This window comes from Achromobacter pulmonis (assembly GCF_002885955.2).
Lineage (GTDB): Bacteria > Pseudomonadota > Gammaproteobacteria > Burkholderiales > Burkholderiaceae_B > Achromobacter > Achromobacter pulmonis_A.
Window position 1 is genome coordinate 1 of the sequence record NZ_POQS01000015.1, and the last position, 53023, is coordinate 53023.

The 53023-nt window shown below is 67.0% G+C and carries 56 protein-coding genes and 1 pseudogene; 36 read left to right on the plus strand and 21 right to left on the minus strand.

What is annotated here, in order from left to right; translation table 11 throughout:
- Positions 1 to 320: 320 nt before the first annotated feature.
- Positions 321 to 575 (minus strand): isoleucyl-tRNA synthetase, encoded by a 255-nt coding sequence (locus C1I89_RS32105; RefSeq protein ID WP_246842438.1) that lies wholly within the window; start codon positions 573 to 575, stop codon positions 321 to 323.
- A gap of 124 nt (positions 576 to 699) precedes the next feature.
- Between C1I89_RS32105 and C1I89_RS32110 the strand changes: the two genes are divergently transcribed.
- Entirely contained in the window at positions 700 to 1614 is a 915-nt protein-coding gene (locus tag C1I89_RS32110; RefSeq protein ID WP_102776228.1) for a LysR substrate-binding domain-containing protein, read from the plus strand.
- 12 nt (positions 1615 to 1626) lie between these two features.
- On the opposite strand, the gene C1I89_RS32115 is transcribed toward C1I89_RS32110, so the two are convergent.
- Positions 1627 to 3144 (minus strand): acetyl-CoA hydrolase/transferase family protein, encoded by a 1518-nt coding sequence (locus tag C1I89_RS32115; protein WP_102776229.1) that lies wholly within the window; start codon positions 3142 to 3144, stop codon positions 1627 to 1629.
- Positions 3145 to 3387: 243 nt separating this feature from the next.
- On the opposite strand from C1I89_RS32115, the gene C1I89_RS32120 reads away from it, so the two are divergent.
- Together C1I89_RS32120 and C1I89_RS32125 are read left to right on the plus strand one after the other, a co-directional pair.
- Positions 3388 to 4302, plus strand: coding sequence for a LysR family transcriptional regulator (locus C1I89_RS32120; protein WP_102776279.1), 915 nt, complete (start codon positions 3388 to 3390; stop codon positions 4300 to 4302).
- A gap of 214 nt (positions 4303 to 4516) precedes the next feature.
- Positions 4517 to 6931 (plus strand): DUF3772 domain-containing protein, encoded by a 2415-nt coding sequence (locus tag C1I89_RS32125; RefSeq protein ID WP_102776230.1) that lies wholly within the window; start codon positions 4517 to 4519, stop codon positions 6929 to 6931.
- Positions 6932 to 6944: 13 nt separating this feature from the next.
- Here C1I89_RS32125 and C1I89_RS32130 read toward each other — a convergent pair whose 3' ends face one another.
- Complete coding sequence (locus tag C1I89_RS32130; RefSeq protein WP_102776231.1) at positions 6945 to 7628, minus strand: hypothetical protein; 684 nt, start codon at positions 7626 to 7628, stop codon at positions 6945 to 6947.
- Positions 7629 to 7670: 42 nt separating this feature from the next.
- Positions 7671 to 8138: a hypothetical protein gene (locus C1I89_RS32135; protein ID WP_102776232.1), complete on the minus strand. Its 468-nt coding sequence runs from the start codon at positions 8136 to 8138 to the stop codon at positions 7671 to 7673.
- Between the two features lie 480 nt (positions 8139 to 8618).
- On the opposite strand from C1I89_RS32135, the gene C1I89_RS32140 reads away from it, so the two are divergent.
- Positions 8619 to 8909 (plus strand): antibiotic biosynthesis monooxygenase family protein, encoded by a 291-nt coding sequence (locus tag C1I89_RS32140; RefSeq protein WP_102776233.1) that lies wholly within the window; start codon positions 8619 to 8621, stop codon positions 8907 to 8909.
- A gap of 151 nt (positions 8910 to 9060) precedes the next feature.
- On the opposite strand, the gene C1I89_RS32145 is transcribed toward C1I89_RS32140, so the two are convergent.
- From C1I89_RS32145 to C1I89_RS32175, 7 genes are all read right to left on the minus strand, one after another.
- Positions 9061 to 9666, minus strand: coding sequence for a 3'-5' exonuclease (locus C1I89_RS32145; protein WP_102776234.1), 606 nt, complete (start codon positions 9664 to 9666; stop codon positions 9061 to 9063).
- Positions 9667 to 9670: 4 nt separating this feature from the next.
- Positions 9671 to 9895: a DUF1653 domain-containing protein gene (locus C1I89_RS32150; RefSeq protein WP_102776280.1), complete on the minus strand. Its 225-nt coding sequence runs from the start codon at positions 9893 to 9895 to the stop codon at positions 9671 to 9673.
- 94 nt (positions 9896 to 9989) lie between these two features.
- Positions 9990 to 10700 (minus strand): glutathione S-transferase, encoded by a 711-nt coding sequence (locus C1I89_RS32155; RefSeq protein WP_102776235.1) that lies wholly within the window; start codon positions 10698 to 10700, stop codon positions 9990 to 9992.
- A 16-nt stretch (positions 10701 to 10716) separates the two neighbouring features.
- A complete protein-coding gene (locus tag C1I89_RS32160) occupies positions 10717 to 12309 on the minus strand; it encodes a GMC family oxidoreductase (protein WP_102776236.1) in 1593 nt (530 codons plus the stop codon).
- A 19-nt stretch (positions 12310 to 12328) separates the two neighbouring features.
- On the minus strand, positions 12329 to 13132 hold the full coding sequence (locus C1I89_RS32165) for a shikimate dehydrogenase family protein (RefSeq protein WP_102776237.1): 804 nt from the start codon (positions 13130 to 13132) through the stop codon (positions 12329 to 12331).
- 15 nt (positions 13133 to 13147) lie between these two features.
- Positions 13148 to 14134 carry a transketolase family protein gene (locus tag C1I89_RS32170; protein ID WP_102776238.1) on the minus strand — a complete coding sequence of 329 codons (987 nt, stop codon included), beginning with the start codon at positions 14132 to 14134 and terminating at the stop codon, positions 13148 to 13150.
- A complete protein-coding gene (locus C1I89_RS32175; RefSeq protein WP_181391103.1) occupies positions 14135 to 14992 on the minus strand; it encodes a transketolase in 858 nt (285 codons plus the stop codon).
- Between the two features lie 125 nt (positions 14993 to 15117).
- Between C1I89_RS32175 and C1I89_RS32180 the strand changes: the two genes are divergently transcribed.
- On the plus strand, positions 15118 to 15822 hold the full coding sequence (locus C1I89_RS32180; RefSeq protein WP_102776239.1) for a GntR family transcriptional regulator: 705 nt from the start codon (positions 15118 to 15120) through the stop codon (positions 15820 to 15822).
- Positions 15823 to 15831: 9 nt separating this feature from the next.
- Positions 15832 to 16899 carry a glycerol dehydrogenase gene (locus tag C1I89_RS32185; protein ID WP_102776240.1) on the plus strand — a complete coding sequence of 356 codons (1068 nt, stop codon included), beginning with the start codon at positions 15832 to 15834 and terminating at the stop codon, positions 16897 to 16899.
- Between the two features lie 22 nt (positions 16900 to 16921).
- Here the strand turns inward: C1I89_RS32185 and C1I89_RS32190 are convergent, their stop codons facing one another.
- Together C1I89_RS32190 and C1I89_RS32195 are read right to left on the minus strand one after the other, a co-directional pair.
- Positions 16922 to 17857, minus strand: a complete 936-nt coding sequence (locus tag C1I89_RS32190) for a 3-keto-5-aminohexanoate cleavage protein (protein WP_102776241.1) — start codon at positions 17855 to 17857, stop codon at positions 16922 to 16924.
- A gap of 32 nt (positions 17858 to 17889) precedes the next feature.
- On the minus strand, positions 17890 to 18672 hold the full coding sequence (locus C1I89_RS32195) for an SDR family oxidoreductase (protein ID WP_102776242.1): 783 nt from the start codon (positions 18670 to 18672) through the stop codon (positions 17890 to 17892).
- A 322-nt stretch (positions 18673 to 18994) separates the two neighbouring features.
- Here C1I89_RS32195 and C1I89_RS32200 point away from each other — a divergent pair, with 322 nt between their 5' ends.
- From C1I89_RS32200 to C1I89_RS32220, 5 genes are all read left to right on the plus strand, one after another.
- A complete protein-coding gene (locus tag C1I89_RS32200; RefSeq protein ID WP_102776243.1) occupies positions 18995 to 20194 on the plus strand; it encodes an ABC transporter substrate-binding protein in 1200 nt (399 codons plus the stop codon).
- Between the two features lie 106 nt (positions 20195 to 20300).
- Positions 20301 to 21167 carry a branched-chain amino acid ABC transporter permease gene (locus C1I89_RS32205; protein ID WP_102776244.1) on the plus strand — a complete coding sequence of 289 codons (867 nt, stop codon included), beginning with the start codon at positions 20301 to 20303 and terminating at the stop codon, positions 21165 to 21167.
- A 24-nt stretch (positions 21168 to 21191) separates the two neighbouring features.
- Positions 21192 to 22973: a branched-chain amino acid ABC transporter ATP-binding protein/permease gene (locus C1I89_RS32210; RefSeq protein ID WP_102776245.1), complete on the plus strand. Its 1782-nt coding sequence runs from the start codon at positions 21192 to 21194 to the stop codon at positions 22971 to 22973.
- A complete protein-coding gene (locus tag C1I89_RS32215) occupies positions 22966 to 23670 on the plus strand; it encodes an ABC transporter ATP-binding protein (RefSeq protein WP_102776246.1) in 705 nt (234 codons plus the stop codon). The genes C1I89_RS32210 and C1I89_RS32215 overlap by 8 nt, the downstream gene beginning before the upstream one ends.
- Before the next feature lie 14 nt (positions 23671 to 23684).
- Positions 23685 to 24494 carry an SDR family oxidoreductase gene (locus tag C1I89_RS32220; RefSeq protein ID WP_102776247.1) on the plus strand — a complete coding sequence of 270 codons (810 nt, stop codon included), beginning with the start codon at positions 23685 to 23687 and terminating at the stop codon, positions 24492 to 24494.
- Positions 24495 to 24500: 6 nt separating this feature from the next.
- Here the strand turns inward: C1I89_RS32220 and C1I89_RS32225 are convergent.
- The 3 genes and pseudogenes from C1I89_RS32225 to C1I89_RS32235 form a co-directional block, all read right to left on the minus strand.
- Positions 24501 to 24668: pseudogene (locus C1I89_RS32225) on the minus strand (thiopurine S-methyltransferase); the annotation flags it as partial.
- Between the two features lie 44 nt (positions 24669 to 24712).
- Positions 24713 to 25372, minus strand: a complete 660-nt coding sequence (locus C1I89_RS32230; protein ID WP_102776248.1) for a thiopurine S-methyltransferase — start codon at positions 25370 to 25372, stop codon at positions 24713 to 24715.
- A gap of 86 nt (positions 25373 to 25458) precedes the next feature.
- A complete protein-coding gene (locus C1I89_RS32235; protein WP_102776249.1) occupies positions 25459 to 26526 on the minus strand; it encodes an aldo/keto reductase in 1068 nt (355 codons plus the stop codon).
- A 279-nt stretch (positions 26527 to 26805) separates the two neighbouring features.
- On the opposite strand from C1I89_RS32235, the gene C1I89_RS32240 reads away from it, so the two are divergent.
- The 11 genes from C1I89_RS32240 to ycaC all read left to right on the plus strand — a co-directional run bounded on the left by C1I89_RS32240 (position 26806) and on the right by ycaC (position 36464).
- The gene (locus C1I89_RS32240; RefSeq protein ID WP_102776250.1) at positions 26806 to 27768 is read left to right on the plus strand and encodes an AraC family transcriptional regulator; all 963 of its coding nucleotides are present in this window, start codon (positions 26806 to 26808) and stop codon (positions 27766 to 27768) included.
- A 130-nt stretch (positions 27769 to 27898) separates the two neighbouring features.
- Positions 27899 to 29200, plus strand: coding sequence for an alanine racemase (locus C1I89_RS32245; protein ID WP_102776251.1), 1302 nt, complete (start codon positions 27899 to 27901; stop codon positions 29198 to 29200).
- Positions 29201 to 29203: 3 nt separating this feature from the next.
- The gene (locus C1I89_RS32250) at positions 29204 to 29872 is read left to right on the plus strand and encodes an amino acid ABC transporter permease (protein ID WP_102776252.1); all 669 of its coding nucleotides are present in this window, start codon (positions 29204 to 29206) and stop codon (positions 29870 to 29872) included.
- Positions 29873 to 29883: 11 nt separating this feature from the next.
- On the plus strand, positions 29884 to 30534 hold the full coding sequence (locus C1I89_RS32255; RefSeq protein ID WP_102776253.1) for an amino acid ABC transporter permease: 651 nt from the start codon (positions 29884 to 29886) through the stop codon (positions 30532 to 30534).
- Positions 30521 to 31261 carry an amino acid ABC transporter ATP-binding protein gene (locus C1I89_RS32260; RefSeq protein ID WP_102776254.1) on the plus strand — a complete coding sequence of 247 codons (741 nt, stop codon included), beginning with the start codon at positions 30521 to 30523 and terminating at the stop codon, positions 31259 to 31261. Before C1I89_RS32255 ends, C1I89_RS32260 begins: the two co-directional genes overlap by 14 nt.
- 24 nt (positions 31262 to 31285) lie before the next feature.
- Positions 31286 to 32071 carry a transporter substrate-binding domain-containing protein gene (locus tag C1I89_RS32265; RefSeq protein WP_102776255.1) on the plus strand — a complete coding sequence of 262 codons (786 nt, stop codon included), beginning with the start codon at positions 31286 to 31288 and terminating at the stop codon, positions 32069 to 32071.
- A gap of 30 nt (positions 32072 to 32101) precedes the next feature.
- Entirely contained in the window at positions 32102 to 32449 is a 348-nt protein-coding gene (locus C1I89_RS32270; RefSeq protein ID WP_102776256.1) for a RidA family protein, read from the plus strand.
- Positions 32450 to 32517: 68 nt separating this feature from the next.
- Entirely contained in the window at positions 32518 to 33552 is a 1035-nt protein-coding gene (locus C1I89_RS32275) for a succinylglutamate desuccinylase/aspartoacylase domain-containing protein (RefSeq protein ID WP_102776257.1), read from the plus strand.
- 25 nt (positions 33553 to 33577) lie between these two features.
- The gene (locus tag C1I89_RS32280; RefSeq protein ID WP_102776258.1) at positions 33578 to 34666 is read left to right on the plus strand and encodes a LacI family DNA-binding transcriptional regulator; all 1089 of its coding nucleotides are present in this window, start codon (positions 33578 to 33580) and stop codon (positions 34664 to 34666) included.
- A gap of 106 nt (positions 34667 to 34772) precedes the next feature.
- On the plus strand, positions 34773 to 35720 hold the full coding sequence (locus C1I89_RS32285; RefSeq protein WP_102776259.1) for a LysR substrate-binding domain-containing protein: 948 nt from the start codon (positions 34773 to 34775) through the stop codon (positions 35718 to 35720).
- A gap of 117 nt (positions 35721 to 35837) precedes the next feature.
- Positions 35838 to 36464 (plus strand): isochorismate family cysteine hydrolase YcaC, encoded by a 627-nt coding sequence (ycaC, locus tag C1I89_RS32290; RefSeq protein ID WP_102776260.1) that lies wholly within the window; start codon positions 35838 to 35840, stop codon positions 36462 to 36464.
- Positions 36465 to 36506: 42 nt separating this feature from the next.
- Here ycaC and C1I89_RS32295 read toward each other — a convergent pair whose 3' ends face one another.
- On the minus strand, positions 36507 to 37655 hold the full coding sequence (locus C1I89_RS32295; protein WP_102776261.1) for a sterol desaturase family protein: 1149 nt from the start codon (positions 37653 to 37655) through the stop codon (positions 36507 to 36509).
- Between the two features lie 258 nt (positions 37656 to 37913).
- Between C1I89_RS32295 and C1I89_RS32300 the strand changes: the two genes are divergently transcribed.
- The gene (locus C1I89_RS32300; RefSeq protein ID WP_102776262.1) at positions 37914 to 38138 is read left to right on the plus strand and encodes a YdcH family protein; all 225 of its coding nucleotides are present in this window, start codon (positions 37914 to 37916) and stop codon (positions 38136 to 38138) included.
- Positions 38139 to 38219: 81 nt separating this feature from the next.
- Here the strand turns inward: C1I89_RS32300 and C1I89_RS32305 are convergent, their stop codons facing one another.
- Together C1I89_RS32305 and C1I89_RS32310 are read right to left on the minus strand one after the other, a co-directional pair.
- Positions 38220 to 38546: an outer membrane protein assembly factor BamE gene (locus C1I89_RS32305; protein ID WP_102776263.1), complete on the minus strand. Its 327-nt coding sequence runs from the start codon at positions 38544 to 38546 to the stop codon at positions 38220 to 38222.
- 111 nt (positions 38547 to 38657) lie between these two features.
- On the minus strand, positions 38658 to 39581 hold the full coding sequence (locus tag C1I89_RS32310) for a LysR family transcriptional regulator (protein ID WP_102776264.1): 924 nt from the start codon (positions 39579 to 39581) through the stop codon (positions 38658 to 38660).
- 539 nt (positions 39582 to 40120) lie between these two features.
- Here C1I89_RS32310 and C1I89_RS32315 point away from each other — a divergent pair.
- Both C1I89_RS32315 and C1I89_RS32320 read left to right on the plus strand, forming a co-directional pair.
- On the plus strand, positions 40121 to 41188 hold the full coding sequence (locus C1I89_RS32315) for a porin (protein ID WP_102776282.1): 1068 nt from the start codon (positions 40121 to 40123) through the stop codon (positions 41186 to 41188).
- Positions 41189 to 41324: 136 nt separating this feature from the next.
- Positions 41325 to 41930 (plus strand): hypothetical protein, encoded by a 606-nt coding sequence (locus C1I89_RS32320; RefSeq protein WP_246842440.1) that lies wholly within the window; start codon positions 41325 to 41327, stop codon positions 41928 to 41930.
- Positions 41931 to 41947: 17 nt separating this feature from the next.
- On the opposite strand, the gene C1I89_RS32325 is transcribed toward C1I89_RS32320, so the two are convergent.
- Positions 41948 to 42952: a tripartite tricarboxylate transporter substrate binding protein gene (locus tag C1I89_RS32325; protein WP_102776266.1), complete on the minus strand. Its 1005-nt coding sequence runs from the start codon at positions 42950 to 42952 to the stop codon at positions 41948 to 41950.
- A gap of 145 nt (positions 42953 to 43097) precedes the next feature.
- Here C1I89_RS32325 and C1I89_RS32330 point away from each other — a divergent pair, with 145 nt between their 5' ends.
- From C1I89_RS32330 to C1I89_RS32380, 11 genes are all read left to right on the plus strand, one after another.
- A complete protein-coding gene (locus C1I89_RS32330; RefSeq protein WP_102776267.1) occupies positions 43098 to 43769 on the plus strand; it encodes a GntR family transcriptional regulator in 672 nt (223 codons plus the stop codon).
- A 46-nt stretch (positions 43770 to 43815) separates the two neighbouring features.
- Complete coding sequence (locus C1I89_RS32335; protein ID WP_102776268.1) at positions 43816 to 44730, plus strand: fumarylacetoacetate hydrolase family protein; 915 nt, start codon at positions 43816 to 43818, stop codon at positions 44728 to 44730.
- Positions 44731 to 44768: 38 nt separating this feature from the next.
- Complete coding sequence (locus C1I89_RS32340) at positions 44769 to 45164, plus strand: cupin domain-containing protein (RefSeq protein ID WP_102776269.1); 396 nt, start codon at positions 44769 to 44771, stop codon at positions 45162 to 45164.
- Positions 45165 to 45204: 40 nt separating this feature from the next.
- Positions 45205 to 46221: a TRAP transporter substrate-binding protein gene (locus C1I89_RS32345; RefSeq protein WP_102776270.1), complete on the plus strand. Its 1017-nt coding sequence runs from the start codon at positions 45205 to 45207 to the stop codon at positions 46219 to 46221.
- 66 nt (positions 46222 to 46287) lie between these two features.
- Positions 46288 to 46800, plus strand: coding sequence for a TRAP transporter small permease (locus C1I89_RS32350; protein ID WP_102776271.1), 513 nt, complete (start codon positions 46288 to 46290; stop codon positions 46798 to 46800).
- Positions 46800 to 48080, plus strand: coding sequence for a TRAP transporter large permease (locus C1I89_RS32355; protein WP_102776272.1), 1281 nt, complete (start codon positions 46800 to 46802; stop codon positions 48078 to 48080). Before C1I89_RS32350 ends, C1I89_RS32355 begins: the two co-directional genes overlap by 1 nt.
- Positions 48081 to 48099: 19 nt before the next feature.
- Positions 48100 to 48882 (plus strand): SDR family oxidoreductase, encoded by a 783-nt coding sequence (locus C1I89_RS32360; RefSeq protein ID WP_102776273.1) that lies wholly within the window; start codon positions 48100 to 48102, stop codon positions 48880 to 48882.
- A 31-nt stretch (positions 48883 to 48913) separates the two neighbouring features.
- Positions 48914 to 49693 carry an SDR family NAD(P)-dependent oxidoreductase gene (locus tag C1I89_RS32365; RefSeq protein WP_102776274.1) on the plus strand — a complete coding sequence of 260 codons (780 nt, stop codon included), beginning with the start codon at positions 48914 to 48916 and terminating at the stop codon, positions 49691 to 49693.
- Between the two features lie 25 nt (positions 49694 to 49718).
- Positions 49719 to 50021, plus strand: a complete 303-nt coding sequence (locus C1I89_RS32370; protein ID WP_102776275.1) for a Dabb family protein — start codon at positions 49719 to 49721, stop codon at positions 50019 to 50021.
- A gap of 449 nt (positions 50022 to 50470) precedes the next feature.
- Positions 50471 to 50869, plus strand: coding sequence for a YybH family protein (locus C1I89_RS32375; RefSeq protein WP_168202159.1), 399 nt, complete (start codon positions 50471 to 50473; stop codon positions 50867 to 50869).
- Positions 50870 to 51246: 377 nt separating this feature from the next.
- Positions 51247 to 52737, plus strand: a complete 1491-nt coding sequence (locus C1I89_RS32380) for a tyrosine-type recombinase/integrase (protein ID WP_181391104.1) — start codon at positions 51247 to 51249, stop codon at positions 52735 to 52737.
- 51 nt (positions 52738 to 52788) lie between these two features.
- Here the strand turns inward: C1I89_RS32380 and C1I89_RS32385 are convergent.
- On the minus strand, positions 52789 to 53023 hold a 235-nt coding region (locus C1I89_RS32385), incomplete at its 5' end, for a JAB domain-containing protein (RefSeq protein ID WP_308810299.1).

Genomic DNA, 53023 nt, shown 5'->3' on the forward strand with positions numbered 1-53023 from the left:
GCTTATCGCTTTGCTTTCCTGTCGCGGCTTCTTCAGCCCCTTTCCTCTTTGGCAGCTATCGAAATATCAGGGTAAACCCTAGTGTTTCGGTAACTGCCAAGCCCAAGACTATAGCACATTATTTTCGAATTGCGCAACTGACTTCTGCCTGATTTGCGCGATCCATGCAATGATGCTTGCCTGGCCCCGCCGTTCGAAAAACTGTCCGAACTGCGAAGGAGCGAGACTATAGCACAAGTTTTCGGCAAAGGTGGCGGCCGCGCGCCATTCTCTTCATTCTCTATATATAGAGAGCGGAAGCGGCGGCACGGCCGGCCTGCTTACCAGCGCAGATAGTTCGCATCGCGCAGGCGGGCCAGCTCCCGGTTGACCGTGGCTTCGCTGACCAGCCAGTCGGGCGCTCCCACGTCCTGCAGCATGTGTTCGTCCAGATCCGCGGCCAGTCGGCGCAGGCGATTCCTGGCGCGGTACCCCAGATAGCAGGACCACAGCCAACCGGCAAGGTTGCCGGATGCATGGGTCGCCGTGGCGTGGGAAACCGCGACGGGAGAGGTAGAGCAGGTATGCGCAGACATGGCTGACTCCATAGGGGCTAGGTGTTTGGTAAGCGTAATAGCCCAGCGAGCCGCAGAAAATCGAATTGTTTGCCGGTTATCGGTAAGCTATGATGACCAATCAATGTCCCGCCCCCGGTGCGCCATGCGTCTGCCCCTGAACACCCTGCCCGCCTTCCGTGCGGTCGCCGAATTGCAGAATCTGCGCGCGGCCGCCGAGCGCCTGCACCTGACCCACAGCGCCGTCAGCCAACAGATCAAGGGCCTGGAAGAACAACTGGGCTTCCCGCTGTTCGAGCGCAGCGGGCGCGGCATCGTGCTCAATAGCGCGGGCGCCGCCTTGCTGTGCGCCGTGCAGGGCGCGCTGACGCAACTGGACGAAGGCGTGCTGGCGGCGTCGGCCGCCGCCACCGGCGACGAGCAACGCTTGCGGGTGTCGGTATTGCCGTCCTTCGCGCAGCGCTGGCTGCTGCCGCGCATGGCGCGCTGGCGCAGCCGCCATCCGGGGCTGGCGCTGGAGATCGATTCTTCCCAGCAGGTCGCCGACCTGCTGCGCGACGGTTTTCATGCCGCGCTGCGCTATGGGCGCGGCCCCTGGCCGGGCGTGGAATCGGAACCGCTGTTCGATGTGCCCCTGCCGCTGATCGTGCTGGCCTCGCCGGAGACGGCGGCGGCGCTACCGGATTGCAGCCCGCAGACCCTGGCGCGCCAGCCCCTGCTGGGCGAACGCGAGATGTGGCAGCACTGGTTCAATGCGGCCGGTCTGCGCACGCCGGTGACGCCGGTGGCTTCGTTCAATGATGCCGGCATGATGCTGCAGGCGGCCGAGCAGGGCTTGGGCGTCACGCTGGGCCGCGAGCTGCTCGCGGCCGACGCGCTATGCGCCGGACGGCTGGTGCAGGTTTCGCCCGTCAGCGTCCATTACGAGCAGGAGCAGACCTATCACCTGGTCTATCGCCCCAGCCTGCGCGACTGGGGGCCGCTGGTGGCGCTGAAGCAGTGGCTGCGCGACGAGCTGGAGATGTCGCGCCGCAGCCTGGCCGGCCCCGCGGCGAAATAACGCCGCCCCGCCTCAGGCGACCTTGCGCGCCGTGGGCGCAGCGGGCTGCATCGAGTCCGTTTCATTGAAGCGCTGGTGCCAGGAGAACGCTTCCTCGAGCAGGTGCGGGGTCTGGCCGCCGCGTTCGCAGGCGCGGTCGAAGTAGTCCTGCAGGGCGTCGCGGTACGAAGGATGCACGCAGTTGCGGATGATGGCGCGGGCGCGTTCGCGCGGGGCCAGGCCGCGCAGGTCGGCCAGTCCGCATTCGGTGACCAGCACGTCCACGTCATGTTCGGTGTGGTCGACGTGGGACACCATGGGCACGACGCTGGAGATGTCGCCGTTCTTGGCCATGGACTTGGATACGAAGATGGCCAGGTGCGCGTTGCGCGCGAAGTCGCCCGAACCGCCGATGCCGTTCATCATGTGCGTGCCGCCCACGTGGGTCGAATTCACGTTGCCGTAGATGTCGAACTCCAGCGCGGTGTTGATCGCGATGATGCCCAGGCGGCGCACGATTTCCGGCGCGTTGCTGATTTCCTGCGGCCGCAGCACGATGCGTTCGCGGTAATGCTCGATGTTGGCCAGGATTTTTTCGTACACGGGCTTGGACACCGTGATCGACGAAGCCGAGGCGAAGGCCAGCTTGCCCTGGTCCAGCAGTTCGATGGCGCTGTCCTGCAGCACCTCCGAGTACATGGTCAGCCGTTCGAAGCCGGACGATTCGAATCCGTGCAGCACGGCGTTGGCGATGGTGCCGATGCCGGCCTGCAGCGGCAGGAGCGAATTGTCCAGGCGGCCGGCCTCGACTTCGCCGCGCAGGAAGGCGTTGATGTGGCCGGCGATTGCGTTGGTCTCGGCATCGGGCGGCAAGGCGTTCGAGGGACTGTCCGGCTCGCTCGTGATGACGATGGCGGCGATCTTGTCCGGGTCGACCTCGATACAGGTCTGGCCGATGCGCTGCTCCGGCGACACCAGGCCGATGGGCTGGCGCTGCGGCCTGTCGGCAGGCACGTAGATGTCGTGCAGCCCTTCGATGGCGGCGGGCACGCTCAGGTTCAGTTCGATGATGATGCGGTCGGCCTGCTGCGCGAACGAGGCGGAGTTGCCCACCGACATCGTCGGCACGATGGCGCCGCTCTCGGTAATGGCGGCGGCCTCGATGATGGCCACGTTGATGGGGCCGATATGGCCGGCGCGCAGCTGTTCGACGGTTTCGGACAGGTGCTGGTCGATGAAGGCGATCTCGCCCTGGTTGATCTTGCGGCGCAGCGTGGTGTCGACCTGGAACGGCATGCGGCGCGCCAGGGCGTTGGCCTGCGCCAGCAGCTTGTCCGTATCGTGGCCGAGCGAGGCGCCGGTGATCAGGGTGATGGACAGCGGCTCGCGCTCGGCGCGGGCCGCCAGCGCCGCCGGCACAGACTTGCAGTCGCCGGCGCGGGTGAAGCCGCTCATTCCGACGGTCATGCCGTCCTGAACCAGCAAAGCCGCCTGTTCGGCGGACGTGATCTTGGCGCGCAGCCCAGGGTGGCGGATACGGTCGAGATGCATGGTGTCTCCAGATTCAAGGGCCAACGGCTGGCGGCGGGGCGCGGCGAAGCCTGGCGCCCAGGCGCCGTCTGACGCGGCGTTTCCCGAGATCCCACGGCCGGATCGTGGCGGCCCAGGGACGATTTTCCGGCAGTATAGGAAGGCCGGCCCAAATCTCGTAATGACTTAAAATCATCCAATCCAGTCGTTTTTTTCATCGTTTGCTCATAGCCGCGCATGGCGCGCAAGGGAGGGCCGCGGACCATGGACGTGCGCGCATTGCGGTATTTCGTCGAAACCGTCAGGCATGCCAGCTTCACGCAGGCCGCGAAGGCGCTGTTCGTGACGCAATCGACGGTCAGCAAGATGATTCGCCAGCTGGAGGACGAGGCCGGCACGCCGCTGCTGATCCGCGACGGCCACACCGCGCGCCCCACCGATACCGGCCGGGTCATGTACCAGCGCGGGCTGCAGGTGCTGGAGACCATGCGCCAGCTCGCCGACGAGCTGCGCCAGACCACGGACCTGCGCCGCGGCGCGCTGGAGGTCGGCATTCCGCCCATGATCAATCTGCTGTTCACGCCGGTGGTCAAGCGCTTTCGCGAGCGCCATCCCGGCATCCACCTGACCCTGCGCGAAGGCACCGGGCAGGCGGTCGAGGGGCTGGTCGCAAGCGGCGAACTTGAAGTGGGCGCCACCATCCTGCCGATCGCGCCCGACGGCGGGCTGGCCGCCCAGCCCTTCGGCCGCTATCCCATCTGGGCGATCGGGCCGCCGGACGCGCCGTGGGCGGGCAAGACCTCGCTGCCGCTGGGCGCGCTGCGCGAGGCGCGGCTATTGATACCCACGGACGATTTCGCCATCACGCGGCGCCTGCGCCAGGCCTGCGCCGAGGCCGGCTTCCAGCCCGGCATCGCGGCGCAGAGCGCGCATTGGGATTTCCTGGTGGCCATGGCTTCCACGGGCCTGGGCGTGGCGCTCCTGCCCGAGCCGCTGATGCAGCGGATCAAGACGCGCGGCCTGAGCACGGCCAAACTGGCCAAGTCCGGCATCCAGTGGGAAGTCGGCCATATCTGGCAGCAATCGGTTTACCTGTCGCACGCGGCGCGCGCCTGGCTGGAGGTGTGCGACGAAGTGCTGGGCAAGCCGAAAAACGCGCCGGCGCGCCGGGCGAGTTGAATCCAAACGTTGGCCACGTAAACTTGGATTGCGGGCGCCGGCGCCGGCCGCCGCTCCCGTCAATCCGCCCCTTTTTTCAATAGCCGCGCAGCCGGCCCGCTGGCGACGATCGCGGCTGGGTTAAAAATGGGGCCATAGCACCAGTTTTTGTTGCAATGGGCAGGACTGCGGCTTGTTATGCTGCCGCCTCGATGCGAGCCACTCGCCCTGAAACATGATTCCTATTCCCTCTACCCTGCCCCTGCGGACCGGCCGCGCCCGGCCGTCCTCGCTCATGGCGCTGGTCGCGGCCCTGCTGCTGGCGCTGTTCCTGTTTCCCGCCGTCGCGGCCTCGCCGCCCACCCCGGCCGATACCGAAGCCATGCTGGGCTCGGCGCGCAAGCAGATCGACGAGATCCGCAAGCGCGTGGCCGACGAAACCGACGACGCCAGCCTGGTGAAGCAGCGCGGCGAAGCGCTGGACATTCAGTCCAAGGCGGACGCCGCGGCCGAGGCGCTGGCGCCGCAACTGGCCAGCGTGGCGGCCAAGCTGAGCGAACTGGGCACGCCGCCCGAAGGCGCCAAGGAAGCGCCGGACGTGGCCGCGCAGCGCGCGCAGCTGGAAAAGAGCAATCGCGCGCTGGACGCGCAGATCAAGCTGGCGCGGCTGCTGTCGGTGGACGCCGGGCAGACCGCGGAACAGATCTCGGCGCAGCGCCGCACCCAGTTCCAGGCGCGCCTGGGAGAGCGGCGCGACTCCTTTCTCTCCGACCCGTTCTGGACCGAGTTCCGCGCGGAATTCCCGCGCGACCTGGAACGCCTGGAGGACCTGGGCGATAACCTGTCGACCGCGGTCGGGCAGACCCCGAAAAGAGGCTGGCTGCTGCTGGCCGCCGCGGCCGCGCTGACGATCGCCCTGCGCATCTGGATCGGCCGCCTGCTGCTGCGCCTGACCGCCACCCGCGTGCCGCCGGGCCGGCTGCGGCGCTCGTTCCTGGCGCTGACCCACGTGGCCATGGCGGTGGCCACGCCGGGCATCATCGCGCTGCTGATCCACGTCGGCCTGGACTGGAATTCGCAGTTGAGCGACAACACGTCGTCGCTGCTGGCCAACCTGGTGGCGACGGTCTGTTTCGGCGGCTACGTGTCCGGCCTGGGCTATGCGCTGCTGTCCTCGAACCGGCCCTCGTGGCGCCTGCCGCCGATCAGCGACCTCGTGGCGACGCGGCTGCGCTGGGTGCCCGGCGTGGTGGGCGTGCTGGTGGTGATGATCTGGCTGGCCGAGCGCCTGCCCGTGCTGCTCAACGCCAGCCTGACGACGACGATCACGCTGACCGGCATCGTCGCCGTCATGACCATGGCCCTGATCGGCGCGGTGCTGGCCATCGGCCGCCGGCTGCGCCGCCGCGCGATGCAGGAAAGCGATGCGCCCATTCCTTTCTGGGTGTCGCTGCTGCTGAGCGCCATCTGGACCGTGCTGATACTGAGCCTGGCCAGCCTGCTGGCAGGCTATGTGGCGTTCGGCAGCTTCCTGGTCAAGCAGACGCTGTGGACGCTCATCGTGCTGGCCTCGGCCTATCTGGCCTCGACCCTGATCGAAGACGGTTTCGGCACGCTGCTGGGCACTTCGCACCGCGACAGCGAGCGCGAAGCCCCCAGCATCCGCGACCAGGCCGCGGTGCTGCTGTCCGGCGTCGGCCGGGTGGCCGTCGGGCTGCTCGCCATCACGCTGCTGCTGGCGCCGTTCGGCGAAGCGCCCACCGACCTGCTGCAGCGCTTCGACCAGTTGCGCAAGGGCCTGGCCATCGGCGAGGCGCAGATCCGCCCGGGCGCGGTGCTGCAGGCGCTGCTGGTGCTGGGGCTGTCGCTGCTGGGCGTGAAGATGCTCAAGCGCTGGCTGTCCAACCGCTATCTGCCCACCACCGAGCTGGACCCCGGCATGCAGTTGTCGGCCGCCACGCTGTTCGGCTATGCCGGCGTGGTGACCGCCGTGGCGCTGGCGCTGTCGGCCGCCGGCATCGGCCTGGAACGGGTGGCGTGGATCGCCAGCGCGCTGTCGGTGGGTATCGGTTTCGGCCTGCAGGCGGTGGTCCAGAACTTCGTGTCGGGCCTGATCCTGCTGGCCGAACGCCCGGTCAAGGTGGGCGACTGGGTCTCGCTGGGCGGCGTGGAGGGCGACATCCTGCGCATCAACGTGCGCGCCACCGAGATCCAGATGGGCGACCGCTCGACGGTGATCGTGCCGAACTCGGAGTTCGTCACCAAGACCGTACGCAACGTGACCCGCTCCAACCCGCTGGGCCTGGTCCAGATCAAGCTGCCGCTGCCCCTGTCCACCGACGCCGAACAGGTGCACGACCTGATCCTGCAGGCCTTCGCCGACCACGAGGACGTGCTGGAGACGCCGGCGCCGAACGTGTTCCTGGACGGCATCGAAGGCGGCCACCTGATCTTCAACGCCAAGGGCTACGTGTCCTCGCCGCGGGCCGCGTACGGGGTGCGCAGCGCCCTGCTGTTCACCGTGCTCAAGCGGCTGCACGATGCGGGGCTGGAGGTCTCTTCACCGCCCACCATGCTGCTGGCCTCGGCCCCGGAACTGCCGCCCATGCAGGCGGCCGCGCCGGCGCCGGGCGCGCATCCCGCGCCCTGAGCGGCCGGCGGGCTCAGCCCGGCGTGTAGAGGTCCGCGAAGGCCTGCTGGTCCAGCCTGGGATTGCGCAGCGGCGGCGAGGCCAGCGCGGCGCTGCGCACCGAGCGCACGGGATAGGCCTGGGCCGCCGGCGGCAGCGGCTGGCCCAGGGGCGGGCGTTCGGCCAGCACCGGCGCCGACGGCGCGACCTGCGCCACGGCGGCGCCGTCGAATCGGTGATCCGCCGTGGTCAGCGCGGGATTGGTGCACAGCCCCTGCGCCACCAGCGCGGCCTTGGTGCGGTCGTCGGTCTGGCACAGGATGTCGATGGCGGCCGTCTCCAGGCGCCGCGCCCGGTCGGCGTCCTTGGTGGACGCGGCCGCCTGCATGGTGCGTTCGAAGTTGCGCCGCAGGCTGCACTTCTGGTCCTCGATCGGGATCGCCACGTTCATGCCGAAGCCGACCACGGAACCGCCTCCTCCGGCGGAAACCATGCAGCTGTCCGACGAAAACGAGCCGTAGAAACTCTGGCCGCCCACCGGCGGCGCGCTGCGCAGCGTGCTGGAGCCGCCGTTGCTGGAATTGAAGGTGATGCCCTGGTTGTTGCCGGCATTGGTCGAGCCCGAGGTCGCCGACGTCGTGGCACTGGAACTGCTGGTCTGGGCCGCGGCGGAGAACGCGGCCAGCGACAGCGTCATGGCAAGCGCTATGGTCTTCATGATGTCTCCTCTACCGGACGGCCGCAGCCGTCCGGTCAGGGGTCAGTGATTGAACCCTGCGACATGGCCTACCGCGCCGATGCCGTGTATTGCCCCGAACGCCCCCACGTTCGCCGCGTGGAACGTCCCGGTGGCCGAGGCGCTGGTCTCGGTCTGCCCGAACGAGGCCCCGCCGTTGGCGATGCTGTCGCCCACCATGATGGGCGCGTTGCCCGACACGCTGCCGTACGACTCGCTGGTGGCGTATTGGCGCGTGCTGGTGACGACTTGCGTTCCGTCCGGACCGAAGCTGCCTCCAGCCTGGGCCACGCCGCCGGTTTCACCGAACGAGGTCTGGCTGGACGAACCGTAGCCGTTGATCTGGGTGGCCACCACGGAACTGCCGGTGGAGATGGATGACACGGTGCCGTTGATGGCGCCGGAATGGACCGTCACCGAACCGCCGGGGCCGGTGGCGTAGGCGGTGGCGGCGAACAGGGACAACGCGGCGACTGCTGCGAGCTTTTTCATTTGAGCTCCTCCCGATCCGTGCTTGCACGGATGCATGGCTGCCGGCGACCGACCGGCGCGGACCGTTACCCTCCCAGCCCTCCGGACAATGACGAAAGGCCTGGGACTTTCGTATTGGTACGGAATGATTGCGCCGTCCTAGATCCGTCGATATCGGCTGAACGGGCGACCGACTCCCGCCGGACGATCCGGGCCGGTAACACATCCGGCCAAATGTGCGAACACGCCGCGCGCGGACCATGCGTATGGACGAAACGCAAAGGGCTGCGACGGCCGCGCCGCGCGCCGCACTCGGCCCGATGGATGGGAAGGCCGGCGCGCGCCTGCGGCAACTGCACTAGGACGCGCGGGCGACGGGGCCGTCCCTGCATTTCCCGCAAGCGCCGTCAAGCTGTCGTACGGCTGAATACCGCCTTTTTCGGCCATACTATCTGCGCCGCCGGCCGCTGCCGGCTTCATCCATCACAGGGAGACAAGACCATGATCCAGGAGATTGCCAGCATCCACGTGCGCGAGGGGCAGGAAGCGCTGTTCGAGGCCGGCGTGGCGCAGGCCAAGCCGCTGTTCCTGCGGGCCCGCGGCTGCCACGGCATGGAGCTGTACCGCAGCATCGAACTGCCGCAGCGCTACACGCTGGTGGTGGAGTGGGAGACCGTTGAAAACCACATGGTCGATTTCCGCGAATCCAGCGATTTCCAGGAATGGCGCAAGCTGGTGGCGGGCTTTTTCGTCGAGCCGCCGCAGGTGCATCACGAGCAGAAGGTGATCTGAGGGGGGTGGAGCGATGGGTTACGCGCGTTCCGCAGCGGTTTTTTATATCGAATGTCTCGCGCTGCACCCATCCTACGGCCTCACGATCGTAGGATGGGTGCAGCGCGAGAGTCTTTAGGCCGGAACGCGACCATCGAACGCGCGAAACCCATCAGCCGGCGCCAACCCCCAATAACGACCCCGCCGCCAGCGCCACCGCCACGGTGGTGCGCACGTCGGCCAGCGCCCGGTGCGTGGGATTGGACGCGCCGACGTGGCGGGCCAGGATCTCCAGCTTGTGCGAAGGCAGTTCGGGCCAGGCGCGCCGGGCCAGCGCCAGCGTGCAGTGGGTGGGGTTGGAAAACGGCATGCCGGTCTGGTCCGCTGCCGCGCCCAGGAAGCGCCGGTCGAAGGACGCGTTGTGGAAGAACACCGGCAGGTCTTCGACGAAGTCCAGGAACGACGAGAACGCCTGCGTCACCGGCACGCCGTGGCGGTCCACCTCGGCCTGCGTGATGCCGGTCAGGCGGGTGATGAACGACGGCACCGGGCCGCGCGTGCGCACCACCTGCGTGTACTCGCGCTCCAGCGCGCCGGCCGCGCCCACGCGCACGGCGGCGAATTCCAGGATCTCGCAGGTGGCGGTGGACAGGCCGGTGGTTTCCAGGTCGGCCACGATGAAGGGGCCGCGCAATGCCTGCAGCGCGTCGTTCAGGGCCTCGGCCTTGCGGCCCGCCGCCGCGCCGGCCGCGCGCGGTCGTCGGTAGAAATAGCTCATGGCTTCACTGCGCCGAAGCCAGCGGCGCGAAACGCGGCCTGCCGTCGTCCAGCTTCCCGAAGAACATCTCCGCCGGACGCACCCACAGCCCGCGTTCGTGCGGCCACAGGTGTTCGTACACGACCAGGGATTCTTCGGTTTCGGAATGGCGGGCGGTGCCCACGTAGCGGTACAGGCCGCCCTTGTAGTGGCGGTGCGAGGCGAGAGCCAGGGCTTCGGATTCGGTCATGGAGGACTGCGGCAGCAATATGGCCCGGGCATGGCGGTGCATGACCGGGCCTGAAGGTTCGGACGATACCGAGTTTATAGCGCACCGGCGCGGATCAGGCCGCGTCCAGCTCGCGGTAGCGGCGGAAAATGCCGTCGCCGTAGGGCAGGCGCCTGCCGCTCTGGAAATACGGCTGCAGCTCCGGCAGCGCCGCCACGCGCGCATGCAGCGCCATGACCTTGGGATAGGACGCGGCCAGCGTCGCCATGCGCTTCGGGAAGGCATAGAGCAGGCCGTCGACCAGCTGGAACAAGGACAGGTCCGCATAGGTCCAGCGCTCGCCGCCGGCCAGCCAGGCCTGCTGCCCTTCCAGCACCCGCTCGAAATACCCCAGGAACTTGGGCATGCGTTCCTCGCGGAAGCTGCGCGCGCGCCGCGCCGCCTCGGCCTTCTGGTCTTCGTAGTAGTCGCTCGACGAGATGGGATGGTGGGTGTCGTGGGCTTCGGCCACCATGTCGGCGATGGTCAGCTGCAACTGGTTGACCCACAGCCGCCCTTCCACGGACTTGGGCGCCAGCCCGTGCTTTTCTCCCAGGAACAGCAGGATGTTGGCGGTCTGCGCCAGCGTCATTTTCCCGGCCACCAGATACGGCGGCGCGAAGGGCGGATATTCGCGCCGCGCGGCCATGTCGGCGGCCAGCGTGGCGCCGTCGGCGCCGGGTTCGCGCGCGCGCTCGCGGTAGGCGATGCCGCCCGCCTCCAGCGCCAGGCGCACGAACTCCCCGCGTCCGGGGATGCCGTCCCAATACCAAAGGTCGTATGTCATTCCAGCTCCTTTCCGGTTATTGCGCGTCCTCCAGGATCATCTCCGCGCCCCGCTCGGCCACCATCATGACGGCCGCCTGGGTATTGCCGGACACCATCCTGGGCATCACCGAGGCGTCCACCACCCGCAGGCCCGACACGCCGTTGACCCGCAGGCGCGCGTCGGTGACGGCGCCGTCATCCGAGCCCATGCGGCAGGTGCCGATGGGATGGTAGATGGTCTGGCCGTTGCGGCGCGCGAAGTCCAGCCATTCATCGTAGCGCTGCACGTCCGCGCCCGGGCTCATTTCCGCGGCCACATACGGACGCAGGGCCGGCTGGCCGACGATGCGCCGCGCCGCCATCATGCCGCCCACCAGGCTATCGCGGTCCACCTGGGCCGACAGGAAGTTGGGGCGGATGGCCGGCCCGGCCAGCGGGTCCGCGGACTTGATGTGGATGGAACCCGTCGATTCGGGGCGCAGCTGGGCCACGCCTATCGTCATGCCGGGTTCGCGGTCCAGGATGCGTTCGGCCGCGTTGGCGTAGCTGGCGTGCACGAAGAAATACTGCACGTCGGGCGCCGGCAGGTCCGGCGCGCTTTTGACGAAGCCGTGCACCAGCCCCGTGCCCAGCGTCAGAATGCCCTTGCGGCTGGCGTAGTAGCGCGCCACCTGCCGCGCCAGCCGCCAGCCGCGCGACATTTCGTTCAGCGTCACCGTGCCCTTGACGCGCCAGTTCATGCGCGTGGCGTAGTGGTCGATATAGTTTTCGCCCACCTGCGGCAGCGCATGCACCAGCGGAATTCCCAGCGATTGCAGCAGCGCCGGGCTCCCCACGCCGGACAGTTCCAGCAGTTGCGGCGACTGCACCGCCCCCAGGCACAGCAGCGTCTCGCGCGCGGCCCGCACGGTGTGCTCGCGCCCGTCCTGCCGATAGACCACGCCCGTGCAGCGCCTGCCCTCGAACAGCAGCCGCGTCACGTGCGCCCCGCATTCCACGGTCAGGTTCCTGCGGCCGGCCGCGGGCCGCAGATAGCCGTCCACCACGCTCCAGCGGCGGCCCCGGTGCTGCAGCACCTGGTAGTAGCCCACGCCCTCCTGGTCGCCGCTGTTGTAGTCCGGGTTCAGGCGCTGGCCGTCTTCCTGCGCGGCGCGCAGAAACGCGTCGGACACCGGATAGCGTTCGGCCACCTCTTCCAGGCGCATGGGGCCGTCCGTGCCGCGGCCCTCGCCTCCCCGCTCGTAGCGCTCGATCTTGCGGAACAGGCGCGCGGCCAGCGTCCAGTTCCAGCCGGCGGCGCCGGCGGCTTCCCAGCCGTCGTAATCGCCGGGCTGGCCGCGCACGTAGATCATGCCGTTGATCAGCGTCGAGCCGCCCACGCCCTTGCCCCGGGGCACGGCGATGGTCCGCCCGTATACGTTGTCTTCCGGCTCGGTGGCGAAGCGCCAGTTGTAATCCGGATCGACCAGCAGACGCGAAAAGCCCGCGGGTATCGAGATCCACATGCTGTGCGGCTGCTGCCCGGCCTCCAGCATCAGCACGCGGTGCCTGCCGTCGGCGCTCAGGCGGTTGGCCAGGATGCAGCCGGCGGTGCCGCCGCCGGCGATGATGAAATCGTATTCGCCCATGGTCGTTGCGGGTCGGGCCTCAGGCGGCGTCCGGCACGCCCAGCATCTGCGCCATCAGTTCGATCTGGCAGGCCAGCATGGGCGCGCCGTAGTGCACCTTGCAGCCGCGGGCCTGAGCGGCCAGCAGCAGCGCGGTATCGCGCGGCTGCATGATGACTTCGCAGACCAGCTGGTCCGGCGTCAGCCGCTGCGTGTCCAGCGGCAGCGCATCGTCGGGCTTCATGCCCAGCGAAGTGCCGTTGACGACCAGGTCATGCCCCGAGGGATCGGGCGTGCCGATGGCGATGTCGGCGCCGGGATGCAGCGACAGGATGCGCTGCTTCAGGTCTTCGGCCTTGGCCACGGTGCGGTTGGCGATGGTCAGCCTGGATACGCCGGCCTGCACCAGCGCGAAACCGATGGCGTTCGCGGCCCCGCCGGCGCCCGCCAGGTAGGCGCTTTTTCCTTGCGGGGCGACGCCGGCCTCGATCAGGCCGCGGACGAAGCCCTCGCCGTCCAGCATGTGCGCCACCAGCCGGCCGTCGGGGTCGCGGCGCACCACGTTGGCCGCGCCTATCGCGCGCGCCACGGGGCTGGCCTCGTCGACCAGTTCCAGGATGGCGGTCTTGTGCGGCATGGTGACGATGACGCCGCCCAGGTTGTTCAAGCGCCGCAGCGCCGCCACCGCGTCGGCCAGGCCGTCGGGCCGCACGTGGAAAGGCACGCACACGCCGTCGAAGCCGATGCGGGCGAAATGCTCGTTCATGCGCTGCGGCGTCTTCACATGGTGGATGGGATCGGCCAGGATGCCGAACAGGCGGGTGTTGCCGCTGATTTCCTTCATTGGGTTCTCCGTGGTTCAAGTTTTGAGCAGTTCGCGCGCGACCTCGCCAATGCCGGCGGCGTCGAGCCTGTAGTGCGCGTACAGGGTCGCGGGCGGCGCGATCAGGCTGTATTGGTCGTAAATGCCGTGGCGGCGCAGGCGGACGCCGCAGCCGGCGTCGGCCAGCACTTCGGCCACGGCCGAGCCCAGCCCGCCCAGCACGTTGTGTTCTTCCACCGTCATCAGCGCGGAGGAGCGGCCGGCGGCGGCCAGCACGGCCTCGCGGTCCAGCGGCTTGATGGTGGCCATGTCGATCACGCCCACGGACCAGCCCTCGGCGCCCAGCTGCGCGGCGGCGGCCAGCGCGGCGTGCACGGTGATGCCGCAGGCGATGATGTTGAGGTCGCTGCCGTGGGAATGAACGATGGCGCGGCCGAATTCGAACGGCGCGCCATCTTCGTAGACCTGCGGGTCGCGGCCGCGCCCGATGCGGAAATAGATGGGCTGCGGCCAGTCCACCGAGGCCTTGATGGCGCTGGCCAGCTGCGGCCCGTCGGCCGGCGACACCACGGTCAGGCCGGCCAGGGCGCGCATCGTGGAAATGTCTTCCGTGGCGTGGTGCGAAGTGCCGTAGAACCCCAGGCTGATGCCGGTGTGATGGCCGATGAGGCGCACGGGCAGCCCGGTATAGGCCACGTCCATGCGGATCTGTTCGCAGCACAGCAGGCCCAGGAACGAGGCGAAGGTCGCGACGAAGGGCATCATCCCGGTGGTGGCCAGGCCGGCCGCCGCCGACACCATGTTCTGCTCGGATATGCCGAACTGTACGTAGCGGTCCGGATAGGCCTGCGCGAAACGATGCAGGCCGTTGGAATATTGCAGGTCGGCCGACCCGGCCACCACGGGGTGGCCTTGCGCGGCCAGCGCGATCAGGGCCTCGGCAAGATAGGAAAGCCCGGGGTTCACCGCGTTCAGCGCGCGGTACTGCCAGGAGTCGGGGGAGAGCGGGTTTGCTTGTGCCATTCAGATCTCGCGGGACATGATTTCGTCGATAGCGGCCTGCGCGTCCTGCGGCGCCAGATAGCCCAGGTGCCAGCCGGGCTCGGTCTCCATGAAGGAGACGCCCTTGCCCTTGACGGTCCGGGCGATCACGCAGGCCGGCCGGTCGCGCGCCTCGTCGGCGCGCAGGCCGCGCAGCAGCGCGGTCAGGGCCGCCGGATCGTGGCCGTCGACCTCGTGCACCTCCCAGCCGAACGCCTGCCATTTCTCGCGCAGCGATTCCACGCCCATCACGTCGTCGACCTTGCCGTCGAGCTGGTAACCGTTGCGGTCGACGATGGCGATCAGCCGAGACAGGCGGTGGTGCGCGGCGAACAGGGCCGCTTCCCAGACCTGCCCTTCCTGCATCTCGCCGTCGCCCAGCATCACGAACACGCTGAAGTCGCGCCGGTTCATCCGGCCGCCCAGCGCCATGCCCACGCCGTTGGACAAGGCATGGCCGATGGAGCCGGAACTGAAATCGACGCCCGGCACCTTGCTCATGTCGGGGTGGTCGCCCAGCGGGCTGCCCAGCCGGGTGTAGCCGTCCAGCAGCGCCGGATCGAAAAAGCCCTGATCGGCCAGCACGGGAAAGAGGCCCACCGCCGCATGCCCCTTGCCCATCAGGAAACGGTCGCGGTCCGGCCAGCGCGGGTCGCCGCGGCGCAGGCGCATGACGCCGTAGTACAGCGCGGCAAAAATCTCGGCGCACGAGAACACCGAGCTGTAGTGGCCGACCTTGGCGATTTCGATCAGCCGGATGGTCTCCAGCCGGATGTGGCGGGCCTTTTCCCGCAGCAGCCGGACCTCCGCCTCCGAGGGGATTGCGCAGCGCTGTTCCATGCCGTCTCCCGCTTTCAACAGAATATATGATATATAATATACTAGCTTAGCGCGTATTGGTCATTGCGGGATAGAATGCATCCCGCGCCCCGCCGCTCCATCGATACAGCCGATCCGCAACCGTTATGTCGAGCCTCAAACCCGTAAAAAAAGAGAACCTCTCCGTCAAGGTCTACAACGAGATCCGCAACGCCTTGATCAACGGGCAGTACGAACCGGGAGAGCGCCTCATCATTGGCGAACTGGCCCAGGAAATGGGGGTTTCCATCACGCCCGTGCGCGAGGCCATCTTCCGGCTCATCAGCGAACAGGGACTGGAAATGCAGGCGGCCACCGCGGTCTACGTGCCGTACGTCAATTCCGAAAAGCTGCGCGAGATCCAGCAGATCCGTTTTCACCTGGAAGGCATGGGCGCGGCCGAGGCCGCGCAGAACATCACGCGCAAGCAGCTGGACAACCTGGTCGCGCTGCAGCGCGAATTCATTTCCCACACCGCCACCGATCCCAAGCGCGCCAGCTACCTGAACCGCAAGTTCCACTTCGCCATCCTGGAAGCCAGCGGCAAGCCGATACTGCGCAACACGGTGGAGTCGTTCTGGGTGATCACCGGCCCCATCCTCAAGGTCTTCCACGTCAAGACCTCGGGGCTGGACTATTCGCAGAACGAGCACCGCCACGAAGCGGTGCTGCAGGCCCTGGCCGCGCGCGACTCCGAAGCCGCCCGCAAAGCCATCCAGGCCGACCTGGTCTGGGGCGGCAAGATCATGATCGATTGGCTGGTGGAACGTGAAAAGGAGCTCGACTACCGTGGCCCTCCTCCCCGCAAATAGGCGCATGCCATGCTGAAGATTTTCGGCGCCCCGAGCCGCTACATCCAGGGAGCCGGCGCGCTGGACGCGCTGGGCCGCTACGCCGCGCTGTTCGGCGGCCGCGCGGCGCTGGTCATCGACAGCCACGTGCGCGCCCTGCTGGGGCCGCGGATCGAGGCGCTGTGCGCCGCCCATCAGGTCGAACTGGCCGCGCTCACGGTCGACGGCGACCTGACGCCCGACGCCGTCGCCGGCCTGCGCGCGCAGGCGGCGGCCAGCGGCGCCGGCATGGTGATCGCGGTAGGCGGCGGCAAGGCGCTGGACGCCGGCAAGGCGGTGGCCCGATCGCTGCACTGCCATCTCATCACCGTGCCCACGGTGGCCTCCAACGACGCGCCCACCAGCAAGAACTACGTGCTGTACGACAGCCATCACCAGCTCCTGGCGGTGGAGCACATGCTGTTCAACCCCACCATCGTGCTGGTCGACACCGCCGTGATCGCCTCCGCGCCCGCGCACTTCTTCCGCGCGGGCCTGGGAGACGCGGTCTCGAAGAAGTTCGAAGCCGAACAATGCCGGCGCAACGGCGGCATGAACATGTACGACGGCGCGCCGCCGCTGGCGGCGCAATTCCTGGCCGACGGCTGCCTGCGCACGCTGCTGGCCGACGGCGCCGAGGCCATGGCCGCGGCCGGCAGCGGCCAGCCCACGCCCGCGTTCGAGCGCGTGGTGGAAGCGATGATCCTCATGAGCGGTCTCGGTTTCGAAAGCGGCGGCCTGTCCATCGCCCATGCGCTCACGCGCGGGCTGCCCCGCATCGGCGGGCTGGCCGGCGCGCCGCACGGCCTGCAGGTGGCGCTGGGCCTGCTGGTGCAGCTGGACCTGGAACAGCGCGCCGACGGCATGCTGGCCGATCTGCGGCAGTGGTACGCCCAGGTGGGCCTGCCCGCCACGCTGCGCGAGCTGGGCGCGGCCGACCCCAGCGACGCGGAACTGGCGCTGGCCGCCGAGCTGACCCTGAAGGCCCGCCACGCCGCCAACTTCGACCGCGCGCTGGACGCCGGCGCGCTGGCCGCGGCCCTGCGCCGCCACGCCTGAGCCGGCGGCGGCGGCTGCGGCCTCAGAACGCGACCTGGTCCTTGCCCTTGAGGCCCAGCTTGGCACGGGCTTCTTCCGGCGTGGCGATCTCCAGGTTCAGCGCTTCCAGTATGGTGCGGATGCGCTCGACCTGCTCGCGGTTGGACTGGGCCATGCGGCCCGGCCCGATCCACAGGGAATCCTCCAGCCCCACGCGCACGTTGGACCCCATGGCCGCGCCTATGGTGGCCAGCGGCATCTGCGCGCGGCCGGCGCCGAGAATGGACCACTCGTACTCGTCGCCGAACAGGCGATCGGCGGTGCGCTTCATGTGCATCAGGTCTTCGGGATGCGGCCCGATGCCGCCCAGGATGCCGAACACCGACTGGATGAAGGGCGGCGACTTCACCAGGCCGCGGTCGACGAAATGCGCCAGGTTGTACAGGTGGCTGATGTCGTAGCACTCGAACTCGAAGCGCGTGCCGTTGGCGTCGCCCAGCCTCAGGATGGTTTCGATGTCCTGGTAGGTATTGCGAAACACCAGCGAGCGGCTGTTCTCCAGATGCTCGCGTTCCCAGTCGTGCCTGAATTCAGTGAAGCGGCCCAGCATGGGAAAGAGGCCGAAGTTCATCGACCCCATGTTCAGCGAGCACAGCTCCGGCTTGAAGGCCACGGCCGGCTTCATGCGTTCTTCCACCGTCATATGCGGGCTGCCGCCGGTGGTGATGTTGACGATGGCGTCGGTCGCGCCCTTGATCCGTTCGAGGAACGGCTTGAACAGCGCCGGGTCCTGCGAGGGCTTGCCGGTCTGCGGATCGCGGGCGTGCAGGTGCAGCACCGCCGCGCCCGCCTCGGCCGCGCCGATGGCCGCCTGCGCGATCTCGTCGGCCGTCACCGGCAAGTGCGGCGACATGCTGGGCGTGTGGATGGCGCCGGTCACGGCGCAGGTGATGATGACTTTCTGTCTGGGCTTGGCCATGCTGTTCTCCGTTGGATTCCTGGCGTTTCGGTTCAATAGAGCTTCTGCGTGAAGCCGTCGACCACGATGGCCTGCCCCGTCACGCTGCCGGCGGCCTCGCTGGCGTTGAACAGCACCATGTTGGCGATGTCGCGCGCCGTGACCATGCGGCCCAGCGCGGCCTGGCTTTCGTACTGCGCGGCGATTTCCTCGACCGGACGGCCCAGCGTCTGCGCCTTGGCCGCGATCACGGCGCGTATGCGCGGCCCTTCGACGGCGCCCGGCAGGATCGCGTTGACGCGGATGCCGTAGCCGCCCAGCTCGATGGCGAGCGACTTGGTAAAGCCGATCACCGCCCACTTCGACGCCGAATACACCGAACGGCCGGCAAAGCCCAGATGGCCCGCGGCCGATGACATATTGATCATCACGCCCGCGGGCGACTCCTTGAGCAGGCCGATGGCCTGCCGCGCGCACAGGAACTGCCCGGTGATGTTGACGGCCAGCGTGCGGTCCCAGTCGGCCTTCGACAGGGTTTCCACATAGCCGGTGGGGCCGGCCACGCCGGCGTTGTTGACCAGGATGTCGAGCCCGCCGAGCTGCCGGCGGACCGCGGCGAACAAGGCCGCCACGCTGGCTTCGTCGGCGACGTCGGCCACGGCGGTGTGCACGCCGGGAAGTTCGGCCGGCAGCGCCGCCAGACGGGCTTCGTTCACGTCGCACACGAATACCTCGGCGCCCGCGCCGCGGAACACCCGCGCCATCTCCAGCCCCAGTCCGTCGGCGCCGGCGGTGATCAGCACCCGTTTGCCGGCGAAAGTCACTTCATCAAACATATCCCTGTCTCCCTGGCCCCGTGAGCGGGCCCTTTTTAGGATATACGATATATGAACAAATTCAGATCCGCCTGATTTTTCAGGCATCTGAAATGGCGTGTGTCCATTCCGTTGCCGCAGGCCGAAAATACGGCATATAGCCGCATTAATCGTCAACTAAGCGTGTATTTACAATGCTTTAGGGAATTCCCCGATTCGTCGGGTTCAGGCCCCCACTAGAATCCAAAGCGGGAAACGTCACCCCGACGATGGATATATCATATATTCAAAAAAAGACGGGAACAGAAAAATCCCGCATCCCATACCGACAAAGGAGCGTAGCGTGATCAAGTTCAAGAAGACTGTTTTGGCGCTGGGGGTATGCGGCGCATTGGCGACGGGAACCGCGATGGCGGACATGAAGGTGGGGGCCTTGTTTCCGTTCAGCGGCGCGCTCGCCCTGCTCGGCCAGGAAAGCTATCGCGGCCTGGAACTGGCGGTCGCGGAAATCAATGCGGCCGGCGGCGTCAACGGCGAGAAGATCGAAATCATCAAGGCCGACGCGGTCGATCCGACCCAGGCGGTGTCGGAAACCAAGCGCCTGATCTCTTCCAATGTCGTCGGGGTGTTCGGCAGCTATGCCTCCGGCATCTCGTACGCGGCCTCGCCGGTCGCGGAACTGGCCGGCGTGCCGTATTTCGAACTGGGCGCCACCGCCCACAAAATCACCACGCGCAACTACCAATACCTGTTCCGCAGCAACCCCAACACGGCGCTGTACGGCGTTGCGGTGATCAACGCGCTGCACGAGATCGTCGCGCCCGGCATGGGCCTCGATCCCAAGCAGGTCAAGATCGGCATCATCCACGAAGACGGCCCCTACGGCACCGACGTGGCGGCGACCGAGAAAAAGCGCGCGCAGGAACTGGGCTACACGGTGGCCGAGGTCCTGCCCTACTCCGCCAAGACCGTCGACCTATCGTCGCTGATCCTGCGCCTGAAGGGCGCCAAGGTCGACGTGGTGCTGCACACGGCCTACCAGAACGACGCCATCCTGTTCTTCAGCCAGGCGCGGGCGGCCGGGTTCAAGCCCAAGGTCGTGATCGGCGCGGGCGGCGGCTATTCCCTGACCGACACGGCCAAGGCCGTGGGCGCCGACATGAACGGCGTGTTCGACCTGGACTTCCCGCAGGCGTCCATCGATCCGGCCGGCGCGCCGGGGCTGGACAAGTTCCTGCAGGCCTACCGCAGCGCCTACAAGAGCGACCCGCAATCGGGCCACAGCCTGACCAACTACGTCGGCGCCAAAGCCTTCTTCGAAGCCATCGGCAACGCCAAGTCCACCGACAAGGACAAGATCCGGGCCGCGGTCCTGGCCTACAAGAAGCCGGCCGGCCAGACGGCCAACGGCTGGGCCTTCGATTTCGGCGAAGACGGCCAGAACAACGCATCCACGTTCTACGTGATGCAGTGGCAGGACGGCAAGCTCGTCACCATCGCGCCCGACAGCCTCGCGCTCGGCAAGCCGATCTTCAAGAAGTAAGCCCGGGCGCCCCGCGCACCTGACGTATCCCCCGGGGCCCGCGCGCCCCGGCCCGGACCGCTCCCCGGCCGGGCCGGGTCCGCTGCCCGCTCTCTGAGGTTGTCATATGGATCTTTTCGTTCAACTGGTCATCAACGGCCTGTTGCTGGGCGGCGCCTACACCATCATCAGCCTGGGGCTGACGCTGATCTTCGGCGTGGTGCGCGTCATCAACTTCGCGCACGGCGAGTTCCTGATGGTGGGCATGTACATGGTCTACCTGATCGCCGCGCAACTCGGCGTGCATCCCTACGCCGGCCTGGTGCCGGTCGCCATCGTCCTGTTCGCGCTGGGCGCGCTGACGCAGAAAGCCATCATTCAGCCGCTGCTCAACGCCGACCAGCACATCCAGATCTTCGCCATGGTGGGCGTGTCCACCATCCTGCTGAATCTCGCGCTGGTGATATTCGGCGCCAACGTCTACCGCGCGCCGGTCGAACTGGGCACCGACGCCATCGGCGTGGGCGCGTATTCCATGGTGACCGGGCAGCTCGTCACCTTCGTGATCGGGCTGGGCCTGGCCGTGCTGCTGCATGTCTTCATGCACCGCACCTACCTGGGCCGCGCGCTGCGGGCCGTGGCGCAGCACCGCTACGCCGCCACGCTGATGGGCGTGAACGTCAACACCGTCTACGCCATCGCCTTCGGCCTGGGCACGGCCTTCGTCGGCATCGCCGCGGGCCTGCTGGCGCCGCAGTATCCGGTCTTCCCCACCGTGGGCACGTATTTCGTGCTGACGGCGTTCGTGATCGTCGTGCTGGGCGGACTGGGCAGCCTGTACGGCGCGGTGGCGGGGTCCATGATCATCGGCATCGTGGACACGCTGGCCGGCTTCTATATCGCCCCCGACCTGAAAGAGGTCGTGTACTTCGGGATCTTCCTCTTGATCCTGGTGCTGCGCCCGAACGGACTGTTCGGCGTCGGTACCGAGTGACCCGCAAAACCAGGAGCGAAAAACGTGTTTCCCGATATCCGGCATCCCAAAGCCTACGTCAGCCTCATCCTGCTGGCCGCGATGTTCATTGCGCCCGTCGTCCTGGCCACGCCGCTGTGGACCAATCTTTTCGTGCTGCTGTTCGTGTTCTCGGCGCTGTCGGTGGCCTGGAACATCGTCGGCGGCTACGCCGGCCAGCTCTCGCTGGGCCACGCGGTGTTCTACGGCATCGGCGGCTACACCGCCACGCTGCTGACGCAGAACTGGGGCATTTCGCCCTGGATCGGCATGCTGGCCGGCGCCCTCATCTCGGCGGGCGTCGCCGTGCTGATCAGCTACCCCACCCTGCGGCTGCGCGGCCCGTTCTTCGCGCTGGCCACCATCGCCATCCTCGAAGTGGTTCGCCTGCTGGTGATCCACGAAGAAAGCTGGACCGGCGGCTCCAGCGGCATCAGCCTGCCGCTGAACATAGGCTGGAAGTGGATCGTGTTCCGCGAGAAGATCAACTACGTGATCATCGCGTTCGGCCTGTTCCTGCTGGTGCTGTGGGTGTCCTGGTACGTCCGCAAATCGCGCGTCGGCCACTACCTGATCGCCATCCGCGAACGCGAGGACGCGGCGCTGGCCGTCGGCATCCACGCGGTGCGCATGAAGATCCTGGCGGCCGTGATCTCGGCCATGCTGACCAGCATCATCGGCACCTTCCACATCACCTACCTGACCTTCGTCGATCCCAGTTCGGCGTTCTCGCTGGAGCTGTCCATCCAGATCGCCATGTTCGCCCTGATCGGCGGGCTGGGCACGGTGATCGGACCGATCGCCGGCACCTTCCTGGTGCTGCCCATCGCCGAACTGGCACGCGGCTGGCTCAGCAGCGTGGGCAACGGCATGCACGGGCTGATCTACGGCCTGATCCTGGTGGCCGTGGTGCTGACCATCCCGCACGGCCTGGCCGGCGCCTTCGGCCCCACCGTCGAGCGCTGGCTGTCGCGCCTGCCCTACCTGGGCACGCCGCGGGCCGGGCGCAAGCTGGCCGACGAACTGCGCCTGCACGACGCCGTGCGCACCGAGCAGCCGGTGCTCAAGGCCGAGAATCTGTTCAAGAGCTTCGGCGGCCTGCGCGCCACCAACGACGTGTCGCTGACGCTGAACCGGAACGAGATCCTGGGCATGATCGGACCCAACGGCGCGGGCAAGACCACGGTGTTCAACCTGCTGTCGGGCTTTCTGGCGCCGGACAAGGGCAGCGTCTCGATGCTGGACGCCCACGGCAACTGGGTCTCCTGCAAGACGCCCGACGAGTTCGCGCACCAGGGCCTGGGCCGCACCTTCCAGATCGCCAAGCCGTTCACCGGCCTGACCGTGCTGGAGAACATCATGCTGGGCGCCTTCATCCGCACCGCCGACCGCGACGAGGCCGAGCAGATCGCGCTGAAAATCGCCGAGCAGACCGACCTGGTCAAGTACCTGGGCGCCGAGGCCCGCAGCCTGACCGTGGGCGGCATGAAGCGCCTGGAGATCGCCCGCGCGCTGGCGATCAACCCGCGCATCCTGCTGCTGGACGAAGTGATGGCGGGCCTGAACCCCACCGACATCGAGAAGTCGATCCGGATGATCCGGCGCATCCGCGATTCGGGCGTGTCGGTGCTGCTGATCGAACACATGATGCAGGCCACCATGGCGCTGTCCGACCGCATCGTGGTGCTCAACGAGGGCGCGGTGCTGGTCAGCGGCGCGCCGCAGGACGTGGTCGAGAATCCCGCGGTCATCGAAGCCTATCTGGGCAAGGAGTATCAGGATGCTTAAGGTCTCGAACCTGTCCGCCGGCTACGGCAAGAGCCAGGTGCTCAACGGCCTGAATTTCGAAGTCCGCGCCGGCGAGATCGTGACCCTGATCGGCGCCAACGGCGCCGGCAAGACCACCACGCTCAAGACCCTGTGCGGCGTGATCGCGGCCCAGGAAGGCCGGGTCGAATTCGAGGGCCGCGACCTCACCAACCACAAGCCCTACGACATCGTCGACGCCGGCATCACCATGGTGCCCGAGGGCCGCCAGCTGTTTCCGCACTTCACCGTGCGCGACAACCTGCTGATGGGCTCGTACAAGCGCGCCGCCCGCCCCATCGTGCAGCGCAAGCTGGACGAAGTGCTGGCCATCTTCCCGCGCGTCAAGGAACGCCTGGGCCAGTACGCCGGCTCCCTGTCCGGCGGCGAGCAGCAGATGGTGGCGATCGCGCGCGGCATGATGGCCGATCCCAAGCTGCTGGTGTTCGACGAGCCTTCGCTGGGCCTGTCGCCGCTGCTGGTGCAGCAGATGTTCGACATCATCCGCGACGTGACCGCGCACGGCATGACCGTGCTGCTGGTGGAACAGAACGTGTTCCGCACGCTGCGGCTGGCCGACCGCGGCTACGTGCTGGAAAACGGCGTCATCGTGCGCTCGGGCACCGGCGCCGAACTGCTCGGCGACCCGCACGTGAAAAAAGCCTATCTCGGCCACTGACTCCAGGAAACGCCATGCCTTATGGAAAGCCGCAAGCAAGCCGGCCGCGCCGCGATCCCGGCGCGCGCTTCAGCAACCAGACCGCCATCGTGACCGGCGCCGTGGGCGGCATCGGCTCGGCCATCGTCGAAGGCTTCCTGGCCGAAGGCGCGCGCGTGGGCCTGATCGACTTCAATTCGCAGGCCGGCCAGGCCTACGAAAAAGCGCTGCGCCAGCGCGGCCACGAAGTCTGTTTCGTGCATGCGGACGTGGCGCGCTACGAAGACTGCCAGGCCGCCTACGACCGTCTCGCGCGCGAACTGGGCGCTGCGGACATCCTGGTCAACAACGTCGGGATCTCGCCCAAGACCGACGGGCGCGCGCTCAAGGTCTGGGAAATGCCGCCGCAGGAATGGGAAGCGGTGGTGTCGGTGAACCTGAACAGCGTGTTCTACATGACCCGGCTGGCCGCGCCGCACATGGTCGGGCAGCGGCGCGGGCGCGTCGTCAACATGTCGTCGGTGGCCGGCAAGGCGTACTGCGACATCGTGGCCGCCCACTATGCGGCGACCAAGGCCGCGCTGATCGGACTGACCCGGCATTGGGCCGCCGAACTGGGCGAGCACCAGGTCACGGTCAACGCCCTGGCGCCCGGCCGCATCGACACCCCCTTGCTGCGCACCGTGCCCAGGGAAATCAACGACGCCGTGGCGCAGGCCACGGCGCTGCGCCGACTGGGCACGCCGCAGGAAGTGGCCGACGCCTGCCTGTTCTTCGCCTCGGACCAGGCGCGCTTCGTCACCGGCCAGGTGCTGGACGTGGCCGGCGGATGGCTGATGACCTGAGGCCGCTCAGCCCTGCGCGCCCAGGTGGTACACCACCGTGTCGAGCCGGCTCACGCCCGCCGCCTGGAACTTGGGGTCCTTATCCAGGATGTCGCGGCGGTCGATGATCCGGGCCGGCGACACGGCCTCGAACAGCGCCTGCACCTCGCTGTCGACCACCGAGAACGGCGGCCCNGGTGCTGGACGTGGCCGGCGGATGGCTGATGACCTGAGGCCGCTCAGCCCTGCGCGCCCAGGTGGTACACCACCGTGTCGAGCCGGCTCACGCCCGCCGCCTGGAACTTGGGGTCCTTATCCAGGATGTCGCGGCGGTCGATGATCCGGGCCGGCGACACGGCCTCGAACAGCGCCTGCACCTCGCTGTCGACCACCGAGAACGGCGGCCCGGCCATCTCGTCCTGCGGATAGTCCAGCGTGATGAGCAGGCCCTGGTAGGCGGGCGACAGCTGGCCGTACACGTGGCGCACGTAATCGGCCCGCATGGTCTCGGGCAGCGCCACCAGCGCCGCGCGGTCGTAGGCGCCGACGCAATGCGACAGGATCTGCGCGTCCAGCTTGAAGATGTCGCCGCAGATGATTTCGATGTTGCCGGCGACGTAATGCTTGCCGTAGATGGACTGGTGCGTGAGCGGCTTGAGTTCGTTCTCATCGAAGAACTGCTCGACCGCCAGTTGCGACAGCTCCACGCCCAGCACCGGATTGCCCTGCGCCGCCAGCCAGATCATGTCCAGCGACTTGCCGCAAAGCGGCACCAGCACCCGGCCCTGTTTGGGCACGCCCAGGGCCGGCCAGTATTTCTGCAAAAGCGGCGTGACCCGCGATTGATGAAAGTGCGTGCGCCCTTCGCGCCACCGCTGCAGCCAGAATTCCGCTTCCATACCGAGTCTGCTCCTCCTGTGAGTCGGCGCGGACCCGGCCGGGACCGGCGCACCGGGCGCCTGCGTCCCGCGCCTGCGGCCCGCGCTTATGGGTGTGGAGCATTGTAGTTCGGCGCGGCCGAATCGATGAGCTGCTGGCGCCGGTACTCGCCCTGGCGCACGTGCATCCAGCCGGGATACTCGGACGGCAGCGCGCTGACCTGGTCCAGCGCGGCCAGTTCTTCCTCGTCGAGCCGGATGCCGCAGGCGGCGAGGTTGTCGTCGAGCTGGTCCAGGCGCCTGGCGCCGATGATGACGCTGGTGACCACGCGCTGGTGCATCAGCCAGGCCAGGGCCACCTGCGCCACGGACACGCCGCGCGCCTCGGCGATGCGCCGCAGCACGTCGATGCAGTCGTAGGCCCGTTCGCGGTCCACCGGCGGGAAATCGAACACGGCGCGGCGGCTGCCGGCCTCGGCCTGGCCGTCGCGGCCGACCTTGCCGCTGAGCAGGCCGCCGGCCAGCGGGCTCCACACCATCAGCCCCACGCCCTCGCTTTGCAGCATGGGCGCGATCTCGCGCTCCAGGTCGCGGCCCGCGATCGTGTAGTACGCCTGCAGCGACTCGAAGCGCGCCAGCCCCAGGCGCTCGGCGATGCCCAGCGCCTTCATGATCTGCCAGGCCGCCCAGTTGGATACGCCCACGTAGCGCACGTGGCCCTGCTGCACCAGATTGTCCAGCGCCCTGACGGTTTCCTCCACCGGCGTGGCCGGATCGAAGCCGTGGATCTGGTAGAGGTCGATGTGGTCGAGCTGCAGGCGCGCCAAGCTTTTCTTGACGCCGTCCATGATATGCGCGCGCGAATTGCCGCGGGCGTTGACCCCGGCCCCGGTCTGGCCGAAGACCTTGGTGGCGATGACCACGTCGTCGCGCGCCACCTTCAGGTCGCGCAGCGCCTGGCCGGTGATGATTTCGGAGCGGCCCTCGGAATAGACGTCGGCCGTGTCGATGAAATTGACGCCGGCCTCCAGGGCCCGGCCGACCAGCCGGTTGGCGTCTTCCTGCTGCAGGCGGCCGATCTTGCTCCACAGTTCGCCCTCGCCGCCGAAGGTCATGGTTCCCAGGCACAGCTCCGAGACGAACAGGCCGGTGCTGCCGAATTTCTTGTACCGCATGGTGCGCTCCTTTCAGGACAGGGCGGACGGCTTGCCCGCCGCGACCCGGACAGTATGCGTCCGACGGCGCGCGCCGGCGCTGCTCGATACTGTCCGCTTTTTGCCTGATTCTCCGGCATGGGTCCGCGGGCCGGGCCGGCGTATCCATTCCTCCGGTTTTTTTGCCCATTTCTCCATCGCACGCGGCCGCCATTACCGCAACGGCCAGCTTGGGCCTACACTGGCATGACCCGATTCTCTGCCTCCGCCGCCGCCCGGCGCGCTTCCGGAGCCTCCCCCATGCCGCTGACCACCGCCCTGGCCGCCGATCGCGCCGGCCTCCCGCCCGCCATCGAATACGAGCCCGCCCGCCGCGAGCTGCTCTGCACGCTGGATCGCATGACCGGCGACCTGGAAGGCTCGCTGGACACGCCCATCGAGGGCCTGTACCTGCACCGCCTGTCGCAGCCCACCGGCGCCAAGCCCGGCTTGCAGCGCGCCGCGCTGGCCGTGATCGCGCAAGGCTCCAAGCGGCTGCTGATCGGCGACGAGAGCTACGAGTACGACCCCTTCCATTACCTGATTTCCTCGGTCGACCTGCCGGTGGTGGCCAAGGTGTCGGTGGCCAGCCCGGCCCTGCCCTACCTGGGGCTGCGCCTGGACCTGAACCCCGAGGAAATCACCGAGCTGATCAGCGACGAGAACCTGCCCGCGTTGGCGCCGGCCGAGGCGGCGCGCGCGCTCAGCGTGAACCCGCTGGGCGGTTCGCTGCTCGACGCGGTGCTGCGGCTGCTGCGCCTCCTGGACACGCCGCGCGACATTCCCATCCTGGCGCCCATGGTCAAGCGCGAGCTGCTGTACCGCCTGCTGATGAACGGCCAGGGTGTGGTGCTGCGCCAGTCGGTGCTGCAGGACAGCCAGCTCAACCGCGTGGCCAAGGCCATCCGCATCCTGCGCGACAACTTCGCGCAGCCGCTGCGAGTGGAAGAAATCGCGCGCGACGTGCACATGAGCGTGTCTTCGCTGCACCATCATTTCAAGCAGGCCACCGCCATGAGCCCGCTGCAATACCAGAAGCAGCTGCGCCTGCAGGAAGCGCGCCGGCTCATGCTGACCGACGACGCCGGGGTGGCGCTGGCGGCGCACGCCGTGGGCTACGAGAGTTCGTCCCAATTCAGCCGGGAATACAGCCGCCTGTTCGGCACGCCGCCCCTGCGCGACAAGCAGCGCTGGAAGGACGAAGCCGCTTCCGCCGGCGCCTGAGCGCGCCGCACCGGGCTAGGGATAGCCCTAATTCTTGATTTGACAACGTTACCATTAGACTGCCGCCTGGCGAATGACAACGTTGTCATTCGTCCTCTTTTTTCTTTGTTTTCCGACACTCGGCGGCCGCATGAATCCCTTCCTGGACACCCTGCTCGACACCCCACTGGACGACACCTACCGCGGCGTACCGCCCGGCGAGCCGGCCGTCGCGCTGCGCGCCGTGGCCTCGCGCGGCTGGCAGCCCAGGACCGGCAACATGGCCCTGCCGGTCCTGACCATGGACGAGGCCGCCTTCGACCACAACGTCGAACGGATTTTCGGCTACGCCCGCAGCCACGGCGCGGCGCTGGCGCCGCACGCCAAGACGCCGATGTCGCCGCAGATCGTGCAGCGCCTGCTGGACGCCGGCGCCTGGGGCGCCACCGTCGCCAACCTGCAGCAGGCCGCCGTGCTGCTGCGCGCCGGCGTGCGCCGCCTGATGCTGGGCAACGAGATCGGCGGCGCCGCCAGCGGCGCCCGCCTGGGCAAGCTGCTGGCGGCCTATCCGGATGCGCGCATGCTGATGTTCGCGGACTCGGCCGCCACGGTCTCGGCGCTGGCCGCCGCCGCCGCACAGGCCGGGCGCGCGGTGGAGGTGCTGGTGGAGATCGGCGGCGGGCGCGCCGGCGCGCGCGACGATACGGCCGTCGCCGCCATCCTCGACGCCGTCGCGGCCCACGGCGACAAGCTCGCCCTGGCCGGCGTGGCCACCTATGAAGGCGCCGTCGCCACCTCGGACCCGGCCGCCACGGCGCAGAACATCGCCGCGCTGATGCAGCGCGCCGCGCGCGCCTTCGGCCAGGTGCGCGCGCTGGCGCCGCAGGCGCCGCTGGTGTTCACGGCCGGCGGCTCCGCCTTCTTCGACCACGTCGTGCAGGCCGCCACCCCGCTGCTGGCGCAGGACGGCAACGCCCAGCTGGTGCTGCGCAGCGGCGCCATTTTCTTCCACGACCACGGCGCCTACGAGCGCGCGCTCAAGGCCATGGACGCGCGCGCCGGCTTCCAGGTCGACGGCCAGGCCCGCCAGGCCGCCGCCGACTTCCGGCCGGCCCTGCGCCTGTGGGGCGAGGTCCTGTCGCGTCCCGAACCGGGGCTGGCGATCTGCGGCTTCGGCATGCGCGACGTGTCCTACGACCAGGACCTGCCCGTGCCGCTGGCTGCCTACCGCGACGGCGCGCCCCTGGCCGGCTGGGACCCCGCCGGTCGCGTCACCCGGCTCAACGACCAGCACGCCTTCCTGGCCGTCGCGCCCGACAGCGCGCTGGCGCCAGGCGACGTGATCGAGTTCGGCATCTCGCACCCCTGCACCTGTCTGGACCGCTGGCGCGTCTTCTTCGGCCTGGACGCCGACGGCCGGGTGCAATCCGCCTACCGCACGTTCTTCGGGTAAGCCATGCAGCAACTGAATTTCCAACAGATCTGGCGCTACCGCGAACAGCTCTGGCAAGGCATGCAGGTCACGCTGGAGCTGACGGCCATCGCCGTCGTCGCCGGACTGGCGATCGGCCTGGCCGGCGCCCTGCTCACGCGCCACGGCCCCCGGCCCGTCAAGCTGTTCCTGCGGGCCTATGTCGAGGTGTTCCGCAACACGCCCTCGCTGATCCAGCTTTTCGTGGTGTTCTTCGTGCTGCCCGGCCTGGGCCTGCGCATGCCGCCCTTCGTGGCCGCGGCGGTGGCGCTGAGCCTGTATTTCGGCGCCTACGCCATCGAGATCCTGCGCGCCGGGCTGGACTCGATTCCGCGCAGCCAGGTCGAGGCCGGCCACTGCCTGGGCCTGACGAGCTGGCAGGTCTACCGCCACATCGTGCTGGCGCCGGCGCTACGCAACGTCTATCCGGCGCTGGGCACGCAACTGGTCATCCTGCTGCTGGGCACCTCGCTGGCCTCGCAGGTTTCCGCCGAAGACCTGTTCCACGCCGGCAGCTTCATCGAAAGCCGCACCTATCGCAGCTTCGAGGTCTATGCGGTGATCTGCGGCATTTACTTCACGCTGGTGCTGATCACCAAGGCCGTGCTGGCCCTGGCCGGCAGCCTGGCCTTCACCTGGCCCGTGCGCCGCTAGGAGCCTTGAGCATGCGTACGTTTTCCTGGAGCGATTTCGCCTCCCTGCTGAGCGCCCTGCAATGGACGGTGGCGCTGGTGCTGATCGCGCTGGCCATCGGCGCGCCGCTGGGCCTGGGGCTGGCGCTGCTGCGCAGCCATCGCGCCGCGCCGCTGCGCTGGCTGGCCGCCGTCCTGCAGCAACTGGTGCAGGGCGTGCCGCTGCTGGGCCTGCTGATGTTCTTCTACTTCGGCATGCCGGTATTCCTGGGCGTCGAGGTGCCGGCGCTGACCGCCGTCAGCGTGGCCTTCATCATCTACACGGCCGCCTTCCTGGGCCAGATCTGGTATGGCGGCATCCAGGCGGTCAAGCACGAACAATGGGAAGCCGCCGCCTGCCTGGGCCTGTCCAAATGGCATCAGTTCCGCCACGTGATCGCGCCGCAGGCGCTGCGCCTGTCGCTGCCGCCCACCGTGGGCTTTCTGGTGCAGCTCATCAAGGGCACCTCGCTGGCCTCGGTGGTGGGCTTCGTGGAACTGGCCCGCGCCGGGCAGATCGCCAGCGCCGCCACCTTCCAGCCCCTGCTGGTGTATTCCTGCGTCGCGTTGCTGTACTTCGCGGCGTGCCTGCCCCTGACGATGTGGGCGCGTAACCTGGAGGGCCGCATCCATGGCGCTCGTTGAAGTCTCCAATGTCCACAAACGTTTCGGCGCCAACGCGGTGCTCAACGGCGTCTCGCTAGAAGTCGACGAAGGCGAGATCGTCACCATCATCGGCCGCTCCGGCTCGGGCAAGTCCACCCTGCTGCGCTGCCTGAACGCGCTGGAGACCGTCGACGACGGCGACATCCGCATCGGCGGCGAACGCGTGCACGCCGCCATGCCCGGCCTGCGCCAGTTCCGCCAGCGCGTGGGCATCGTGTTCCAGCAGTTCAACCTGTTTCCCCACCTGAACGTGGAGCGCAACATCACGCTGGCGCCCACGCTCAACGGCAAGATCGCCAAGTCCGAGGGCCGCGCGCTGGCGCTGGACGTGCTGCGCCGCGTCGGCCTGGCCGAAAAGATCGACGCCTATCCCGCCCTGCTGTCGGGCGGCCAGCAGCAGCGCGTGGCGATCGCCCGCTGCCTGGCGATGGCGCCGCAGCTGATGCTGTTCGACGAGGTCACCTCGGCGCTCGATCCCGAACTCGTGGGCGAGGTGCTGAAGGTCATGGAAGACATGGCGCGCCAGGGCATGACCATGGTGCTGGTGACCCACGAAATGGCCTTCGCCCGCAACGTCGCGTCCAAGGTCGTGTTCATGCACCAGGGCCGCGTGTGGGAACAGGGCCCGCCCGCCCGGCTCTTCGCCGATCCCCAGACCCCCGAGCTGCGCCAGTTCATCGGCACGGCCGCGCCGACCGCCCATTAAGGCATACACCACCGGAGTCATCCCATGAAACTCTTCGCCAAGCTGGCCGCCGCCGCGGCCGTCTGCCTCTCCCTGGCCGCTCCCGCGGCGGCCGCCGACAAACTGCAGGACGTGCTGGACGCGGGCAAGCTGCGCGTCGGCGTCCTGATGGACGCCGCCCCCTGGGGCTTCAAGAACGCCAAGGGCGAGGCCGACGGCCTGGACATCGACATGGCCAAGCTCATGGCCGCCGACCTGGGCGTCAAGCTCGAACTGGTGCAGCTCACCGGCGCCAGCCGCATCCCCAGCCTGCTCGCCGGCAAGGTCGACGTGCTCATCGCCGCGGCGGGCGCCACGCCCGAACGCGCCCAGCAGGTGATGTTCTCGCAGCCCTACGCGGCCGTGAACCTGGGCGTCTACGGCGGCGAAGGCCTGCCGCAGGCCAAGACGGCGGCCGACCTCAAGGGCCGCAGCATCGCCGTCGCCAAGGGCTCCACGCTGGACATCTGGCTGACCGACAACGCCCCCGAGGCCAGGCTGGTGCGCTTCGAGGACACGCCTTCGGCGGTGGCCGCCTACCTGGCCGGCCAGGCCGAGTCGTTCGCCGAGAACAGCGCCATCGCGCTCAAGGTGGCCGAGGACAATCCGGCCAAGGCGCCCCAGCTCAAGTTCCTGATCCGCCAGTCGCCGGCGCATGCTGCGGTCCAGCAGGGGCAGCAGAACCTGCTGAACTGGATCAACACCTTTCTCTTCTCCAACCGCATGAACGGCAAGCTCGCGACGCTGCAGGAAAAGTGGTTCAAGGAAGCCCAGACCCTGCCGCAGATGTAATCCGGGCGCGCCCGACTACCGAGGATACGCATGCTCAAACGCTACAAATCCGGCTCGCGCATGAGCCAGGCCGTGTCGTACAACGGCTTCGTGTTCATCGCCGGCCAGGTGGCCGACAACCGCCAGGGCTCGCTGGAATCCCAGACCCGCGAAGTGCTGGCCAAGATCGAGGCCCTGCTGGCCGAGGCCGGCAGCGACAAATCGCGCCTGCTGGCGGTGGACGTGTTCCTGCCGGCCATCGGCGACTTCGACGCCATGAACCGCGTCTACGACGCCTGGATCGATCCGGCCAATCCGCCCGCCCGCGCCTGCGTCGAAGCGCGGCTGGCAGATCCCGACCTGCGGGTCGAAATGACGGCCGTCGCCGCGCTGCGCTGACACGCCGCGCCCCCACTCGACACTCCACTCCACTTCGCGCCGCCGCTGGCGGCGCCGCAGCTCCCTCCATGCATACCGGCCTGTTTCACGAGATCGATTTCGACGCCGACGGCAAGGCGCTCAGCTTCCTGGGCACCCCCTATTCGGTGGACCGCTCGCCCTACTACCAGATCAAGACGCCCGTCTGCCGCATCCGCAACGGCAGCGGTCCGCGGGTGCTGCTCATGGCCGGCAACCACGGCGACGAATACGAGGGCGAAGTCGCGCTCGGCCGGCTGATACGCCGCCTGTCGCCGCAGCAGATCCGCGGCGAGGTCACCATCCTGCCGCTGGCCAACCTGCCCGCGGTGATGGCTGCGCGCAGACGCTCGCCGCTGGACGACGGCAACCTCAACCGCGCCTTTCCCGGCGCGCCGGGCGGCACCCCGACCGAACGGCTGGCGCACTTCCTGGAGCACGAACTCTTTCCGCGCCATGACGTGGTGTTCGACATCCATTCCGGCGGCACCTCGATGGCCCACCTGCCCACCGCCCTGATCGAACGCCAGGACGACCCCGGGCGCATGGCCCGGGCGCTGGACCTGATGGGCTCGCTGGGCATGGCCCATGCCTTCGTGGCGGCCAACGGCCGCGAGGCCCCGACTTCGATGGCCGCGGCGGCGCGCGCCGGAGCCATCGGCATCAGCGGCGAATTCGGCGGCGGCGGCACGCTGACGCCGGCCAGCCTGGCCGCCACCCAGCGCGCCATCGACAACCTGCTGCAGAAGCTGGGCGTGACCGACGCGCCGGTGCTCGGCCCCCACGCGCCCGCCGCCCCCGGCATGCAGCTGCTGGAGCTCGACAGCCACGAGCAGAATATTTTCGCCACCCGCCGGGGCTGGTTCGAACCGGCCGTGGACATCGGCGCCCATGTGCGCGCCGGCGACGTCGCCGGCTACTACCACGACTTCAACCGGCTCGACGCCGACGAGCAGGTGCTGCGCTTCCGGGCCTCGGGCATCGTCATCTCCAGGCGGCTGCATACCGACTGCGAGTCGGGCGACAGCCTGATCCAGGTCGCGCGTCCGATCGCCCGGGCTGATATCCTGACGGATGCCGCCTGATTCAGGAACCCGCCATAGACACCGCATGACCCAACGGCCCGCGTCCCTCTCCGCTCCCACCTACGACGACGTGCTGCGCGTGCAGCCCCACGGCCGCGCCGCGCCGGCGCGCCCGGCCCTGCCCGCCAGACCGCCGCGGATCGAAGAGGTGGCCAGGCTGGCCGGCGTCTCGCCCATCACCGTATCGCGCGCGCTGCGCCAGCCGGACAAGGTCGCCAAGGAAAAGCGCGAGCGTATCCTGGAAGTCGTGGCGCAGACCGGCTATGCGTCCAACCCGCACGCCCGCGCCCTGCGCTCCGGCCAGTCCAGCGTGGTGGCCGCCTTCGTCTCCAACATCCTGAGCCAGCAGTTCGCGCTGGCGGTGCAGGGCTGCGCCGAAGTGCTCGAACCCCAGGGCTACCAGCTCATGGTGGGGCAGACCTCGTACTCCTACGCCAAGGAAACCAGCATGATCGCGTCACTGCGCGCCCTGCGCCCGGCCGCGGTGCTGTTCACCGGCGTGATCGAACTGGAAGAAAACCGCCAGTCGCTGCACGAGCTGGGCATTCCCATCATGGAAACCTGGGCCTATCCGCGCGATCCCATAGACATGCTGGTGGGCTTCTCCAACTACGACGGCGGCGTAATGGCGGCGCGCCACCTGGCCGAACGCGGCCACCGCCGGGTCGCCTTCGTGGCGCGCCAGGGCGGTCGCGGCGAACTGCGCCGCCAGGGCTTTCGCGCCGCGGCCGCCGAGTACGGCCTGGAAGTCGTGGCCGAGCTGGCCGTGGACCATGCCCAGACCATCGCCGACGGACGGGCCGCGTTCGCGCGCCTGGCCGCGCTGGGCCGGCCGTTCGACGCCGTGTTCTGCGCCAACGACCTGCTGGCGGTGGGCGCGCTGTTCGAAGCGCGCGACCGCGGCCTCGCCATTCCGGGCGAGATCGCCATTCTCGGCTTCGGCGACACCGACATCGCCGGCGAGATCGAGCCCGGCCTCACCACCATCGGCGTCGACAGCCGCCGGCTCGGCGTGCGCGCCGGCGAATTGCTGCTGCAGCGCCTGAACGGCCAGATGCCGGCCTCGCGCCAGGAAGTCTTTCCGCTGACGCTCAACCTGCGCGCCAGCACCTAGTGTGCTGGCGCATCCCGCATCGCGGAATCGGCGCGGCTATACGCCGCGCCCGCCGCCGTTATATGCTCGACCCGACGTCCTATTCTCAGAACGATCGGGAGCCTGCATGCATGATCTGAATGACCTTTTCTATTTCGTGCAGGTCGTCAAGAACGGCGGGTTCGCCCCGGCCGGCCGCGCGCTCAACATCCCCAAGTCCCGCCTCAGCCGCCGCATCGCGCTGCTGGAAGAGCGGCTGGGCGTGCGCCTCATACAGCGTTCCACGCGCAGCTTCGCCGTCACGGACCTGGGCCAGGAATACTTCGAGCAATGCCTGTCCATGCTGGCGGGCGCCGAGGCCGCCCAGGAGGTCATCGACCGCACCCGCGCCGAGCCGCAGGGCACCATCCGCATGGCGGCGCCGCCCGCGCTGATCTACTACTTCCTCGGCGATCTGGTCGCCCGCTTCATGGTCCAGTGCCCCAAGGTCCATGTGTACCTGAAGAGCTTCAGCCGCCCCGTGGACGTGCTGCGCGAAGGCTTCGACATCGCCGTGCGGGTGCGCTTCGGCCCCATCGAAAGCAGCGACCTGGTCATGAAGCCGCTGGGCATGAGCTGCCAGAGCCTGGTGGCCAGCCCCGAGCTGGCCCGCCGCATCAATCTGCCGGCCGACCCTCATAGCCTGAACCAATACCCCACGCTGGCGCTGGGCACCGAGCAGCGCGAATCGCACTGGCATCTGGACGGCCCCGACGGCGCGCGCCTGGTCGTGCCGTTCAGCCCGCGCCTGGTGACCGACGACATGCTGGCCCTGAAGCGGGCGGCGCTGCGTGGCGTGGGCATCGTGTCCCTGCCGCTATTGATGATCTGCGAAGAGATCGAAGCCGGCACGCTGGTGGACGTGGGCGCGCCCTGGCAACCGGAACCGGGCAGCGTCCACGCCATCTTCCCATCGCGCCGCGGCCTGCTGCCCGGCGTGCGGGACCTGCTGGATTTCATGAGCGCCGAATACCAGGAAGTGGTCAGGCGGGAACACAGCGCGAGGCAACTGCGCGACGGGCCCATCGCCAAGTGATCCGGACGCATATCGTCCGATGAGTGAAACGCAGAAACTCAAATTCACGCCTTCCGGACAGCCCGCGTTGCCCCTAGGATAGTTAACTCCGCCTTCCACTTCCCCTAGGAGCATGCCATGACCAAACCCTACGTGAAACTCGACAAGTCCCAGGCCGCCGTGCTGCTGGTGGACCACCAGGTGGGCCTGCTGTCGCTGGTCCGGGACTTTCAGCCCGACCAGTTCAAGAACAACGTCCTGGCGCTGGCCGACCTGGCCGAATACTTCAAGCTGCCCACCATCCTGACCACCAGTTTCGAAGACGGCCCCAACGGCCCGCTGGTGCAGGAATTGAAGGACCAGTTCCCGAAGGCCCCCTACATCGCCCGTCCGGGCAACATCAACGCCTGGGACAACGAAGACTTCGTCAAGGCCGTCAAGGACACCGGCAGGAAGCAGCTGATCATCGCCGGCGTGGTCACCGAGGTCTGCGTCGCCTTCCCCGCGCTGTCGGCGCTGGAAGAAGGCTTCGACGTGTTCGTGGTGACCGACGCCTCGGGCACCTTCAACGAAGTGACGCGCGACGCGGCATGGCGCCGCATGGAAGCGGCCGGCGCGCAGATGATGAGCTGGTTCGGCGTCGCCTGCGAACTGCACCGCGACTGGCGCAACGACATCGAGGGGCTGGGCCGCCTGTTCTCGAACCACATCCCCGACTACCGCAACCTGATGGCGGCCTATTCCACCGTCAAGGGCAGCAAGTAAGACGCCACTACGGCGTATATGGGGCAGCGGCGCGCCGCTGCCCTATTTTTTGCGCGCGAACGGATAGGCCTGCTGCGCCAGGAAGGTGCCCGGCATGTCGTTGTCCAGGATGCCGTAGTTCTCGGGCAGGCGATGGCGCACGCCGCGCACCGCGGTGCCGAACAGGTAGTCGATGAACGACAGGTGGGCGGCGTAGTTGCGGTCGATCGCCTCGGTGTCCGACGAATGGTGCCAATGGTGGAAGTCCGGCGTCACAATCACGTAACGCAGCCAGCCCCAGGGCAGCTTCACGTTGGAGTGGATCAGCACCGCCTGGAAGCCCACGATGATGATGTAGGCGTCCAGCACCGATTTGGAAAAGCCCAGCGCGAACAGCACGCCCAGCACCGCGACGCGGGTGATCAGCAGCTCGACCACGTGCAGCCTGGAACCGGCCAGCCAGTCCAGCGTGCGGGTGCTGTGGTGCACGGCATGGATGCGCCACAGGAACGGCACCTCGTGATAGGCGCGGTGCGCGGCGTATTGCACCAGGTCCGCCACCAGCACCGCCAGGAACAGCTCGACTGCATAGGGCAGCGCGACGATCGCCTGCTGCAGCGGCTCGTAGGCGGCCCACGAAAACAGCCGGTGCACGAAGAAATTGATGCACAGCAGCACCGCCCCCACCGACAGGTGGTTGAACAGGAAGTGCTTCATGTCCACCTGCCATTCCCCGCGGAACACCGGCTGGCCGGGATACAGCGGAAACAGCTTCTCGAAAATAATGAACACGGTGCTGGACGCCAGCAGATCCAGGATGAACCAGTCCAGGCCCAGATAAGGGTGGTTGCCGGTATTGGAGCTGGTCACCACCACATTGCTGCCGCCCGCCGCGACGGCGACGCACACCAGCACGAAGGCGGAGATATTGAGCCAGCGCTGGCGCCCCAGCACGGTATTGGCCAGCGCGATCGAGCCCGCCACCAGCAGCGCGCCGAACAGCAAGGCGCGCATCGCGTCCACCGAATAAAAACTGCGCAGCTCCGGCGTGGTCAGATAGGCCGGAAAATGAAACGCCAGCACGCCCAGCACGGCAAGAATCGCCAGAAACAGCGCGATGACTCCGCTCATCATTCCCGTGCCCGGGTGGATCCGGCCGTCCCGCTTGAATAACTCGTAGACCTGCCGATAAATGGGCGCGCTCTGTTTCATTTCATTTTTATGATGACCACGGGGAGGCGAGTGTATCCCCGAGCCGCCGGCATCATGTAATCACACGTGACCAAATCGCACAGATTTCCCCCGCCTCCCCTTGCGGCGGCGCCAGGCGGTTGCGGCCGATCAAGCGGCGCTTCCCGGACGGTTGACAAGCGCCTGGCGTTGGCGTGTCATGGGACCCACAACACAAGGCTCATCAGGCTCCCCAGCTCTACGCTGTACCCCTCGAACCGGTTCTTCCATGAGGCCCTTATGTTTCCTGAATACCGCCAACTCATTACCCAGTTGAAATCCGAGAACGCGCATTTCTCCGCGCTGTTCCAGCGCCACAACGATCTGGACCAGGAAATCCAGAATATAGAGGCCGGCATCAAGCCGGCCTCGGGCAATCAGGTCGAAGTGCTCAAGAAAGAGAAGCTGCAGCTCAAGGACAAGCTATACGGCATTCTGCGCGCGGCCGACCAGGGCGGTAGCTGACCGCCGCGCAATTTCGCTGCCACCAGGCATGGCCGTCGCGTATTGCCGGTTTTTCGCGCAATACGCCGCGGCCTTTGTTTTTTATTTCCGGCCGCGCCTGCCGCCGGACTCCGGCACCGAGGCGTTCACGTAGTCCCGCACCGTGCGGTCCTTGTTGAAAACCACCGTCAGTTTCTGCTGGTCGTCCATGGCGCCGTAGTCGCCATCGTAAAAATAGAACCAGGTCGCGGTCAGCAGCCCTTCGCGGTCGAAATGCTGCGAGCTCGGCGGACCATAATCGCGGACCATCTCGTCGTAGGTCGTGACGTTCAGCTGGATCGACCGCAGCCTGGCTTCGGTGATCAGATTGCTGGAACCCGTGGCGCAGCCCGCCGCCAGGGCGGCCACGCAAAGCAACGACATTCTCATTCGATTCCCTCGATATTGTTATAGCCGCGCTGCGCGGTCGGCGCGGATGCGCAAATTCTCTACTTGCCGAGGGGAAAGCTCAAGCGATATCCGTGCCCGGACCGAACGACGCTACGGTTCCACGGCCACGAAGGCCTCGCTGCCCGCCAGCCGCGACATGGCGTCGACGATGCGGCGCGACAGTTCCAGCACCAGCGGATGGCGCGGCTGGCTGGCAAGCGTGATCACGTCCAGGCTGCAGCCGATCCGCGGGACAAACGGCCTGCACGCGATTTCGGGCCCGTGGCACAGGCGGGCGTACAGGCCGTTGACGATGGACACGCCGACGCCGCAGGCGACCAGCCGGCACGCCAGCTCCATCGTGTGCGCCTCCGCCCGTATTCTCGGCACCGTGCGCCCCTGGCGCAGAACCTGGTCGACCTGCTGGCGCAGCGCGCGCTGGCGCCCCAGCAGCACCATATCGACGCCGATCAGATCGCCCGGCTCCACCTGCTGCAAAGCCTCCAGCGCGTGGCCGGCCGGCATGATGCACACGGCGTCGGTGTCCAGCCGCAATATCGTCTGCAGGCCGGCATGCTGCGTCGGCGAACGGACCAGCGCCAGATCGGCTTCGCGCCCCAGCACTGCGGCCTCGCCCGCCTCGCTGTTGCCCACTTGCATTTCCAGCGCCACGCCGCCGTGGTCGTTCAGGAAAGGCTCCACCACCGATGGCATCACGCATTGGGCCACCGAGCCGGGCAACAGCACGCGCAGCAGGCTGCGCCGCACGCCGCCCCGGCGCAATTGCCCGACGTGACGCTGCAGCGATTCCGCGTCGAGCAGCATGTTGCGCACGTCCGGCAGCAAGGCCGCGGCCTCGTTGCTCGGCAGCAGGCGTCCCTTGCGCCGCACGAACAGCGGCAGCCCCAGATCGGATTCGAACTGGCTCAACAGGCGGCTGACGGCGGGTTGCGACGCGCCCAGCCGCTGCGCCGCCGCGATGGTCGATCCGGTGGCCATGAAGGCCAGAAACGCCTCCAGCTGCTTGAAGTTCATGTCTTTCCCGGCGCGCTGGCTGAGTGCGCGCGTCCTCTTCGGATGAGCACCGGATTCTGCGGGATGTGCATAGGCTCATGCCAGACGTACATACCGTTGCCAAGCATCTGGCTTGGCTCGAACATGCCGGCACACCTAAGCGCTGTACCCCCCGCAAACCAACATTCAATGCATGAGCGCCGAGACCAAGGAACCCACATGCCCGCTGCTTTCCCGTCGATAGTGTTGGCCGGATTTCCTGTCCTCGGCGACGCGATAGAGATGCTAGTTCCTGCGCCCGCGTGCAAGGCTGCGGCCCTGCAAGCCAGTAAGTCACCGGGCCGTCCGCAAGCGCAATATCAGCTGCGTCCTAGGCAGCACGCCCACGCAGCGCGCGCATCGCCCGTCACTCGCAGCGTGACGCAAGGCATCGCCGCAGCGATGCCCCCGCCGACCCGCTAACCCGTCCTCCGTTTCCTTTCCTCTCTCCTCCCGCGCAACACGCGGGCGGCAGGGAGACCTTTTGTCCATTGCAGCACCACACCCAAGGGGAATTCATCGTGAGAAGCAAGCAGACGCAACGCCGGTTCCTGGGCGCCGCCCTGGTCCTTTCCTCCCTTTCCTGCGTCGGCCCGCTCCAGGCCGCGGCAGCCAGCTCGGTCACGCTTTTCGGCGTCGTCGACCAGGGCCTCGTCTACGAACACAAGAACGGCCAATCCAGCCTGAAACAGAAAAGCTCGAACCAGGCCGGCTCGCGCTGGGGCCTGCGCGGCAGCGAAGACCTGGGCGACGGCTACAAGGCCACCTTTCTCCTCGAAAGCGGCTTCAATCTCACTGACGGCACCCAGGGACAAGGCCGGCTGTTCGGCCGCGGCACCCATATCGGCCTGTCCGGCGACTTCGGCGAAATCAAGATGGGCCGCATGTCCGTCTTCGGCTCGGACTGGGGCGGCGTGGGTTCGCCCTTCGGCGGCGGCTGGGGCCAAAGCGGCAACGGCACCGTGCTGGGCAATGGCAAGGGCGACTTCGGCGAGGGCGGCCGCGTCAACAACGCCTTCTTCTATACCTCGCCCCGCATGGACGGCTGGCAGGGCGGCGTGGGCTACAGCCTCGAGGCCACGAACGGCGACGCATTCGCCACCTCCGCCCATGATCGCGTGCTGACCACCGGCCTGCGCTACGACAACGGCCCCGTCGCCCTCGCGCTGACCTATGACCGCTCCATTCCCAATCTGCAAGAGCCGAAAGAAAAGAAAGAGCAGAAGGAAGAAGAGAAGAAAAAGTTCATCAGAAAGAAGGCCTCGTCCAATATCCAGATCGCCGCGGCCTACGACTTCGAAATGTTCAAGGTCCACGCCAGCTATGGCAACCTGCGCAAGTCCAACAGCGACGAATACGGCAAGTACAAGAGCGTCCATGCCGTCATCGCCGGCGTAACGGTGCCCACCGGCAGGACCGGAAAGCTCATGGCCGTCTACCAGCATTCATCCGCGAAAATCGAAGGCTGGGCGCTGGGCTACCAGTACGATCTGTCCAAGCGCACCAACCTCTACGCTTTCCTCAACCGCGTGGACACGGCCGGGTCCCACAAGCTGCAAAGCGCGCTGGGCGTTCGCCACACCTTCTGATGCAGTCACCGCGCGTCCGGGGTATTCCCCGGGCGCGCCCGAGCCCGGCCAGGGCTTGAAACCGGGCCTTCCGATACGGCCCCCACACCAGGACACGGTATGATGGCGCCCCTCGATGATCTCCGGGCCCCCTATCGTGACGAAGTCCGCAGTGCTGCTTGCTCTGGCCGTTCTCCTGACCGGCTGCTCCCAGGAAGAACAGACGCCCTGGATGCGTCTGCAGGCCGCCGTGCCGCAATTGAAAGTCACCGCCGACACCCCCGAGGCGGCGGTGAAATCCTGGTGGCTGGTCCGCGACCAGCAGGAGCAGTACTCGTCCACGGTCTGCAAGGAACTCGGCGGGCTGTACGGTCCCATCCGCTCCGCCCGTGACGGCCTGGCCGCCGGCGAACTGCTGGCCATGCAGGCCGGCCGCGACGCCTGCGATCCGCCCAGCTATGCGCGCGACATCGTGAACGTGGAAGTCGAGTCCGCCACACGCGCGCACGTCATCGCCCAGATCCGCAATACCGAACCACCCACCCCCGGCTATGTGCTGGACAACGACGAGCGCGGCAAGAAAGAGCGCGGCGTCCGCATGCAATACCTGCTGGAACGCGCCGACCAGGGCCAGCCCTGGAAAATCGCGCAGATCTACAGTTCGGACCGCTACTGCACCGTGGCCCCGGTGGACGGCTGGTGCCCGCTGTACGACAGCAAGAAAGGCTCGGGCAACAGCTACGTCTTCGAACTCGCTCAATAGGCGGCGCCGCGCGCCGGTCAATTCACGCTGACGCCGGCCTCGCGCACCACCTTGCGCCAGATCGAGATTTCATTGACGATCTGCTCGCGAAATGCCGCCGGCGTGCCGGGCGCCGCTTCTTCTCCCGTGGTCTGGAGCCGCTCGACCATGTCGGCCCGCACCACCGCCGCGTTGACCGCGGCGTTGAGCCTGGCCTGGATGGCCGGCGCCACGCCCTTGGGCGCGATCAGCCCGTACCACACCGTCACGTCGTACGGCACGCCCGCTTCCCGCACCGTGGGCACGTCCGGCGCTGACGATACGCGTTCGGGCAGCGTCACCGCCAACACCTTCAGGCGCTGGTCCTTGCGATAAGGCAGCGTGGACCCCGCGGTCGTCAGCATCGCATCGACCTGCCCCGAAACCGTATCGGTCAATGCCGGCGCCGAGCCCTTGTACGGGACGTGGGTCATGGAAATGCCCGCGGCCTTCAGCAAGGCCTCCATCGCCAGATGCGAAATCCCGCCCGTGCCGGACGAGGCGTAAGTCAGCTCGCCGGGCTTGCTCCTGGCCAGCTCGACCAGCTCGGACAGCGTGTTCGCCGGCACGCCCGGATGCACGGACACGAAGAATGGCGCGCGCGCAATCATGCCTATCGGCGTCATGTCCGCCACCGGGTCGAACGGCAACTGGTACAGGCTGGGATTGACCGAATAACTGTTGGAGATCAGCGTCAGCGTGTAGCCGTCCGGCTCCGCGCGCAGCCCCTGCTCCACCCCCAGCTTGCCGCCGGCGCCGGGGCGGTTCTCGACCACGACCGGCTGCTTCAAGTCATCGGAAAGCAACTGGCCCAGCAAACGCGCGATCCCGTCGTTGCCCCCGCCGGCCGCGAACGGCACGATCAGCTTGATCGGCTTGCTGGGGAAATCCTCGGCCTGCGCGGCCTGCAAAGGGCCTGCCATCGCGGCCACCGCCAATGCGGCGCACAGCAGTTTCCTGCGCGATAAGCCGTGCCGGGCACGGATCGTGAATTGCTGGGTCATGCCTGTCTCTTCCTTGTATATGCCGCGCCTTGGAACGGGCGCCGGTCGGCGGATGAAGTATGCCCCAACCGCGTAAACCCCTATAGGCTTCTGGTGCACAACAGCACTACATTGAATACCTGAATTGATATTTGTATACAAAACGATGACTGGCATACAAAAAAAGGCAGGCTCGCAGTCCGTGTACGAGGACGTCAGCGCCCTGCTGCGGGACATGATGAAAGACATCACCGAGCCGGTGCGGGTGCGCGAGGAAGACCTGGCGAACCAGCTGGGGGTCAGCCGCACGCCCGTGCGCGAGGCGCTGATCCGTCTGGAAAGCACCGGCATGGTCCATCTGCGCCCCGGCCGCGGCGCCCTGCTGACGCCGGTGACGGACGAGGAATACATCGAGTGGCTGCAGCTGCGCGAGCAGCTGGAAGGCTTCGCCACGCGCGAGGCCGCGCTCAACGCTTCGCAGCGCGACGTGCAGCGGCTGCGCGCCCTGTTCGCGCCCTTCATCGGGCTGGAGGAAGACACGTTCGCGCCGGTGCCCTATGGCCAGGCCAATGTCGCGTTCCACAAGGAAATCATCGCGCTTGCCAACAACCGCCTGCTCGAGCGCGTCTGGGCCGCGTTCGGCCACAGGCAGACCACGTACCGGCGCCAGACCATCAAGCGCCTGCACCGCTTCAGCACTTCGCTGCGCGAGCACCTGGCCATCATCGACGCGATCGAGCGCCGCGACGCCGAGCTGGCGGAAAAACTGGCCCGCCAGCACGTGCGCACGCTCTATGACGACTTCGTCAAGGCCTTGCAGGCCGGCGGCGGCGCCTAGCCCCCGCGCGCATCCAACCTTGCCTACAACCCGACCCGATTCCGAGATGAAATTCCTGACTTACGCCGTACAAGACCAACCCCGTCTGGGCATGCTGCTGGACGACGACCGCGTGCTGGACCTGACCGCGCTGCTGGCCTCGCGTCCGGACTTGGGGCTGCCCGGACCGGTGCGCAACGTCAACGACTTGATCGCCCTGGGCGACGACACCGTGGCGCGCGTGTGCGGCGCCGGCCTGCTCGACGGCGTGGACACCGCCGCGCTGCCGAGGCTGGCCGACGTGCGCGTGCTGCCGCCGCTGGCGATGGCCCGCAACGTGTTCTGCGTGGGCCGCAATTACCGCGAGCACATCATCGAGGGCAACCTGGCGCGCGGCCGCCCGGCCGACGCCTTTCCCGAAGCCATCGAGTTCTTTACCAAGGCGCCCACCGCCGTGGTCGGCCACGGCGCGGACGTCAAGCGCCACGCCGGCCTGACCGACAGCCTGGACTATGAAGTCGAGCTGGCCATCGTGATCGGCCGCGCCGGCGCCGACATCCCGCGCGAGCGGGCCCTGGACCACGTGTTCGGATACACCATCGTCAACGACGTCACCGCGCGCGACCTGCAGGCGCGCCACGGCCAGTGGTTCAAGGGCAAGAGCCTGGACACCAGCTGTCCCATGGGGCCGGTCGTGGCGCATCGCTCGGCGATTCCCGACGCCAACAATCTGACGGTGTCGCTGTCGGTCAATGGCGAAGTCCGCCAGCACGACAACACCTCGGACATGATCTTCGACGTGGCGGCCATCATCGAACAGCTGTCGGCCGGCATGACGCTGCTGCCGGGCGACGTGATCGCCACGGGCACGCCCAAGGGCGTGGGATTCGCGCTGAACCCGCCGCGCTGCCTGCAAGCCGGCGACGTGGTGTCGGCCAGCGTCGAACGCATCGGCACCTTGACCAACCGCATCGCCGCTTGATTGCCGGGCGCCCGAGCGTCCGTTTGGAGGAGAGACCCATGAACATCCCTGACACCCTGAAGCCCTATGCCACGGGCGACCTGGCCTCGCGCTACGTCAACGTCGACGAGCTGCCCTGGAAGCCCACGCCGACGCCGGGCATCGACATGAAAGTGCTGCTCGACGTGCCGGAAACCGGCTTGCTGACCGCGCTCTTTCGCTGGGCGCCGGGCACTTCCCTGCCGCTGCACGAACACGTCGAAATCGAACAGACCTATGTGCTCAGCGGCAGCATCGTCGACGACGAGGGCGAAGTGCGCGAAGGCAATTACGTCTGGCGCCCCAAAGGCAACCGCCATATCGCGCGCTCGCCGAACGGCGCGCTGGTGCTGTCGTTCTTCCTGAAACCGAACAAGTTCCTGGAAGGCGATCTGGCGGGCAAAGAACTCAAGTAATCAGACAAGACAGCCGTCCAAGGACGGGACAGGAGACACAATGAAGTTCCACTACAAGCACATTGCGGCGGGCCTGACCGCCGCCGTCATGGCCTGCCTGTCGGTGCAGGCCGCCGCCGCCGACATCCAGGAGCGCCGCGTCAAGTTCAGCTACCCGGTCAGCCGGACCAACCCGGTCGGCATGGCCACCGAGAAATTCATCGAACTGGTCGGCCAGAAGACCAATGGCAAGATCAAGGTCACCGGCTATGCCGACGCCCAGCTCGGCAACGAGATCCAGGCCATGTCCTCGGCGCAGGGCGGCATCATCGAAATGACCGTGGTCTCGACCGCGGGCGCGGCCAACAACGTGAAGGAACTGGGCATCTTCGACCTGCCCTTCCTGTTCCAGTCCGTGGAAGAGGCCGATGCCGTCATCGACGGTCCGGTCGGCAAGGAACTGCTGAACAAGTTCGCCGCCAAGAACCTCGTCGGCCTGTGCTACTGGGACTACGGTTTCCGCCAGGTGTCCAACAGCAAGCATCCCATCAACAAGGTCGAGGACTTCCAGGGCCTGAAGCTGCGCGTGCTGCAGAACCGCATCTACATCGACACCTTCAAGGCGCTGGGCGCCAATCCCCTGCCGCTGCCCTATCCGGAAACCTATACGGCGCTGGAGACCAAGGCCATCGACGGCCAGGAAAGCGCGTACCTGGTGACCAAGAGCAGCGGTTACCAGGAGATCCAGAAGTACATGACGGAAACCAACCACGTGTTCCTGCCCGCGGTGGTCATGGCCAGCAAGCGCTTCTGGGACCGCCTGAGCAAGGATGAGCGGGCCGTCATCCAGCAGTCCTGCGACGAGTCCGTCACTTACTTCCGCCAGGTCAGCCGCGACCAGGAAAAGAAAGTCGTGGGCGAACTGTCGGCGGCGGGCATGTCGATGAACAAGATCGACCCCGCCGAGAAGCAGCGCATGGTGCAGGCCACCGCCGCGGTCACCGAAAAGTACAAGACGGAGCTGGGCGCCGAACTGGTCGATCGCACCGTCGCCACGATCAACCAGACCCGCAAATAAAAACAGCGCTTGCCCGTGCAAGGAGGCGGCCGCAACGGCCGCCCTATCTCTTCAAGGACGTCGACGATGTCAAGAATCGTGCACGCCTATTTCACCCTGCTCAAAGCCGTCATCGTCATCTGCCTGGTGGCCATGGTGGTGATGGTGTTCAGCAATGTGGTGATGCGGTTTATTTTCAACTCCGGCATTCCGGTCTCCGAGGAACTGTCGCGCTGGTGTTTCGTGTGGCTGACCTTCCTGGGCGCCATCCTGGTGCTGCATGACCGTTCCCACCTGGGCGTGGACGTGGTGCTGCAGGCGCTTCCGTCCGCCGCGCGCCGGGCTTGCCTGATCGTGGCCAACCTGCTGATGCTGTACGCGACCTGGCTGATCCTGGTGGGCAGCATCGAACAGACTTCGCTGAACATGGGCGCCAGCGCGCCGGCCAGCGGCCTGTCCCAGGCCTGGTTCTTCGGCGTGGGCGTGGTGTTCGCCGCCTCGACCGGGCTGATCCTGTTGTATCAGCTCTATCAAGTCTGCACGGCGCCCGCCGCCGAGCTGGACAAGTTCATTTCCCCCCACGAGTCGGGAGCCGAATAATGACATTGGCAATTTTCGTCGCCGTGCTGCTCGTGGGCCTGGCCATCGGCCTGCCGGTGGCCTACGCGCTGATCCTCACCGGCGTGGCGCTGATGTACCAGCTGGACTTCTACGATGCGCAGATCGTGGCCCAGAACCTGCTCAACGGCGCGGACAGCTTCCCGCTGATGGCGGTGCCGTTCTTCATGCTGGCCGGCGCCGTGATGAACGCGGGCGGCCTGTCGGCCCGGATCGTGGACCTGGCGCTGGCGCTGGTGGGCCACATCAAGGGAGGCCTGGGCTATGTCACGATCCTGGCCGCCTCCATCCTGGCCAGTCTGTCGGGCTCGGCCGCGGCCGACGCCGCCGCCCTGTCGGCCCTGCTGGTGCCCATGATGATGAAAGCCGGCCACAGCCGCGCGCGCTCCAGCGGCCTGGTGGCCTCGTCCGGCATCATCGCCCTGGTCATCCCGCCTTCCATCGGCCTGGTGCTGATCGGCGTCACCGGCAACATCAGCATCACCGGCCTGTTCATGGCCGGCATCGTGCCCGGGATCATGATGGGGCTGTCGCTGTGCGTGGCCTGGTGGCTGCTGTCGCGCAAGGAACAGATCCAGCCCTTGCCGCGGGTCGACCGCAAGGTGGTCGGCAAGACCCTGGTCGAGAGCTTCTGGGCGCTGCTGCTTCCGGTCATCATCATCGTCGGCCTGCGCTTCGGCATCTTCACCCCGACCGAAGCCGGCGTGGTCGCCGCCGTCTACGCCATCTTCGTGGCCGCCTGCATCTACCGCGAACTGAGCATGCGCCAGCTGTACGAAGTGTTCCTGACTTCGGCCAAGATGACCGCCATGGTGATGTTCCTGGTGGCCGGCGCGCTGGTCTCGGGCTGGATGATCACCATCGCCGGCCTGCCCGCGCAGGTCTCCGAGATCATCAGCCCGTTCAGCGGCAGCCCCACGCTGCTGATGCTGGTCATCATCGGCCTGGTGATCGTGATCGGCATGGCGATGGACATGATCCCCATCGTGCTGATCCTGATCCCCGTGCTGCTGCCCTCGGTCACGGCCGCCGGCATCGACCCCGTCTACTTCGGCGTCGTGTTCATGCTGGCCTGCGCCATCGGCCTGATCACGCCGCCGGTCGGCGCCGTGCTCAACGTCGTGGCCGGCGTGACGGGCGTGCGCATGGTCGAACTCATCAAGGGCGTCTGGCCTTTCCTGCTGGCGCAATGCGCGACCCTGCTGCTGCTGATCCTGTTCCCGCAGCTGGTGCTGGTCCCGTATCGCTGGATCATGCACTGACACACCGAGGAGCGACGACATGGAACACCTGGACGACTTCAACGGCTGCCGCGTCATGGTGTCGGCCGGCGCCTCGGGCATCGGGCGGGCCATCGCCCGGGCCTTCCACGAGCGCGGCGCGCGCGTACACGTCTGCGACGTCTCCGAGCAGGCGCTCGCGGCGGCCGGCGCCGAACTGCCGGGCCTGGGCGTGTTTCGCGCCGACGTGGCCGCGGAAGCCGATGTCGACGCCTGGTTCGCGCACGCCCTGGCCGACCTGGGCGGACTGGACGTGCTGGTCAACAACGCCGGCATCGCCGGGCCGACCTCGGCGGTGGGCGAACTGAGCGTCGAAGACTGGGACCGCACCATGGCGGTCAACGTGCGCGGCCAGTTCCTGTGCGTGCGGCGCGCCCTCGCGCCGCTGCGGCAATCCGACAGGGCCGCCATCATCAACCTCAGCTCGGTGGCGGGACGCCTGGGATATCCCATGCGCGCGCCCTACGCCGCGTCCAAGTGGGCCGTGGTCGGGCTGACCCAAAGCCTGGCCATCGAGCTGGGCGACGACGACATCACCGTCAACGCCATCCTGCCCGGCATCGTCGAAAGCGAACGCGTCAACCAGGTGGTGGCGGCGAAAGCCGGGCTGCGCGGCATCCCGGAAGCCGACATGCGCGCCGAAATCCTGCAGCACGTGTCGCTGCACCGCACCGTGCCCATGGACGACATCGCCCGCACCGCCCTGTTCCTGGCCGGCGCCGCCGGCCGCAGCATCACCGGGCAATGCATGAACATCTGCGCCGGCGTGCAGACGCTGCGCTGAACTTCGGCCCGCATGGGCCTGGGAGAACCGAGTGGACCAACAATTCCTGACCTCGACGTTCGGCCTGCAAGGCCGGACCATGCTGATCACCGGCGGCGCCTCCGGCCTGGGCCTGAACATGGCCGAAGCCGCCGGCAAGGCGGGCGCGCGCATCGTCGTCAACGACGTGCGCGAGGAGGCCTGCGACCAGGCCGTGGCCGGCTTGCGCGCACTGGGCATAGACGCCCGCGGCGCGGTATTCGACGTATCCCGCGCCGCCGCGGTCGCCGACGCCGTGGCCGCGCTGGCCGCCGACGGCTGGTCGCCCGACGTGCTGGTCAGCAACGCCGGCAACCAGAACCGCGCCCCCGTGATCGAACAGGACCCCGAAGTCTGGCAATCCATCCTCAACGTCCACGTCAACGGCGCCTTCAACTGCGCACGCGCCGTGCTGCCCGCCATGATCGCCCAGGGCGGCGGACGCATCATCATCACCTCCTCGGTAGCGGCGCTGGCATGCATGCCCGGCATCGCCGCCTACTCGGCGGCCAAGGGCGCGCTGGCGGCCTTCACCCGCGCCCTGGCCGTCGAATACGGCGGCCAGGGGGTCACCTGCAACGCGCTGGCCCCCGGCTTCGTGCGCACCGGCTTCACCACCGCCCTGCAGGAACGCGAACAGTTCAACGACTTCCTGAAAAGCCAGGTCCCGCTGGGCCGCTGGGCCGACCCCGAAGACATCTCCCCGGCCGTCATCTACCTGGCTTCGCAGGCCGGCCGCTTCGTCAACGGCCACGTGCTCGCCATCGACGGCGGGCTGCTGGCGCACCTGTGATCCCCGGCAGCAAGGAGTCGCCGCAATGTTTCTGCATATCGTGATGATGGAATTCGACGACCGCGTCGACGCCGAATTCTTCCGCACCGTCGATGAATACGTGGCCCGCATGAAGCGGGAATGCGCGGGCCTGCTGCTCTACCACTTCGGCGCCAACGTCGCGGCCCGCTCCCAGGGCTACACCCACGCCACCAGCTCGGCCTTCGTCGACGCGGCCGCCCACGACGCCTACCAGACCTGTCCGGCGCACGTGGCCATGAAGGAGTACATGGGGCCGCATATCAAGCGGGTGGTGGTGTATGACGGGGAGATGGGGGGTATCGGCTGAGCTTGGATGGAAGCAAAGCCAGGGTTAGGCTGCTGTGTATTCAGCGAGTAAAAGCTTACCAAGCCACGGACTTGTGGATCGCCGCCCGTATGTGGTGGCAAGGCCCTGCTTGGATTCCTGTGCGGATATTGATTCTGCCCCGCTGCGGGAGCCGCCAGTCGCGCCATAACGCAACGGCCCCATTGCGGGGGCCTTGCGCCCTAGCGTCGAAATACTAGGGAAATCAGAGTGCAGGGAGTCTTTAGGCTCCCGCACCAGCAGCCGAAGCCGTTGGGGAGATATTCTTGAGTTTTACGGTAGGTGTTCGGTCGCATCCACCATGCATACCAATATGGAGCAGCAAATGGCCGGATTTCGGACCCATTCCAATGGACGTCCCCCGTATCACGTCTTGGGTGCTACGTGAATGCTACGGCGTCTATGTCCCTATTCACGCAAAGGAGACTGAGATGCGAAATCTCGAAAAGCGGCAGATCGAAAACATCGTGCTCGATTGGGCCCGGGCCGTCAGCGCCGGCGACCGCGATGGCATTCTTGCCCGCCATGCGGATGATCTCTTGATGTTCGACTTCCCGAACACCGTGCGAGGAATAGCGGCGTACGACAAGACCTGGGACTTCTTTTACGCGAATCCCAGGGGAACGATCACCTACGCCCCGAGAGACCTGGCTATTACCGCCGGGCAGGACGTCGCCTTCGCCTGCTGTGAAGTCCATTGCGACGGAACCTCGGCCGGCCCTCTGGATTTCCGTTTGACCGTTGGACTCGAGCGGCGCAACGGCGAATGGATCATCACGCACGAACATCATTCGATGGTGACGACCGAGGAACGGTTTATTGAGCAATGAGGCGACGGCCTGGCGTCAAATGCCATCGCAGCCGTCTTGCAAAAAGGCAAAGGGTTAGCTCGCCGATGCTGAGCTAACCCTTTGATTTTATTGGTCGGGGCGGCGGGATTCGAACTCGCGACCCTCTGCTCCCAAATTAGAAACGCGCGAACATCAGCGAACGTCAGCGAACGAACAACCAACTGATTCATAAGGCTTTATCCAAATTTCCTTGTTCGTCGACGTTCGCTAATGTACGCTGACAGCCGCAAAAATGTTGTCCCATATGTTGTCCCATATGGCGCTTGAGGCAGAAGAACGGAGAGATTCGAGGAAATATGACGAGATACCCAAAACGCGNGCGCTTGAGGCAGAAGAACGGAGAGATTCGAGGAAATATGACGAGATACCCAAAACGCGGAAAAGGTGCGCGGTGGACCGTCAAAGAGCTGGAAGCGGTACCGGCGGAATGGGTCGGTGATCACCTGGCCGATGGAGACGGCCTAACTGGGGAGATCCGCATTCAGCGCGGCACGATGGCCGTGGTGTGGCGATACGCCTATCGCATGGGCGACAAGGTAAAGCGATTCTACTGCGGCTCATGGCCGGAGCGCACACTCGACGAGATCCGCTCCGCCAGGAACAAAGCGCGGGCGGACATTAAGGCGGGCCGCAATCCGTCAGACGTCCGCGACTTGGAAAACGCCCAGGTGCGGGAAGCTATGGCAGCTGAATCTGCCGCTGTAACCGCCGCTGAAGAAGAGGCCGCGACCGACGCCCTTTCGTTCCAAGAGATATATAAAAGCTGGCTGGAATCGGGAGTGAAGCGAACAGATGGCAACACCGAAGTGAAGCGCATCGTTGAAAAAGACGTGCTTCCCTTGATCGGTGATACTCCCGTGCGATCAATTCGCGAGAAGGATATTGAGCGAGTGATCCGCTCGATTGTCGGCCGCGGTTGCAATCGGCTTGCCGAGGTGACCTACCAAATACTGGGCCAGATGTTCCATTGGGCAGAAAAGCGCCAACCATGGCGAAAGCTGCTTTCGGAAGGAAATCCGGTTGAGCTGGTTGAGCTCGGGGTGCTCCTGGCGGACGATTACGACCCGGATAACCCGCGCGAACGCGTTCTCCCGCCTATTGAGATTGTCGAGCTCCAGACTCGATACCGCGAGTTGGAGGAGCAGTATCTCGCTTCGGATGACAAGCGAAAGAGGAAGCCTCCATCCAAGGCGTTGCAGGCAGTTTCCTGGATCTGTTTGAGCACGCTATGCCGGATAGGGGAACTGCACCTAACCGAAATTACGCATCTCGATCTCCGAGAAGGTACCTGGTTCATTCCCAAGGCGAACGTCAAGGGCAGAAAATCACAGAAGCGCGACCATCTGGTCTTTCTGTCACCCTTCGCAGTCAAGCATTTCGAGACCCTTGTCAACCTGGCAGGATCATCCCGCTGGCTCCTACCTTCGCGCGACAATGATGACGCGGGGGTAGACCAACCGATGTATAAGCAGGCCTTTACTAAGCAAATCAAAGATCGGCAAGCCATGTTCAACGGAAAGCCCAAAGCACGTCGCGCTTCGGACAACTCCCTGGTGCTCGGCAAAGGCCAAAACGGCAATTGGACACCTCATGATTTACGGCGAACGGGGTCGACGATCATGGAGTCGCTAGGAATCGATCCAAACATCATCGACCGCTGCCAAAATCACGTCATTCACACGGGCAAGAACCGAGTCAGGCGGCACTACCAGCTCTACGACTACGCCGACGAGAAACATGCAGCATGGGCGAAGCTCGGCGAATATTTGGAAAGACTGCTGTCGGGAGCCGTGGCGCCGGCCGAGCGTCAAAAGCGGCTAACCGCCAAGCAGCTACTCGCAGCGTAAAAAAAACCGAAGACCGTTCGGTCTTCGGTTGTTGGACGCATGCGCGCAAGTCTAGATCCAGCCCATCTTGGCCATAGAGTGGCCGCTACCCGCCGCCACGATCACGTGGTCGACCAGCGAGACATTCACCAGAGCAACCGCTTCCTTCAAGCGCCGCGTAACCTGAACGTCCCCCTTGCTTGGCTGCGACGAGCCAGAGGGATGGTTGTGGGCAATCAAGATGGAGTGCGCGTTGTGCCGAATTGCCGCCTTCACGACCTCACGTGGATACACGCTGGTCTCCGAC

Excerpts from the sequence above, each read along its gene's own strand:
- C1I89_RS32105 (WP_246842438.1), bottom strand. The coding sequence starts at position 575 with ATGTCTGCGCATACCTGCTCTACCTCTCCCGTCGCGGTTTCCCACGCC.
- C1I89_RS32110 (WP_102776228.1), top strand. The coding sequence starts at position 700 with ATGCGTCTGCCCCTGAACACCCTGCCCGCCTTCCGTGCGGTCGCCGAA.
- C1I89_RS32115 (WP_102776229.1), bottom strand. The coding sequence starts at position 3,144 with ATGCATCTCGACCGTATCCGCCACCCTGGGCTGCGCGCCAAGATCACG.
- C1I89_RS32120 (WP_102776279.1), top strand. The coding sequence starts at position 3,388 with ATGGACGTGCGCGCATTGCGGTATTTCGTCGAAACCGTCAGGCATGCC.
- C1I89_RS32125 (WP_102776230.1), top strand. The coding sequence starts at position 4,517 with ATGATTCCTATTCCCTCTACCCTGCCCCTGCGGACCGGCCGCGCCCGG.
- C1I89_RS32130 (WP_102776231.1), bottom strand. The coding sequence starts at position 7,628 with ATGAAGACCATAGCGCTTGCCATGACGCTGTCGCTGGCCGCGTTCTCC.
- C1I89_RS32135 (WP_102776232.1), bottom strand. The coding sequence starts at position 8,138 with ATGAAAAAGCTCGCAGCAGTCGCCGCGTTGTCCCTGTTCGCCGCCACC.
- C1I89_RS32140 (WP_102776233.1), top strand. The coding sequence starts at position 8,619 with ATGATCCAGGAGATTGCCAGCATCCACGTGCGCGAGGGGCAGGAAGCG.
- C1I89_RS32145 (WP_102776234.1), bottom strand. The coding sequence starts at position 9,666 with ATGAGCTATTTCTACCGACGACCGCGCGCGGCCGGCGCGGCGGCGGGC.
- C1I89_RS32150 (WP_102776280.1), bottom strand. The coding sequence starts at position 9,895 with ATGACCGAATCCGAAGCCCTGGCTCTCGCCTCGCACCGCCACTACAAG.
- C1I89_RS32155 (WP_102776235.1), bottom strand. The coding sequence starts at position 10,700 with ATGACATACGACCTTTGGTATTGGGACGGCATCCCCGGACGCGGGGAG.
- C1I89_RS32160 (WP_102776236.1), bottom strand. The coding sequence starts at position 12,309 with ATGGGCGAATACGATTTCATCATCGCCGGCGGCGGCACCGCCGGCTGC.
- C1I89_RS32165 (WP_102776237.1), bottom strand. The coding sequence starts at position 13,132 with ATGAAGGAAATCAGCGGCAACACCCGCCTGTTCGGCATCCTGGCCGAT.
- C1I89_RS32170 (WP_102776238.1), bottom strand. The coding sequence starts at position 14,134 with ATGGCACAAGCAAACCCGCTCTCCCCCGACTCCTGGCAGTACCGCGCG.
- C1I89_RS32175 (WP_181391103.1), bottom strand. The coding sequence starts at position 14,992 with ATGGAACAGCGCTGCGCAATCCCCTCGGAGGCGGAGGTCCGGCTGCTG.
- C1I89_RS32180 (WP_102776239.1), top strand. The coding sequence starts at position 15,118 with ATGTCGAGCCTCAAACCCGTAAAAAAAGAGAACCTCTCCGTCAAGGTC.
- C1I89_RS32185 (WP_102776240.1), top strand. The coding sequence starts at position 15,832 with ATGCTGAAGATTTTCGGCGCCCCGAGCCGCTACATCCAGGGAGCCGGC.
- C1I89_RS32190 (WP_102776241.1), bottom strand. The coding sequence starts at position 17,857 with ATGGCCAAGCCCAGACAGAAAGTCATCATCACCTGCGCCGTGACCGGC.
- C1I89_RS32195 (WP_102776242.1), bottom strand. The coding sequence starts at position 18,672 with ATGTTTGATGAAGTGACTTTCGCCGGCAAACGGGTGCTGATCACCGCC.
- C1I89_RS32205 (WP_102776244.1), top strand. The coding sequence starts at position 20,301 with ATGGATCTTTTCGTTCAACTGGTCATCAACGGCCTGTTGCTGGGCGGC.
- C1I89_RS32215 (WP_102776246.1), top strand. The coding sequence starts at position 22,966 with ATGCTTAAGGTCTCGAACCTGTCCGCCGGCTACGGCAAGAGCCAGGTG.
- C1I89_RS32220 (WP_102776247.1), top strand. The coding sequence starts at position 23,685 with ATGCCTTATGGAAAGCCGCAAGCAAGCCGGCCGCGCCGCGATCCCGGC.
- C1I89_RS32230 (WP_102776248.1), bottom strand. The coding sequence starts at position 25,372 with ATGGAAGCGGAATTCTGGCTGCAGCGGTGGCGCGAAGGGCGCACGCAC.
- C1I89_RS32235 (WP_102776249.1), bottom strand. The coding sequence starts at position 26,526 with ATGCGGTACAAGAAATTCGGCAGCACCGGCCTGTTCGTCTCGGAGCTG.
- C1I89_RS32240 (WP_102776250.1), top strand. The coding sequence starts at position 26,806 with ATGCCGCTGACCACCGCCCTGGCCGCCGATCGCGCCGGCCTCCCGCCC.
- C1I89_RS32245 (WP_102776251.1), top strand. The coding sequence starts at position 27,899 with ATGAATCCCTTCCTGGACACCCTGCTCGACACCCCACTGGACGACACC.
- C1I89_RS32250 (WP_102776252.1), top strand. The coding sequence starts at position 29,204 with ATGCAGCAACTGAATTTCCAACAGATCTGGCGCTACCGCGAACAGCTC.
- C1I89_RS32255 (WP_102776253.1), top strand. The coding sequence starts at position 29,884 with ATGCGTACGTTTTCCTGGAGCGATTTCGCCTCCCTGCTGAGCGCCCTG.
- C1I89_RS32260 (WP_102776254.1), top strand. The coding sequence starts at position 30,521 with ATGGCGCTCGTTGAAGTCTCCAATGTCCACAAACGTTTCGGCGCCAAC.
- C1I89_RS32265 (WP_102776255.1), top strand. The coding sequence starts at position 31,286 with ATGAAACTCTTCGCCAAGCTGGCCGCCGCCGCGGCCGTCTGCCTCTCC.
- C1I89_RS32270 (WP_102776256.1), top strand. The coding sequence starts at position 32,102 with ATGCTCAAACGCTACAAATCCGGCTCGCGCATGAGCCAGGCCGTGTCG.
- C1I89_RS32275 (WP_102776257.1), top strand. The coding sequence starts at position 32,518 with ATGCATACCGGCCTGTTTCACGAGATCGATTTCGACGCCGACGGCAAG.
- C1I89_RS32280 (WP_102776258.1), top strand. The coding sequence starts at position 33,578 with ATGACCCAACGGCCCGCGTCCCTCTCCGCTCCCACCTACGACGACGTG.
- C1I89_RS32285 (WP_102776259.1), top strand. The coding sequence starts at position 34,773 with ATGCATGATCTGAATGACCTTTTCTATTTCGTGCAGGTCGTCAAGAAC.
- ycaC (WP_102776260.1), top strand. The coding sequence starts at position 35,838 with ATGACCAAACCCTACGTGAAACTCGACAAGTCCCAGGCCGCCGTGCTG.
- C1I89_RS32295 (WP_102776261.1), bottom strand. The coding sequence starts at position 37,655 with ATGAAACAGAGCGCGCCCATTTATCGGCAGGTCTACGAGTTATTCAAG.
- C1I89_RS32300 (WP_102776262.1), top strand. The coding sequence starts at position 37,914 with ATGTTTCCTGAATACCGCCAACTCATTACCCAGTTGAAATCCGAGAAC.
- C1I89_RS32305 (WP_102776263.1), bottom strand. The coding sequence starts at position 38,546 with ATGAGAATGTCGTTGCTTTGCGTGGCCGCCCTGGCGGCGGGCTGCGCC.
- C1I89_RS32310 (WP_102776264.1), bottom strand. The coding sequence starts at position 39,581 with ATGAACTTCAAGCAGCTGGAGGCGTTTCTGGCCTTCATGGCCACCGGA.
- C1I89_RS32325 (WP_102776266.1), bottom strand. The coding sequence starts at position 42,952 with ATGACCCAGCAATTCACGATCCGTGCCCGGCACGGCTTATCGCGCAGG.
- C1I89_RS32330 (WP_102776267.1), top strand. The coding sequence starts at position 43,098 with ATGACTGGCATACAAAAAAAGGCAGGCTCGCAGTCCGTGTACGAGGAC.
- C1I89_RS32335 (WP_102776268.1), top strand. The coding sequence starts at position 43,816 with ATGAAATTCCTGACTTACGCCGTACAAGACCAACCCCGTCTGGGCATG.
- C1I89_RS32340 (WP_102776269.1), top strand. The coding sequence starts at position 44,769 with ATGAACATCCCTGACACCCTGAAGCCCTATGCCACGGGCGACCTGGCC.
- C1I89_RS32345 (WP_102776270.1), top strand. The coding sequence starts at position 45,205 with ATGAAGTTCCACTACAAGCACATTGCGGCGGGCCTGACCGCCGCCGTC.
- C1I89_RS32350 (WP_102776271.1), top strand. The coding sequence starts at position 46,288 with ATGTCAAGAATCGTGCACGCCTATTTCACCCTGCTCAAAGCCGTCATC.
- C1I89_RS32355 (WP_102776272.1), top strand. The coding sequence starts at position 46,800 with ATGACATTGGCAATTTTCGTCGCCGTGCTGCTCGTGGGCCTGGCCATC.
- C1I89_RS32360 (WP_102776273.1), top strand. The coding sequence starts at position 48,100 with ATGGAACACCTGGACGACTTCAACGGCTGCCGCGTCATGGTGTCGGCC.
- C1I89_RS32370 (WP_102776275.1), top strand. The coding sequence starts at position 49,719 with ATGTTTCTGCATATCGTGATGATGGAATTCGACGACCGCGTCGACGCC.
- C1I89_RS32375 (WP_168202159.1), top strand. The coding sequence starts at position 50,471 with ATGCGAAATCTCGAAAAGCGGCAGATCGAAAACATCGTGCTCGATTGG.
- C1I89_RS32380 (WP_181391104.1), top strand. The coding sequence starts at position 51,247 with ATGACGAGATACCCAAAACGCGGAAAAGGTGCGCGGTGGACCGTCAAA.